54 protein-coding genes and 1 riboswitch (1 of these 55 only partly in view) are annotated in these 53,631 nt (G+C 59.8%); of the genes, 39 read left to right on the top strand and 15 right to left on the bottom strand.

The features are described 5' to 3' along the window. Nucleotides 1-98: 98 nt before the first annotated feature. Genes C8N31_RS05285 through C8N31_RS05250 form a run of 9 tightly spaced genes read left to right on the top strand, consistent with a single transcriptional unit; the run spans nucleotide 99 to nucleotide 7,620 of the window. Nucleotides 99-1,154: an ester cyclase gene (locus tag C8N31_RS05285; protein WP_025048765.1), complete on the top strand. Its 1,056-nt coding sequence runs from the start codon at nucleotides 99-101 to the stop codon at nucleotides 1,152-1,154. Next, nucleotides 1,154-1,918 (top strand): SDR family NAD(P)-dependent oxidoreductase, encoded by a 765-nt coding sequence (locus C8N31_RS05280; RefSeq protein ID WP_025048766.1) that lies wholly within the window; start codon nucleotides 1,154-1,156, stop codon nucleotides 1,916-1,918. Before C8N31_RS05285 ends, C8N31_RS05280 begins: the two co-directional genes overlap by 1 nt. Next, on the top strand, nucleotides 1,918-2,937 hold the full coding sequence (locus C8N31_RS05275; protein WP_025048767.1) for a LacI family DNA-binding transcriptional regulator: 1,020 nt from the start codon (nucleotides 1,918-1,920) through the stop codon (nucleotides 2,935-2,937). The genes C8N31_RS05280 and C8N31_RS05275 overlap by 1 nt, the downstream gene beginning before the upstream one ends. Beyond that, nucleotides 2,934-3,923 carry a nuclear transport factor 2 family protein gene (locus C8N31_RS05270; protein WP_025048768.1) on the top strand — a complete coding sequence of 330 codons (990 nt, stop codon included), beginning with the start codon at nucleotides 2,934-2,936 and terminating at the stop codon, nucleotides 3,921-3,923. The genes C8N31_RS05275 and C8N31_RS05270 overlap by 4 nt, the downstream gene beginning before the upstream one ends. Before the next feature lies 1 nt (nucleotide 3,924). Continuing rightward, nucleotides 3,925-4,062, top strand: a complete 138-nt coding sequence (locus C8N31_RS20290; RefSeq protein WP_156026904.1) for a hypothetical protein — start codon at nucleotides 3,925-3,927, stop codon at nucleotides 4,060-4,062. A gap of 55 nt (nucleotides 4,063-4,117) precedes the next feature. After that, complete coding sequence (locus C8N31_RS05265; protein ID WP_025048769.1) at nucleotides 4,118-5,086, top strand: cupin domain-containing protein; 969 nt, start codon at nucleotides 4,118-4,120, stop codon at nucleotides 5,084-5,086. 17 nt (nucleotides 5,087-5,103) lie between these two features. Next, complete coding sequence (locus tag C8N31_RS05260; protein WP_025048770.1) at nucleotides 5,104-6,228, top strand: cobalamin-independent methionine synthase II family protein; 1,125 nt, start codon at nucleotides 5,104-5,106, stop codon at nucleotides 6,226-6,228. Nucleotides 6,229-6,257: 29 nt separating this feature from the next. Beyond that, nucleotides 6,258-6,932: an alpha/beta fold hydrolase gene (locus C8N31_RS05255; protein ID WP_037918747.1), complete on the top strand. Its 675-nt coding sequence runs from the start codon at nucleotides 6,258-6,260 to the stop codon at nucleotides 6,930-6,932. Next, nucleotides 6,925-7,620, top strand: coding sequence for an RraA family protein (locus C8N31_RS05250; protein WP_025048772.1), 696 nt, complete (start codon nucleotides 6,925-6,927; stop codon nucleotides 7,618-7,620). The genes C8N31_RS05255 and C8N31_RS05250 overlap by 8 nt, the downstream gene beginning before the upstream one ends. Before the next feature lie 79 nt (nucleotides 7,621-7,699). Here C8N31_RS05250 and C8N31_RS05245 read toward each other — a convergent pair whose 3' ends face one another. Together C8N31_RS05245 and C8N31_RS05240 are read right to left on the bottom strand one after the other, a co-directional pair. Next, a complete protein-coding gene (locus C8N31_RS05245) occupies nucleotides 7,700-8,986 on the bottom strand; it encodes a homoserine dehydrogenase (protein WP_025048773.1) in 1,287 nt (428 codons plus the stop codon). A 106-nt stretch (nucleotides 8,987-9,092) separates the two neighbouring features. Next, nucleotides 9,093-9,389, bottom strand: coding sequence for a hypothetical protein (locus C8N31_RS05240; RefSeq protein WP_025048774.1), 297 nt, complete (start codon nucleotides 9,387-9,389; stop codon nucleotides 9,093-9,095). Nucleotides 9,390-9,466: 77 nt separating this feature from the next. On the opposite strand from C8N31_RS05240, the gene C8N31_RS05235 reads away from it, so the two are divergent. After that, nucleotides 9,467-10,054 carry a TetR/AcrR family transcriptional regulator gene (locus C8N31_RS05235; protein WP_025048775.1) on the top strand — a complete coding sequence of 196 codons (588 nt, stop codon included), beginning with the start codon at nucleotides 9,467-9,469 and terminating at the stop codon, nucleotides 10,052-10,054. A 136-nt stretch (nucleotides 10,055-10,190) separates the two neighbouring features. Here C8N31_RS05235 and C8N31_RS05230 read toward each other — a convergent pair whose 3' ends face one another. From C8N31_RS05230 to C8N31_RS05215, 4 genes are all read right to left on the bottom strand, one after another. After that, complete coding sequence (locus C8N31_RS05230) at nucleotides 10,191-11,102, bottom strand: pirin family protein (protein ID WP_025048776.1); 912 nt, start codon at nucleotides 11,100-11,102, stop codon at nucleotides 10,191-10,193. Nucleotides 11,103-11,200: 98 nt separating this feature from the next. After that, nucleotides 11,201-11,611 carry a FosX/FosE/FosI family fosfomycin resistance hydrolase gene (gene fosX, locus C8N31_RS05225; protein WP_025048777.1) on the bottom strand — a complete coding sequence of 137 codons (411 nt, stop codon included), beginning with the start codon at nucleotides 11,609-11,611 and terminating at the stop codon, nucleotides 11,201-11,203. After that, the gene (locus C8N31_RS05220) at nucleotides 11,608-12,783 is read right to left on the bottom strand and encodes a reductive dehalogenase (protein ID WP_025048778.1); all 1,176 of its coding nucleotides are present in this window, start codon (nucleotides 12,781-12,783) and stop codon (nucleotides 11,608-11,610) included. Before C8N31_RS05220 ends, fosX begins: the two co-directional genes overlap by 4 nt. 31 nt (nucleotides 12,784-12,814) lie before the next feature. Beyond that, nucleotides 12,815-13,924, bottom strand: coding sequence for an alpha/beta hydrolase (locus C8N31_RS05215; RefSeq protein ID WP_025048779.1), 1,110 nt, complete (start codon nucleotides 13,922-13,924; stop codon nucleotides 12,815-12,817). Nucleotides 13,925-13,986: 62 nt separating this feature from the next. Between C8N31_RS05215 and C8N31_RS05210 the strand changes: the two genes are divergently transcribed. Both C8N31_RS05210 and C8N31_RS05205 read left to right on the top strand, forming a co-directional pair. Next, nucleotides 13,987-14,844: a helix-turn-helix domain-containing protein gene (locus tag C8N31_RS05210; RefSeq protein WP_025048780.1), complete on the top strand. Its 858-nt coding sequence runs from the start codon at nucleotides 13,987-13,989 to the stop codon at nucleotides 14,842-14,844. A 104-nt stretch (nucleotides 14,845-14,948) separates the two neighbouring features. Then, nucleotides 14,949-15,899 (top strand): NAD(P)-dependent oxidoreductase, encoded by a 951-nt coding sequence (locus C8N31_RS05205; protein ID WP_025048781.1) that lies wholly within the window; start codon nucleotides 14,949-14,951, stop codon nucleotides 15,897-15,899. Between the two features lie 244 nt (nucleotides 15,900-16,143). On the opposite strand, the gene C8N31_RS05200 is transcribed toward C8N31_RS05205, so the two are convergent. Both C8N31_RS05200 and C8N31_RS05195 read right to left on the bottom strand, forming a co-directional pair. Beyond that, the gene (locus C8N31_RS05200; RefSeq protein WP_025048782.1) at nucleotides 16,144-17,517 is read right to left on the bottom strand and encodes an L-serine ammonia-lyase; all 1,374 of its coding nucleotides are present in this window, start codon (nucleotides 17,515-17,517) and stop codon (nucleotides 16,144-16,146) included. Next, the gene (locus C8N31_RS05195; RefSeq protein WP_025048783.1) at nucleotides 17,517-18,212 is read right to left on the bottom strand and encodes a glutathione S-transferase family protein; all 696 of its coding nucleotides are present in this window, start codon (nucleotides 18,210-18,212) and stop codon (nucleotides 17,517-17,519) included. Before C8N31_RS05195 ends, C8N31_RS05200 begins: the two co-directional genes overlap by 1 nt. 177 nt (nucleotides 18,213-18,389) lie before the next feature. Here C8N31_RS05195 and rpiA point away from each other — a divergent pair, with 177 nt between their 5' ends. From rpiA to C8N31_RS05165, 6 genes are all read left to right on the top strand, one after another. Continuing rightward, nucleotides 18,390-19,178: a ribose-5-phosphate isomerase RpiA gene (gene rpiA / locus C8N31_RS05190; RefSeq protein WP_025048784.1), complete on the top strand. Its 789-nt coding sequence runs from the start codon at nucleotides 18,390-18,392 to the stop codon at nucleotides 19,176-19,178. Between the two features lie 12 nt (nucleotides 19,179-19,190). Further along, a complete protein-coding gene (locus C8N31_RS05185) occupies nucleotides 19,191-20,669 on the top strand; it encodes an FAD-dependent oxidoreductase (protein WP_025048785.1) in 1,479 nt (492 codons plus the stop codon). A gap of 69 nt (nucleotides 20,670-20,738) precedes the next feature. Further along, nucleotides 20,739-21,962 (top strand): FtsH protease activity modulator HflK, encoded by a 1,224-nt coding sequence (gene hflK / locus C8N31_RS05180; protein ID WP_025048786.1) that lies wholly within the window; start codon nucleotides 20,739-20,741, stop codon nucleotides 21,960-21,962. Further along, nucleotides 21,962-22,861 carry a protease modulator HflC gene (gene hflC, locus C8N31_RS05175; protein WP_025048787.1) on the top strand — a complete coding sequence of 300 codons (900 nt, stop codon included), beginning with the start codon at nucleotides 21,962-21,964 and terminating at the stop codon, nucleotides 22,859-22,861. The genes hflK and hflC overlap by 1 nt, the downstream gene beginning before the upstream one ends. A 474-nt stretch (nucleotides 22,862-23,335) precedes the next feature. Beyond that, on the top strand, nucleotides 23,336-23,773 hold the full coding sequence (locus tag C8N31_RS05170; RefSeq protein WP_025048788.1) for a hypothetical protein: 438 nt from the start codon (nucleotides 23,336-23,338) through the stop codon (nucleotides 23,771-23,773). A 500-nt stretch (nucleotides 23,774-24,273) separates the two neighbouring features. Then, nucleotides 24,274-25,641, top strand: a complete 1,368-nt coding sequence (locus tag C8N31_RS05165) for a DegQ family serine endoprotease (protein ID WP_231476864.1) — start codon at nucleotides 24,274-24,276, stop codon at nucleotides 25,639-25,641. Between the two features lie 67 nt (nucleotides 25,642-25,708). Here the strand turns inward: C8N31_RS05165 and C8N31_RS05160 are convergent, their stop codons facing one another. Next, the gene (locus C8N31_RS05160; RefSeq protein WP_025048790.1) at nucleotides 25,709-26,272 is read right to left on the bottom strand and encodes a peptidoglycan-binding domain-containing protein; all 564 of its coding nucleotides are present in this window, start codon (nucleotides 26,270-26,272) and stop codon (nucleotides 25,709-25,711) included. A 221-nt stretch (nucleotides 26,273-26,493) separates the two neighbouring features. Here C8N31_RS05160 and C8N31_RS05155 point away from each other — a divergent pair, with 221 nt between their 5' ends. Then, on the top strand, nucleotides 26,494-26,817 hold the full coding sequence (locus C8N31_RS05155) for a 2Fe-2S iron-sulfur cluster-binding protein (RefSeq protein WP_025048791.1): 324 nt from the start codon (nucleotides 26,494-26,496) through the stop codon (nucleotides 26,815-26,817). Continuing rightward, nucleotides 26,817-27,542 (top strand): hypothetical protein, encoded by a 726-nt coding sequence (locus tag C8N31_RS05150; protein WP_025048792.1) that lies wholly within the window; start codon nucleotides 26,817-26,819, stop codon nucleotides 27,540-27,542. The genes C8N31_RS05155 and C8N31_RS05150 overlap by 1 nt, the downstream gene beginning before the upstream one ends. Nucleotides 27,543-27,625: 83 nt before the next feature. Here C8N31_RS05150 and purD read toward each other — a convergent pair whose 3' ends face one another. Continuing rightward, nucleotides 27,626-28,891: a phosphoribosylamine--glycine ligase gene (gene purD / locus C8N31_RS05145; RefSeq protein ID WP_025048793.1), complete on the bottom strand. Its 1,266-nt coding sequence runs from the start codon at nucleotides 28,889-28,891 to the stop codon at nucleotides 27,626-27,628. A 96-nt stretch (nucleotides 28,892-28,987) separates the two neighbouring features. Between purD and xseA the strand changes: the two genes are divergently transcribed. Next, nucleotides 28,988-30,535, top strand: a complete 1,548-nt coding sequence (gene xseA / locus C8N31_RS05140; protein ID WP_025048794.1) for an exodeoxyribonuclease VII large subunit — start codon at nucleotides 28,988-28,990, stop codon at nucleotides 30,533-30,535. A gap of 15 nt (nucleotides 30,536-30,550) precedes the next feature. On the opposite strand, the gene C8N31_RS05135 is transcribed toward xseA, so the two are convergent. Both C8N31_RS05135 and C8N31_RS05130 read right to left on the bottom strand, forming a co-directional pair. Beyond that, nucleotides 30,551-30,946, bottom strand: a complete 396-nt coding sequence (locus tag C8N31_RS05135; RefSeq protein WP_025048795.1) for a hypothetical protein — start codon at nucleotides 30,944-30,946, stop codon at nucleotides 30,551-30,553. Between the two features lie 26 nt (nucleotides 30,947-30,972). Further along, on the bottom strand, nucleotides 30,973-31,995 hold the full coding sequence (locus tag C8N31_RS05130; protein WP_025048796.1) for an alkane 1-monooxygenase: 1,023 nt from the start codon (nucleotides 31,993-31,995) through the stop codon (nucleotides 30,973-30,975). Nucleotides 31,996-32,164: 169 nt separating this feature from the next. Here C8N31_RS05130 and C8N31_RS05125 point away from each other — a divergent pair, with 169 nt between their 5' ends. The 5 genes from C8N31_RS05125 (at nucleotide 32,165) to C8N31_RS05105 (ending at nucleotide 37,484) form a co-directional block, all read left to right on the top strand. Beyond that, nucleotides 32,165-33,877: an NAD(P)H-dependent oxidoreductase subunit E gene (locus C8N31_RS05125; protein ID WP_025048797.1), complete on the top strand. Its 1,713-nt coding sequence runs from the start codon at nucleotides 32,165-32,167 to the stop codon at nucleotides 33,875-33,877. A gap of 3 nt (nucleotides 33,878-33,880) precedes the next feature. Continuing rightward, nucleotides 33,881-34,519 carry a lysoplasmalogenase family protein gene (locus C8N31_RS05120; protein ID WP_025048798.1) on the top strand — a complete coding sequence of 213 codons (639 nt, stop codon included), beginning with the start codon at nucleotides 33,881-33,883 and terminating at the stop codon, nucleotides 34,517-34,519. A 65-nt stretch (nucleotides 34,520-34,584) separates the two neighbouring features. Next, nucleotides 34,585-35,931 carry a signal recognition particle-docking protein FtsY gene (ftsY, locus tag C8N31_RS05115; protein WP_025048799.1) on the top strand — a complete coding sequence of 449 codons (1,347 nt, stop codon included), beginning with the start codon at nucleotides 34,585-34,587 and terminating at the stop codon, nucleotides 35,929-35,931. A gap of 25 nt (nucleotides 35,932-35,956) precedes the next feature. Further along, nucleotides 35,957-36,859, top strand: coding sequence for a DMT family transporter (locus C8N31_RS05110; RefSeq protein ID WP_025048800.1), 903 nt, complete (start codon nucleotides 35,957-35,959; stop codon nucleotides 36,857-36,859). 13 nt (nucleotides 36,860-36,872) lie between these two features. Then, a complete protein-coding gene (locus C8N31_RS05105; protein ID WP_025048801.1) occupies nucleotides 36,873-37,484 on the top strand; it encodes an inner membrane-spanning protein YciB in 612 nt (203 codons plus the stop codon). A 59-nt stretch (nucleotides 37,485-37,543) separates the two neighbouring features. Here C8N31_RS05105 and C8N31_RS05100 read toward each other — a convergent pair whose 3' ends face one another. Further along, nucleotides 37,544-38,245 (bottom strand): glutathione S-transferase N-terminal domain-containing protein, encoded by a 702-nt coding sequence (locus C8N31_RS05100; RefSeq protein WP_025048802.1) that lies wholly within the window; start codon nucleotides 38,243-38,245, stop codon nucleotides 37,544-37,546. A gap of 106 nt (nucleotides 38,246-38,351) precedes the next feature. Further along, nucleotides 38,352-38,428: riboswitch (SAM riboswitch) on the top strand. 88 nt (nucleotides 38,429-38,516) lie between these two features. Between C8N31_RS05100 and metZ the strand changes: the two genes are divergently transcribed. From metZ to C8N31_RS05070, 6 genes are all read left to right on the top strand, one after another. Further along, nucleotides 38,517-39,698, top strand: coding sequence for an O-succinylhomoserine sulfhydrylase (gene metZ / locus C8N31_RS05095; protein ID WP_025048803.1), 1,182 nt, complete (start codon nucleotides 38,517-38,519; stop codon nucleotides 39,696-39,698). A gap of 192 nt (nucleotides 39,699-39,890) precedes the next feature. Further along, on the top strand, nucleotides 39,891-40,985 hold the full coding sequence (gene folE2, locus C8N31_RS05090) for a GTP cyclohydrolase FolE2 (RefSeq protein ID WP_025048804.1): 1,095 nt from the start codon (nucleotides 39,891-39,893) through the stop codon (nucleotides 40,983-40,985). 93 nt (nucleotides 40,986-41,078) lie between these two features. Further along, nucleotides 41,079-41,534: a DUF2867 domain-containing protein gene (locus tag C8N31_RS05085; RefSeq protein WP_025048805.1), complete on the top strand. Its 456-nt coding sequence runs from the start codon at nucleotides 41,079-41,081 to the stop codon at nucleotides 41,532-41,534. Nucleotides 41,535-41,659: 125 nt separating this feature from the next. Further along, a complete protein-coding gene (locus C8N31_RS05080; protein WP_025048806.1) occupies nucleotides 41,660-41,911 on the top strand; it encodes a hypothetical protein in 252 nt (83 codons plus the stop codon). Nucleotides 41,912-42,033: 122 nt separating this feature from the next. Next, on the top strand, nucleotides 42,034-43,482 hold the full coding sequence (locus C8N31_RS05075; protein WP_025048807.1) for a TrkH family potassium uptake protein: 1,449 nt from the start codon (nucleotides 42,034-42,036) through the stop codon (nucleotides 43,480-43,482). A gap of 56 nt (nucleotides 43,483-43,538) precedes the next feature. Further along, entirely contained in the window at nucleotides 43,539-45,092 is a 1,554-nt protein-coding gene (locus tag C8N31_RS05070) for a 5-guanidino-2-oxopentanoate decarboxylase (RefSeq protein ID WP_025048808.1), read from the top strand. A 120-nt stretch (nucleotides 45,093-45,212) separates the two neighbouring features. Here C8N31_RS05070 and C8N31_RS05065 read toward each other — a convergent pair whose 3' ends face one another. Both C8N31_RS05065 and C8N31_RS20465 read right to left on the bottom strand, forming a co-directional pair. Then, on the bottom strand, nucleotides 45,213-46,985 hold the full coding sequence (locus C8N31_RS05065; protein WP_025048809.1) for a serine protease: 1,773 nt from the start codon (nucleotides 46,983-46,985) through the stop codon (nucleotides 45,213-45,215). Nucleotides 46,986-47,016: 31 nt separating this feature from the next. Further along, on the bottom strand, nucleotides 47,017-47,166 hold the full coding sequence (locus C8N31_RS20465; protein WP_211313760.1) for a hypothetical protein: 150 nt from the start codon (nucleotides 47,164-47,166) through the stop codon (nucleotides 47,017-47,019). On the opposite strand from C8N31_RS20465, the gene C8N31_RS05060 reads away from it, so the two are divergent. The 7 genes from C8N31_RS05060 to C8N31_RS05030 form a co-directional block, all read left to right on the top strand. After that, nucleotides 47,165-48,103 (top strand): glycine--tRNA ligase subunit alpha, encoded by a 939-nt coding sequence (locus tag C8N31_RS05060; RefSeq protein WP_025048810.1) that lies wholly within the window; start codon nucleotides 47,165-47,167, stop codon nucleotides 48,101-48,103. The genes C8N31_RS20465 and C8N31_RS05060 overlap by 2 nt on opposite strands. A 27-nt stretch (nucleotides 48,104-48,130) precedes the next feature. Then, nucleotides 48,131-48,655, top strand: coding sequence for a DUF6446 family protein (locus C8N31_RS05055; protein WP_025048811.1), 525 nt, complete (start codon nucleotides 48,131-48,133; stop codon nucleotides 48,653-48,655). A 67-nt stretch (nucleotides 48,656-48,722) separates the two neighbouring features. Continuing rightward, on the top strand, nucleotides 48,723-49,538 hold the full coding sequence (locus C8N31_RS05050) for a DUF1206 domain-containing protein (protein WP_231476847.1): 816 nt from the start codon (nucleotides 48,723-48,725) through the stop codon (nucleotides 49,536-49,538). Nucleotides 49,539-49,652: 114 nt separating this feature from the next. Further along, nucleotides 49,653-51,881, top strand: coding sequence for a glycine--tRNA ligase subunit beta (gene glyS / locus C8N31_RS05045; RefSeq protein ID WP_025048813.1), 2,229 nt, complete (start codon nucleotides 49,653-49,655; stop codon nucleotides 51,879-51,881). A 37-nt stretch (nucleotides 51,882-51,918) separates the two neighbouring features. Then, on the top strand, nucleotides 51,919-52,188 hold the full coding sequence (locus C8N31_RS05040) for a BrnT family toxin (RefSeq protein WP_025048814.1): 270 nt from the start codon (nucleotides 51,919-51,921) through the stop codon (nucleotides 52,186-52,188). Then, a complete protein-coding gene (locus tag C8N31_RS05035; RefSeq protein WP_025048815.1) occupies nucleotides 52,172-52,396 on the top strand; it encodes a BrnA antitoxin family protein in 225 nt (74 codons plus the stop codon). Before C8N31_RS05040 ends, C8N31_RS05035 begins: the two co-directional genes overlap by 17 nt. 39 nt (nucleotides 52,397-52,435) lie before the next feature. After that, a protein-coding gene (locus tag C8N31_RS05030; protein ID WP_051544628.1) for a putative PEP-binding protein crosses the window boundary here: on the top strand, nucleotides 52,436-53,631 show its beginning. Its footprint extends 1,372 nt past the window's final position; the window shows 1,196 of its 2,568 coding nt (coding positions 1-1,196); the start codon lies at nucleotides 52,436-52,438; its stop codon lies beyond the right edge, outside the window.

Genomic DNA, 53,631 nt, shown 5'->3' with positions numbered 1-53,631 from the left:
CTGTGCCTGCTCGAAGGCTTTGTCGGCCACGCCGAACAATGCAACCTGCGCGTCCGCCGCTATGGCGGCCAGAACGTGCCATATGGCGAGGCGGCTGAATGACGCAAGACTGCCATGATGCAAATAAAGCGGCCCTCGCGGCCCTGCGGGCGGCCCAGTACAACTGGGACGCGGCGGGCCTGCGCAAGGCGCTGGATGACGTCACTGCGCCGGACTCAGTGTTTCACCACTGCCACCCTTTCGGGGACCTGATCGGGGCAGAGGCGTTTTATGACGGGGCTTTGGCCCCGCTTCGGGCCGCTTGGCCCGACGTAGAGCGGCGTGACTGGATCGTGATGGCGGGACAGGATGGCGACGGGGCAGATTGGGTCGGCTGCGGGGGGCATTTCTACGGCACCTTTGCCGCGCCGTTTCTGGACATCCCGCCAACGGGCCATTTGTGCCATATGCGGTTCCACGAGTTTTACCGGTTCGAGAACGGCAAAGTGGTGGAGTTTCAGGCGATCTGGGACATCCCCGAAGTGATGATGCAGGCCAATGCCTGGCCTATGTCGCCCTCTCTGGGACGCGAGTTTTGCGTGCCGGGGCCATCCACTTGTGACGGGCTAAATCGCCCCACACGTGATCCGGCGCAAAGCCAGCAAAGCTGTGATTTGATCGTCGAAATGCTCGACCATCTCAAGCTGCACCCGTCAAAAGGTGGACCCGAAGTGATGCAGATGCCCAAATTCTGGGACGCGCGTATGAACTGGTACGGGCCTGCGGGCATCGGCACCGGGCGCGGCTATGCGGGTTTCCGCAATTGGCACCAGATCCCGTTTCTGGGCGGCATGCCGGACCGGGGCCAATATGTGGATGACATCACCTATCACTTCTTTGGCGACAACAATTATGCTGCCGTCACGGGCTGGCCCAATATGATCCAGACCGTGACCCATGATGGCTGGATGGGCATTGCGCCTTCGGGCAAGAAAATCACCATGCGGTCGCTGGATTTCTGGCGTATTGAAGATGGCAAGATCCGCGAGAACTGGGTGACGGTCGATATCCTTGATGCCTACCGGCAATTGGGCGTCGATGTCTTTGCCCGTCTGCGGGAATTTAACAAAGCCCGCGTGCCCGGCGCGGTGCCTTTCCCAGTAGGAGACCCCTGATGGAATTGCCTTCAACACCGTCCTTTCGTTTGGATGGAAAACGCGCCCTTGTTGCGGGCGCGTCTTCCGGTATTGGTCTGGCCTGCGCCGCCGCACTTGCAGAGGCAGGCGCCTCTGTCACGCTAGCGGCGCGGCGGCGCGGCGCTTTGGAAGACTGCGCAGCGGCCTTTGCACAAAAGGGCTGGAGCGCGGAGATCATGCCGCTGGATATTGGCGATCTGGAGGGCACCCGCGCAGCGGTGGCCGCTGCCGATCCGTTTGATATCTTGCTCAATGCTGCTGGCACGGCGCGGCATGCGCCGGCGCTGAACACAACGTCAGAGGATTTTGACGCGGTGATGGGGGTGAACGTGCGCGGCACCTATTTCCTGACCCAAGCCGTGGCGCAGGGGTTGATGGATGCGGGCAAGCCCGGCTCATTGATCACGATCTCCAGCCAGATGGGCCATGTCGGCGGGCAGGAACGGGCGCTTTATTGTGCGTCCAAACATGCCGTTGAAGGCATGACCAAAGCGATGGCGATTGAATGGGGTCCGTCGAAGATCCGCATCAACACCATTTGCCCGACCTTCATCCTGACCGACCTCACGCGCCCGACTTTTGACGATCCAGCCAAACGCGCCTGGATCGAGGAAAAGATCAAACTGGGCCGCGCTGGCGAGGTTGAGGATATCATGGGCGCTGCGGTCTATCTGGCCTCTGATGCCTCTGCACTTGTCACTGGCACAGCGATGTTGATCGACGGAGGGTGGACAGCAGACTGATGGCGCAGAACAAGGTCACCTCAGCAGAAGTTGCCGCACGTGCGGGCGTGAGCCAATCGGCGGTCAGCCGGGTGTTTACACCCGGCGCGTCGGCCTCGGCCAAGACTGTGGAAAAGGTGCGCACTGCGGCGGCGGAGCTGGGTTATCGGCCAAATGTTCTGGCCCGCGCGATGGTGTCGGGGCGCAGCCGCATTATCGGTCTGGTGGTGGCCTATCTGGAAAACCAATTCTATCCCGTCGCACTTGAACTGCTCTCGAATGCATTGCAGGCCAAGGGCTATCATATCCTGATCTTTACCGCGCCAAACTCTACCGATGGCATTGACAGCGTTTTGCAGGATCTGATGGATTATCAGGTGGATGGCATTGTCGCGGCGTCGGTTTCGATGAGTTCGGATTTGGCCGCGCGGGCGCGGTCGGCGGGCATTCCTGTGGTGCTGTTCAACCGCGGTCAGATTGGCGAGGGGTTCTCTAACGTCACCTCAAACAACGTGTTGGGCGGCGCCAAGGTGGCCGAATTCCTGATGGCTGGCGGGCATGAAAGGATCGCTCATATTGCCGGTTGGCAGGGCAGTTCGACGGGCCGAGACCGCCAAGAAGGTTTTGTTAGTGCGCTTGAAGCGGCAGGGCACGAACCGTTTGACGTGCTGGAAGGCATGTACAAACGCGATATCGCAATGGCGGCGGCGCGGTCTTTGGTGGACCGGCCCGATCCGGCAGATGCGATTTTTGTGGGCAACGATCACATGGCCTTTGCCGTGATGGACGCGGTCCGCGATGCCGGGATGACCCCCGGCAGAGATATTTCGATCGTGGGATATGACGATGTGCCGATGGCCAGCTGGGGGGCATATGACCTCACCACGCTGCGGCAACCGGTCAATCGCATGGTCGATGCAACGGTCGAGACACTGATCGACCAGATCGAAACCACGGCCGGATCCCCCGGTCTGTTTGAAATAGAAGGCGAGCTGATTGTACGCAGCTCGGCACGCATTCCTGAAGGATGGACACAATGAAAGGGTTTGACCCTAAATTCACCGATTTTCCCGACTATATCATTGGTATCACCAAAGAGATCTGGGAAGATCGCGGCATTTCCACGCTGCACCAATATTATGCGCCCGATATCGTTGTCCGCTCACCTGCCTCGGTTGTGGTTGGCAATGAAGGGGTGATTGCGGCCACCATGGCCACGCTGGCGGAATTCCCTGACCGGACCCTTTTTGGCGAAGACGTCATCTGGTCCGGCACGCCCGAGGAGGGCATGCTCAGCTCGCACCGGCTCTATTCAACGGCGACGCACAGCAATCCGGGCGTTTATGGCGCGGCAACGGGCAAGAAACTGGGGTACCGGATTCTTGCCGATTGTCATGCCATCGACAACCAGATCAACGATGAATGGCTGATCCGCGATCAGGGTGCGATTGTGCGCCAGATGGGTGTGGACCCCAAGGATTTTGCCCGCGATTTGATTGCCCGTGAGGGCGGCGCAGAAAACTGCGTGCGTCCCTATACACCTGCAAATGACGTTGAAGGCCCCTACAAGGGCACCGGCAATGACAATGAGTGGGGCCAACGTTACGCCGATATCCTGACCCGTATCATGAACGCGGATTTCACCGTGATCCCGCAGGAATATGACCGCGCGGCGAACCTGTGTTATCCGGGCGGTGTTGAAACGCTATCCTTTGAAGGGGCTGACCAGTTCTGGATGGGTCTGCGGGCATCGTTCCCTGATGCAGAATTCAAGATCCATCACACGATTGGCCGCGATGATCCGATGATGCCGCCCCGCGCCGCATTGCGTTGGACTTTGCACGGCAAGCACAGCGGTTGGGGCAGCTTTGGCGTGCCGACAGGCACAGACGTGTTCATCCTTGGTGCCAGCCACGCGGAATTCGGGGCGCTTGTCGGCGGTCAGCCCAAGCTCCGCCGCGAATGGTCTTTGTTCGACGAAACCGCAGTTTGGAAGCAGATCCTGCTTCAGACCGGAGACCTTTGATATGAGTGCAGGGCCTCAGCCCTTCTGCCAGACATCGGGCCTGTGCGAGACCGCGCAGACCCGGCGTTTGCATGCGTTTTTCCAAAGTCGTCGTGCGCGGCGGCTGAACCTGCGCCCACCCGGAGTTTCGGTGATCTGACCGGGCCATTGGCCCAAACCCAAAACCAGACAACTGAACAAACGGAAATTTACATATGACACGCGCAGACATCGAAAAACGCATCGTTCGCTATGGTGAGTTGAAGCCTTGCAAAACCGCCTTTATCGACGCCCATACACCGGGCAGCGATCAAAAGGAAAATTTCACCATTATCGGCGGCGGAGTTTCCGAAAGCCCGGACCAACATGTCCATATCCGCGACACGCCCGGCTTCAACATCGGCGCGGCGGGTCAACCGCCCAAATGCCGCAATTCCCTGCATAGCCACACCACGGCAGAGGTGTTCTTTGTCCTTAAAGGGCGCTGGCGCTTTTTCTGGGGCCTGCACGGCACAGCGGGCGAATTTATCGCTGAAGAAGGGGACATCTTTAACATTCCCACCGGCATTTTCCGCGGCTTTGAAAACGTCGGCACCGATTACGGGATGATCATGGCGATCCTCGGGGGCGACGATGCAGGCGGCGGCGTGACCTGGGCCCCGCATGTGATCGAAGAGGCCAGCGCGCATGGTCTGGTCCTGGGCGAGAACGGTGTGCTCTATGACAGCAAAAAAGGGCAAGAACTGCCGCACAACGTGTCGCCCATGCCATTGCTGAGCGCCGAACAACTCAAGGAATTCCCCGAAGTGCCGGTGGAAAATGTCGTGCCGCGTTATGTGGCGCGGTATTGGGATCTGATGGCACTGGCGGGCAAGAAACCGGCCAAAGTAATCGGCACCGATGCATTGCTCAAAGACAAGCCGGGGTTCGAGGTCGATTTCCTGACCCGTGGATCTATCGCGGATGAAATGCACAGCCACGACAATCACGTGGTGCTGATGCCGATGCGCGGTCATTGGACATTGCGTTTTGACGGTTTTGAAACTGTGCTAAACCCCGGTGATACCGCGTTGATCAATCCGCAGGAGGCGCATGCGCTTGCGCCCTCCATGACCGGCGAGGCCAGCCTTTACCGTGTGACCGCGACCGATGATCCGGCCGGCGCAACCTGGACTGCAAACTAAACAAGGGAAGAGCCCACATGACAACGATCAAAACCACCCATGTGGGCTCTTTGCCCCGGACCCAAGAGGTCGTGGATTTCATTTTCGCCCGCGAAAACAAGGAAGACTACGATCTGGCGGCCTTTGATGCCGCGATGACGGCGGCGGTGTCAGACACCGTGCGCAAACAGCTCGAGGCAGGCGTCAGCATTGTCTCGGACGGGGAAACCTCCAAGATCAGCTATGCCACCTATGTCAAAGACCGCTATACCGGATTTGACGGCGACAGCCCGCGCCACGCCCCTGCGGATCTCAAGAAATTCCCCGGCTTTCTCAAACGCTTGGCCGATGATGGCGGCACGCCGCAATATGCCCGCCCGATGTGTGTGGGGCCGGTCAAATCCAAAGGGCAGGGCGAGCTTGAGAAAGACATCGCCAATCTTAAGGCGGCGATGGCCAGCCATGGCGCAGAACGCGGCTTTATGAATGCGGCATCGCCCGGTGTGATCTCGCTGTTCTTGCAGAACGACCATTATGCCACCCGCGAGGCCTATCTGGCGGCGCTTGCCGATGCGATGAAGGATGAATACGAGGCGATTGTGGCCTCGGGTCTGGACCTGCAACTCGATTGCCCTGATCTGGCCCTGTCGCGGCACATGCTGTTCAATGACCTGAGCGATGCAGAGTTTGTGAAGATTGCCAATTCCCACGTTGAGGCGTTGAACCACGCGCTGCAAAACGTGCCAGAAGACAAGGTGCGCATTCACATCTGTTGGGGCAATTATGAGGGTCCGCATGTTTGCGACGTGCCAATGGCCACGATGTTTGACACGCTGATGTCTGCCAAGGCGCAGTATGTGTTGTTTGAAACGTCGAACCCGCGTCACGGTCACGAGTGGACCACCTTCCGCGACCGCAAGGCGGATATTCCGGATCACAAGGTGCTGGTGCCTGGCGTTGTCGACACCACCACCAACTTTGTCGAGCATCCCGAACTGGTCGCGCAGCGGACCCAGCGGTTTGTTGATATTGTGGGCAAGGACAGGGTCATCGCGGGCAGCGATTGCGGCTTTGGCACCTTTGCCGGATTTGGCACTGTGGACCCCGATATCGCCTATGCCAAACTGTCGGCATTGGCCGAAGGGGTGGCACTGGTCAAGTGACAACCCCGCTGGTTCTGTTGCCGGGCATGATGTGTGATGCCCGGCTGTTTTCCCCCCAGATCGACGTTTTCGGCGCGGGCCGTGCGGTAGAGGTCTATGACCTTGCCAGCGCGGACAGTGTCGAGGCCTTGGCCGATGAGATCCTTGCCGCCGCGCCGCCGCGCTTTGCCCTTGGCGGTCTTTCGATGGGCGGGATCGTTGCGATGGAGGTCTTGCGCCAAGCGCCGGAACGTGTGGCAGGGCTGGCGCTGATGGATACCAATCCGCTGGCGGAAAAAGACGACGTTAAGACGCGCCGCGCGCCGCAGATGGACAAGGCTCGCAATGGTCAGCTTGACAGCGTGATGCGCGACGAGATGAAGCCAAACTACCTCAGCGATGGGCCGCGCCGGGGCGAGATCCTAGATCTGTGTATGGATATGGCATTGGCGCTGGGGCCAGAGGTGTTTTGCCGCCAATCTGTTGCCCTGATGAACCGGCCTGACCAGACCGAAACCTTGCACCGCTATTCTGGTCCGGCGCTGGTGCTGTGCGGGAAGCAGGATCTGCTTTGCCCGGTGGAACGGCACGAATTGATGGCCGGGCTGATGCCGCAGTCACAGCTTTGCATCATCGAAGGCGCGGGGCATTTGCCGGTGCTGGAACAACCTGATGAAACAACCGCCGCGCTGCGCCGCTGGCTTGAGGAGATAGACAATGGATGAAGAACTGCTGGCGCTGCTGCGCTCTGTCGATACGCCAACCGTGTGCAACGCCATCGAGGTGGTAGAGGGCAAGCGCGGGTTTGACCGGTTCACGCGCGGCACGGTTTTGTGCAGTGATCCCGGCGCAGGGTCCATCGTGGGCCGCGCCCGTACCGCCAAAATCTCGGCGATTGCACCGCCGACCGAAGCGGCGGATGTGATCCGTGCCCGCCGCATGGATTATTACCGCCACATGGCCAGCGGCCCGCGCCCTGCAATGGCGGTTGTGGAAGACGTGGATGGCGATGCGGCCATCGGTGCCTATTGGGGCGAGATCAACACCAGCGTTCACAAGGGGTTCGGCCTTGCCGGGGCGCTGACCAACGGGGTGATGCGCGATTTGGGGGATTTGCCGGACAACTTTCCGGTGATTGCCGGATCGGTTGGGCCAAGCCACGGCTTTGTGCATGTGCTGGAAATCGCAACACCAGTCACCGTGTTTGGTATGAAAGTTGCAGACAACGAGATGGTGCATGCGGACCGCCACGGCGCATTGGTGATCCCGGACGATTATCTGGGCGCTGTTGGCGGGGCGATTGCCAAGCTGCTTGAAACAGAGAAAATCGTGCTGAATGCCGCCCGCGCACCGGGCTTTGACTTTGCCAGCTTTGAGGCGGCTTGGGCTGAATTTGAACGCCAACGCACGTAAGCCAGTTATCAGATGCAAAAAAGGCGCGGGATCAAATGATCTCGCGCCTTTTTGCTATCAGATTGGGATCTGCCCGCGATCAGACCTCTTCGATGCGCAGGGCGACCGGTTCACCGGCCAGAACGCCTGTGCCGTGCATATTTTCAAGGGCTGCCTCAAGCGCGGCATGGGTGGTTTTGTGTGTGACAATCAACACCGGCGCGGATGGCGCGTCATGCTCATACTGGCGCATCCGGTAAATGCTCACGCCCGCTTCGCCCAAGACGGTGGCAATCTTGGCCAAGGCGCCCGGTTTGTCGACCAAAGCCATGCGTAGGTAATAGGGGGCTGCGGCCTGTGATTGTGCCGATTGCGCGGTTTCCAGCGATGCGGCAGGTTGGCCAAAGACCGACCCTGTCCAGCCGCGTGCAATGTCGCAGACATCGGCCATCACCGCGCTTGCGGTTGGACCTTCGCCCGCACCTGCGCCGCGCAGAACGATCTGGCCAACGGCATCGCCTTCGATGACCACCATATTGGTGCCGCCATCCAGTTGCCCCAGCGGTGATGTTTCGGGGACAAGGCAAGGCTGCATACGCTGCTCCAGCCCGCGGCCGGTCTTTTGCGCCACGCCCAAGAGCTTGATTTTATAGCCCATATCGGCGGCGGCGGTGATATCTTCGATGCTGACCCGCTCAATCCCTTCCAGCTGGATGCCGTCAAAATCGACCTTGGTGCCAAAGGCGATGGAGCTGAGGATGGCCAGCTTATGCGCGGCGTCAATGCCGCCCACATCAAGCTGCGGGTCTGCCTCCAGATAGCCAAGGCCATCCGCCTCGGCAAAGATTTCCTGATAGGTTTTGCCGGAATTTTCCATGCGCGTCAGGATGTAGTTGCACGAGCCGTTCATGACCCCCATCACGCGCTTGATCTCGTTGCCAGCCAGCCCTTCGAACAGGGTCTTGATCACCGGAATGCCACCTGCGACAGCGGCCTCATAGCGCAGGGTCAAACCCTTGCTTTCGGCCAGTTCCGCCAACGCCTGACCGTGAATGGCCAGCATCGCCTTGTTGGCGGTGACCACATGTTTGCCCGCTTTCAAGGCGGCCTCGGTGGCGTCTTTTGCGGGGCCGTCTTCGCCGCCCATCAGTTCGACAAAAACATCAACATCGTCGCGGGTGGCGAGGGCCACGGGATCATCTTCCCATGCGTAGCCAGACAGCGAAATACCGCGATCCCGGCCTTTGCTGCGGGCGGAAACCGCGGAAATGGTGATCTCTCGTCCAGTGCGGGCGGACAGCAGTGCCGCTTGCTGGCGAATGATGCGCACAACACCAACACCCACCGTGCCCAAACCGGCGATACCAAGGCGAAGCGGGTCAGACATGAGAGGTTCCTTTGCAGCAATTCTAAATAAATCAGGCGCTGCCCAATGCGGCAGACGTTAAAGGCGATGTAGCGGGTTCAGGCGGCGCTTGCAACGCGCCAGATGCCTATTGCAGGCCTTCTTGCAGGCGTTGTTTTTCCCTGCCCGTGAGCACAGTGCCGCGCAGGCGGTCCGCACGGGCGCGCAGCCCGGCCAGGCGGCTGTTCAGTTGGGCCTGCGTCTCGGCTGGATCAACGCGGATCGGGTCCGTGCTGGTCTGCAGGGTGGAGAGCGGCACAAGCGTTGCGTAATCGGCGTTGCGCACTTCGGGGCGAATGCTGTCATCAAGCTGCGGAAACGGTGTGCAGCCCGCCGCTAAAAGCAGCGCAAGGGCACAGATGTATGAAGAACGCGGATGCATCATGGCCCCGTTTTTGCATCAGTGGGGCAGGGCGTGCAAGCGGGCTTTGCTTTTGAACGATTGTTCATTAAATTGACCCCATGGCAAGAACCACCGGATCCCACTCAGATATCACCGGCCCCCGTGTGCGGGCTGCAGCGTTGCGATTGTTTGCCCAGGGCGGCTATGCGGCGGTGTCGATGCGGGCGATTGCGGCAGAGGTCGGCGTGCAGGCTGGGGCGCTGTATAACTACACGCCGGACAAACAATCGCTGCTGTTTGATCTGATGCAGGGACATATGACCGACCTGCTGGCTGAAGTGCCTGAAACCGCAGGCAAGCCCGCGTTGGATGCGCTTCAGTATTTTGTGGAGTTCCACATTCGGTTCCACGCCGATCGCCCGGACGAAGTGTTCATCGCCTATATGGAATTGCGCAACCTGACGCCCGAGAATTTCAGTCAGATTGAAGCCCTGCGACGGCGCTATGAGGATCACCTTGAGGCGATCTTGCAAGTGGGGGCGGCGGAAGGTGTCTTTGCCGTCAGTGACACCAAGATCGTCACACTGGCGATCATCGCGATGCTGACCGGAGTGAACACCTGGTTCCGGTCCGGCGGGCGCCTGTCGCTGAACGAAGTTGTGGCGCAATATTGGGATATGGTGCGCAAGGCGGTTGGCGCAGGGTGACGCGCATAACTGCTGTTGGTGATGGGCGCTTGTGGTGCTCTTGAGTTTTTCTGGCCAAATGAAGAGAGGGGCGTTTGCCACATTGGCGTGGGATGCCTTGCGGGATGGGCGGCGGGGGTGCGCCGCCCATCCAAGGTCAGTGTACCGGCTTGATGAAGGTGCCGTTTTTGAGGTCCTGAAAGGCTTGCATCAGTTCCGCGCGGGTGTTCATCACGATGGGGCCATGCCATGCGACGGGTTCTTCGATCGGGGCGCCTGAGATCAGCAGGAACCGAATGCCGTCGGGGCCGGCCTGCACCGTGACCTCATCACCGGTGCCAAAGCGGATCAGGGTGCGGTCGCCCGACAGATCGCGGATGTTCAGCTCTTGCCCTGCGACTTCTTTCTCCAGCAGCACGCCCGACGGGGCGGAGGCATCGGCAAAGGCCCCGGCGCCGTCAAAGACATAGGCAAAGGCGCGGCGGTAGGTGTCGATCCTGAATGTTTTTTTCACGCCTGCGGGCACAAAGACATCAAGATATTGCGGATCAGCGGCGATGCCATCAACCGGGCCGCGTTTGCCCCAGAACTCTCCGGTAATGACTTTGACACGGGTGCCGTCGTCATCGGTGATCACCGGAATATCGGCAGCGGTCACATCCTGATAGCGCGGGGCGCACATTTTCTGCGCGGCAGGCAGGTTGCCCCACAATTGAAAGCCGTGCATTTGCCCGCCAGTGTTTCCGGTCGGCATTTCCTGATGCATGATGCCTGATCCGGCGGTCATCCATTGCACGTCGCCGGCGCCCAGCGTGCCGGTATTGCCCAGCGAATCTCCATGCTCCACCGCGCCTTCCAGCACATAGGTGATGGTTTCGATACCCCGGTGCGGGTGCCATGGAAAACCTTTGACAAAATCGTCCGGGTGATCATTGCGAAAGTCGTCAAACAGCAAAAACGGGTCCAGTTCGGAGGGATCCTGAAAGCCGAATGCGCGGTGCAATTTGACGCCAGCACCCTCAAGCGTTGGGGTGGCGCGGCGGGTTTCCAATGTGGGTCTGAGCGACATAGCGTTCTCCATTCTCAGCGTTGAGGTGGATATAGGGCCGGGCTGGCCATGGGCCAATAGGACCAAAACTCAGGGTGGCTGTGCAGGATTGCACAGAACTAGGCGCGGCCCTTGTGGTATCGGGTCAGCCGCGTGTTCAAGGTGCCACTGTGCAGTTCGAACATGTGGTTGTCGTCGTCGTAGAAATAGATCGAATGGCCTTCGCCCTCTATACGCGCACGGCCTTCGCGCAGGGTCAGGCCCAAGTGTTTGATCCGCGCGAGGCGGTCGTCATAGTCATCCGGGCCCATTTTGAAGGCCACGTGGTTGTAGGTCTGATCGGCCAGCGGATCACCCTCCATCGTGGCCACCCACACCCCGCCAATGTCAAAGAACCGTTCGCGCGAGAGTGAGAAGGTCTCATCACCGCTGTCATAGACCTTCCGCGCATCAAAGACGGTTGTCAGGATTTCCTCCATCCGGTCGAGATCGCGGGTTACAAAGGTGATATGGCTGAGCCCTTCGATCATTCTGCCGCCGCCCACCAATCGGAGGGTTTGCGCCGTTTGCCGCGATTTCGGTCCAGCCAAAGCGCGACTTTGCGCAGGGGTGACAGGGCCAGTTTGAGCCACAGACGGTGGCTGGACTTGCTAAAATCGCGGTTGAACGGGCAGACCCGCATGCAGATCGCACAATCGGATGACATCTTGGCCCAGAAACCAAAGCATTTCTCGGCATCGGAGGTCCATTTGCGCACGCCCTTGATCGCGGAGGGATTGCTGCCGCCAACCTCGGGCGGGCCAAAGGGCAGGGCTTTGACCGGGCAGGCATCGGCGCATTTGGTGCAAATATCGCAAAAGGCCCGTACACCTTTGGGTTCGGGGCGGTCATGGGTCAGGGGCAGATTGGTAAAGATCTTGGAGAACCGCAGGCGCGGGCCAAATTCAGGCGTGATCACCATCTGGTTGCGGGCGTATTCGCCAAGCCCCGCCTTGATCGCATAGGGGATCACCAATCCGGTGTCATTCATGCTGGCCGTGGCCTCATAGCCCAGATTGCGGATATAGGCGGCTAGTTGCATGACCACGGCGGCCTCATGGCTGTATTCGCGGCCCGTGGCGGCACCGGCGAGGGCGGAGGGGTAGGTGGCAACCAGTTCTTCTTCCATCTGGTGGCCCATGACGATGACCGATGTCATGCCCTCGGGCAGATCATTCGGGGCTTCCGTCATATCGCGGGTGTCAACGCGGCTGGCGTAAAGCCAACGGTCGTCCATATCGGTGATCCCGCAAAGGTCCGCACCGAAGAAACGCGCGATGCGTTTGATCTCATGGGACATTTTGGCCGGATCGTCGATCTCTTGCTGCATCGGGGCGACGGGGGGGTCGTTGGCAATCGAGGATTGAAATCCTTCGCGGCGACCGGTGTCACCGCCGCGATCCGAGATCAGATCACTGATCAGCCACGAGGCATTGCGCAGGGCAAAATCGCGCTGGGTAAAGCCGTCGCCACGCCGCGGGGTGGCCTCCATCCGGTAGGAGGCAAAGAACGCGTCGGACTTTTTGTTGCGGACTTTATCGTCCCAAAAGGCGCGGGTAAAAATATCGTTGCGCTGGCTAAAGCGTTCGAAGTCGTCGGTGATGTCGATGCCTGCAGCGGCATCGTCCTGGCGGGTCTCGGGGCGGTTGGAGGGATAGCTCATGGGCGGAGTTGAGCCTGCGCCGCCGGATTTGTCAAAGGCTGGATTGCGCGGCGGGGGCGGCGGTGTTGTTTGGAACCTCCGGGCAGGAAAAGGCGGCACCATGGCAAACCTCCGTCACGGGGCCGGCTGTGATGAGCGGACCTGTGCCTGCGAAGGCCTCAATGGCGGCGCAGATACGGCGCAGCGCATCTGAGGAGGACGCTCTGGTGCTGTCATAGGCCTGAAAGTTATGCGCCATGTCTGGCCACAGATCGAGCAAGACATCAGCGCCTTTACTGGCCTGTTCTCGGGCAAAGTCGCGGATCATGTCGCGCAGGATCTCGCGGCCGCCTGCCTGCAGGTAAATCGGTGCCAAGCCTTTGTAATCATATGCAATCGGGGACAGGCAAAGCCGCCCAAAGGTTTCTTTCGGGTCAAGCCATTCGCCAAACTTCAGCGCCATCCAGCCTTGCACAAGATCATAGTGGTCATTGCTGCGCAGGCTTGCCCCGCGATCGCCGATGTCTGTCCAGGGGCACAGACCGATACAAAGGGCGGGCTGCGGCTCCCCCGCATCCTTGAGACGTTGCAGCAAGCTCAGCGCCATGTGGCCGCCTGCGCTGTCGCCGATCACCACGATCTGTTGTGCGGGGGTGGTGTCTCGCAGGTATTGCCAGGCGGCAAAAGCATCATCCGATTGTGCAGGGTGCGGATGTTCCGGCGTGAGGCGGTAATCGGGTGCATACAGCCGTGCGCCGCTGTGATGGGCCAACATATCGGCATAGCGGTGACTGACCGCGCCATGAAAGGTATAGCCGCCGCCATGCAGATAGAGCAGGGTCGCCGCGCTTTTGCTGGCCTTTGGGAGATGCCACATGCCGCTCTGTCCCTTGCTTGGGGTGCGGGTGATCTCATAAATGTCGTCGGTTTCGGTTTGCAGGCTGTCAAACAGCGCACGGCCTTTGTCCATATCATCCATGGCCATTGCCTTGGTAAACTGGTGACGCCAGAACCGGATGCCGATCTCAAAATGGGCGTCCCATGTCGGCTCCAACCTGCGGCCAAGGGCGTGGCGGGCGTAAGTGGCGAGGGCGATCTTGTTGATTGTGAGAAAGCTGGACAGGCGCATTGAAAAGGGGCCGCTGAATTTGATCTTGGACATGGGATGCTCCGGCTTGGGTCGTGTGGGTTTGGATTTGCCAGAGCCTGCCCGCGCGCAATAGAATGATCCCGACAGTTGCGGAGAAAAGTGTGATCCCGATCTCAAAATTGTTCTTGCCACCTGCAGGTTTGGCCGATGCGGTGTTTGCGGGCATCCTGCGCGACACACGCGGCTGCACCTTGAACGATGCGGACCGGTTGAACCATTTCCCAGCATCGCCATTGGTATCGGTGTCCTTTGTGATCGAGGGGGGGCTATGCATTTTGCCCGAAGGGTGTGATGTGGCAGCGGCCCGGCATTTGCCCCAGATGGACAGGCTGTCCCTGACGCCGCCCCAAGACGGCCCGACCACCAGTTGGAGCATCGGGCCGGTTTATGCGATTTCGGTCGGACTGTTTCCCGACGCTTGGGACGGGCTGGCGGAGGCGGGGCAGGGCGGGCCGATGCCAAGGTTTCTTGAGGCGGCATTTGCGGGCTACGCGCAGGGCTTTCCTGCGGATGCTGCTTGGGCACAGTTTTGCGCTGCATTGATGGCGGAGCGGGCGCAGTCGCGCCCTGCGGCGGGCGGCTGGTCGGGCGGCCCTTGGTTGTCGGGCTGGTCGCGTGCCTTGATGCACCGCGCAGCGCTGGCCGGGCCGGGGCGCAGTTTGCGGGCGATGGAGCGGCGGATCAAACGCTGGAGCGGGCAATCGCGCCAAACGCTGGCGTTTCACGCGGCGATTGACCGGCTGCATCAGATCTCTCTGGCAGAGAAAGACGCGCCGCTGGCGGCGATTGCCGTGGATGCAGGTTTTGCCGATCAGTCCCACATGGGACGGGCGGTGCGCCGCGCCACAGGTTTTTCCCCGGCCAAATTGAACCGCATGATTGAGACGCAAGAGGCGTTCTGGTGTTATCGCCTGCTGGGCGAGCGGTTTTAGCGGCAAACCCGCACAATGTCGCCCAATGGCCAAAACGTCGCTATCAGGCGCGACAGGTCGCGGGCGGGTCTCGCTGATGGGGCCATGATATCAGGGAGATGCAGATGAAAGTTGGGTTTATTGGACTGGGGAACGTCGGCGGCAAACTGGCCGGGTCGCTGTTGCGCAACGGGGTGGATCTTATGGTTTTTGATCTCAATCCCGAGTTGGTGGTGGATTTCGCTGAACGCGGCGCGGCGACGGGGGGATCTGCGGCGCAACTGATGCAGGATTGTGACGCGGTTATCACCTGCCTGCCCAGCCCGGCGGCCTGTGCGGCGGTGGTGGCGGATATGCTGCCGCATGTGGGGGCGGGCAAGATCTGGATGGAGATGTCGACCACGGATGCCGATCAGATCAAGGCCCATGCCGAAGCGGTGATTGCTGCCGGTGGCGAGGCGGTGGATTGCCCTGTGTCCGGGGGCTGTCATCGGGCCGGGACCGGCAACATTTCGATCTATGCCGGATGCACGCGGCAGACCTTTGACAAGGTTTTGCCGGTCCTGACCCACATGGGGCGGCGGATCTTGCATGTCGGCGATGTGGGCACCTCCAGCACCTTAAAGGTGATGACCAACTATCTGGCAACGATGAATCTTTTGTCCGTGTGTGAGGCGCTGACGGTGATGAAGGCCGCTGGAATGGACCTTGCCATGACCTATGAGGCAATTGCGATGTCGTCCGGCACAAGCTTTGTGCATGAAACGGAAAGCCAGCTGATCCTGTCGGGATCGCGGGATGTGAATTTCACCATGGATCTGGTGCAAAAGGATATCGGCTTGTTTCAGAAACTGGCCGATGATCATGGGGTGCCGCTGGAGCTGTCGCCCCTGATGATAGAGATGATGACAGATGGGCAGAAACGCTATGGCGAACGGGCGCAGTCGGACCGGATGATCGAACGTCTGGAAGAGGCGACGGGTCTGAGTGTGACCGCCCCGGGTTTCCCGCAGGAACTGGTGGATGATGAACCCGAGGAACGCGGTTATGAGGTGAAAGCCCGGCGCGGAGCATAATCTGGCGGACGCGGCCATAAGGGGCCGCGACGTGATATTTGGTTCGCGGGGCGGAGTGAGCCCATGTCTTGATAGGATTGCGGAGGTAAGGACAGTGGCCCGTTTTGCGCAGAAGTGCTTGAGCCGCAGGTCTGCGCTCAAGTCACCTGTGCAAGGGTGTGGACGATTCCGTTCGGCCTCAAGGACAAGCCGGGCAGGCCCGGTGCTGCGCATCCTTGACCCCGAACAGAATCGCCGCGTTTGATCAGCAGTTGGGGACGTTGACGGCCAGACCGCCCAGCGAGGTTTCTTTGTATTTCTCGGACATGTCCGCACCGGTTTGGCGCATGGTTTCGATGCAGGCGTCCAGTGGCACAAGGTGGGTGCCATCGCCGCGCAGGGCCAGCGAGGCGGCGGAAACCGCCTTGATCGCGCCCAAACCATTGCGTTCGATGCAAGGCACCTGCACCAACCCTTTGACTGGATCGCAGGTCATGCCGAGGTGGTGTTCCAGCGCGATTTCCGCTGCGTTTTCAATTTGTTCGGGCGTGCCGCCCATCACGGCGCAGAGACCGGCGGCGGACATGGCCGCGGCGGAGCCCACTTCGGCCTGGCAGCCCGCTTCGGCGCCGGAGATCGAGGCGTTGAACTTGACCAGCCCGCCAATGGCGGCGGCAGTCAGCAAGAAGTCTTCGACGTGGCTTTCGGCGGCGCCCGGTACGTGGTCAAGGTAATAGCGCAGGGTGGCGGGCATCACGCCTGCCGCGCCATTGGTGGGGGCGGTCACGACCTGTCCGCCAGCGGCGTTTTCCTCGTTCACGGCCATGGCATAGACGCTCATCCAGTCGTTGATGGTATGCGGCGCAGATTGGTTGAGGCCCCGCTCGGCCATCAGGGCGTCATGGATGCCCTTGGCGCGGCGTTTGACCGACAGACCGCCGGGCAGGATGCCTTCGGAGGAAAGGCCACGGTTGATGCAATCGTTCATCACCTGCCAAAGCCGTTTGGTGCCGGAGCGCAGATGCACTTCGCCGTTGCGGGACACTTCGTTGTCGCGCTTCATCTGGGCGATGGACTTGCCGGAGGATTTGGCCATGTCCAGCATTTCGGCAGCGGATTTGAACGGGAAAGGCACGGGCGCACCTTCGTCGGTGTCTTTGCCTGCGGCCAATTCGGCCTCGGTCATCACAAAGCCGCCGCCGATGGAATAGAAGGTCTCGCTCAGGTTAACATCGCCTTGGCCATCGGTCGCCATCAGCATCATGCCGTTGGCGTGGCCTTCGAGTTTGTGATCGTAGTCAAAGATCATGTCGGACTTTGGGTCAAACCGCAGCGGGGGCAACCCGTCCACCGTGATCTTGTGGGTTTCGTTGATCTGCGCCAGCACCGCCTCGGCGCGGTCTGCGTCATAATCGCCGGGGGTGAATCCAGCGAGGCCGAGGATTGTGGCGCGGTCGGTGGCGTGGCCAACGCCCGTAAAGGCCAGCGATCCATGCAGCGAGGCCCGGAGCCCCGCAAAGTGAAACGGAGAGGCGCGCATTTGGTCGAGGAACCGTGCGGCGGCCACCATCGGCCCCATTGTATGCGAGGATGACGGGCCGATGCCCACTTTGAACATGTCAAAAACCGAAAGAAACATCAGGTTGCGGAGCCTTCTGGTGGTGTTGGGCGCCGGGGCGCTGTGAAGGGTGTATCACCCAGACCTTCGGCCTTTTGCAAGGCGGCGGTGCAGGGCAGGGTTTCGATGCGGGCGCAGAGGTCTTGCAGGGCCGGTAAATTGGCCAGTGCGAACCAGCTGCGATCAGCGTCATTCGGATATAATGCGGGCCAGCGCAACAGGGCGGCAGCATAGAAATCAAGCACGCCGGGTTGCGATCCACTGAGCCAGTCGCCGTATTGGGCGGCAAAGCTATCGAGCGTGGCAAAGCCTTGTTGCAATTGGGTCTGTAACCCTTTGCGCAAGGCCGCTTGATGCGGCGCATCGATGTATTTTTCGGGATAGAACAGCATCCGCAGGCAGGGATGCAGGGTGTTGGCCGTAAAGAACAGCCATTTGAGGAACACGCCCCGTGCCGGATCCGTTGGTGCGGGGCCAAGTCCGCCATGGGTGTCGGCCAGCCACAGCAGGATTGCGCCGGTTTCAAACAGCGGCCCTTGCGGGGTTTCCAAGGTCGGGATCAGGCCGTTGGGATTGAGCGCACGGTAAGCCGCCGAGCTTTGCTCTTGGCTGGCGCGGTCCACCAGTTGGGTCCGGTACGGCAGCCCGCGATGATCCAGCGCCATGCGAATGATCAGGGAGGCATTGTCAGGGGCATAGTGAAGCACATAGGTCATGGGCCCGTGTAACGCTGCTGCGTTCTGGCGTCAGGTTTGAAAACGACCACTTGCCTCTTGAATGGGTCTTGCATGGCGGCAGGAGGATCGGGGGCGCAAAAAAGACCCCGCTGCCTCTCGCCCCCGCGCTGCAATGTGCCTATAACCGCGCCAGACGTCATTTATCGGAGCTGCCCCATGTCCGGAGAACTCTCGCCCATCGACAAGGCCAAATTTGTCTCGGCAAAACGCGCCGCGCAATATGTCGAAGACGGGATGCGTGTCGGGCTCGGGACCGGATCAACCGCCGCATGGCTGGTGCGCTGCTTGGGGGAGCTGGTGCGCGATGACGGGCTCAAGATCAAGGGCGTGCCGACCTCCAGCCGCACCGCGCAGCTGGCGCGGGATGTGGGCATTGAGGTGATCACGCTGGATGAGGCCAAATGGCTGGATCTGACCATCGACGGGGCGGACGAATTTGACGGTGATCTGAACCTGATCAAAGGCGGCGGGGGTGCGTTGCTTTTGGAAAAGATCATCGCGACGGCCAGTGATCAGATGGTAGTCATCGCAGATGTTGGCAAAGAGGTTGAGACGCTGGGCGCCTTTCCTTTGCCAGTGGAGGTGATCCCATTTGGCTGGCAAACCACGCAGGCTTTAATTGAAGAGACCCTGATCAGCATGGATGTTCTGGGCCGGACCTCAACCTTGCGGATGAACGGTCAGACGCCCTTTGTCACCGATGAGGGCAACCATATCCTCGATCTGCATCTCAACCGGATCGGCAATGCCCGGCAATTGGCGCTGGTGTTGAACCAGATGCCGGGTGTTGTGGAAAATGGCCTGTTTATCGACATTTGTGACACAGTTGTGATCGGCTATGGGGATGGCAAGGTCGAGGTGCGCGACATAAATGAAGGCACGGTTGCAACAGAACGGCTTGATTTTGTTGAATCTGACAATTTGTTTTCGGACCTTACGGAATAGGAAGTGCGCCCCATGGCCAACACGAACTTTGACTATGATCTTTTTGTAATCGGCGGCGGCTCTGGCGGGGTGCGTGCAGCCCGTGTGGCGGCTGGCGAATATGGGGCAAAGGTGGCGCTGGCCGAGGATGACCGCTATGGCGGCACCTGCGTGATCCGGGGCTGTGTGCCGAAAAAGCTGATGGTCTTTGCCTCGGGCTATGCCAACGTGGTGGATGAGGCCAAATGTTACGGCTGGGATCTGACCGAGGGGCCGTTTGACTGGCATGGTTTCAAGACCCGCCTGAACACAGAGCTGGACCGCCTTGAGGGCGTGTATCGCAACCTGCTGGCCGGGTCCGGCGTGGACACCTATGACCAGCGGGCCAAGCTCAAGGATGCGCATACGGTTGAGCTGGCGGATGGCACAACCAAGACGGCCAAACATATCCTTGTGGCGACGGGCGGGCGGCCTATCCGGCCGGACATTCCCAATGCCGAATTGGGGATCGTGTCGGATGATATCTTTCATCTAGAGAAATTGCCAAAATCCATCCTGATTATTGGCGGCGGATACATTGCAAGCGAATTTGCCTGCATCCTCAATGGCTTGGGTGTGGAAGTGACGCAGTATTACCGCGGTGCGCAAATCCTGCGCGGCTTTGACGAAGAGGCACGCGGGCTGGTTGCGGAATCCATGCGCGAGAACGGCGTTGATCTGCATGTCGGCACCAACATTCTGGAAATGTCCCTGTTGGCCGATCACAAGGATGGCGCGATGCCGACCCAATCGGATGCGGCGATGGGTGCCTCTGTGCAGCAGGCCCAAGATATACATACCCAAAGCAGCGGCGCAAACGCCGGGCAGAAGGGGCCGATCTGGGTCAAATCGACCACGGGCGGCGAGAAGGTCTTTGACATGGTGCTGTTTGCCACGGGCCGTGATCCGGCCAGCACCGACATGGGACTTGAAGAACTGGGCGTAAAGCTGGGCCGCAAGGGCCAGATCGAAGTGGATGAGTACAGCCAAACGGCGGTGCCTTCGGTCTTTGCCATTGGTGATGTCACCGACCGCGTAAACCTGACGCCGGTTGCGATCCGCGAGGGGATGGCCTTTGTCCAGACCGTGTTTGGCGCCAATCCGACACCGGTGGATCATGACCTGATCGCCAGCGCCATCTTTACCCAGCCTGAAATGGGCACCGTCGGCCTCAGCGAAGAAGACGCTCGCGACCAAGAAGAGATCGAGGTTTACAGCACGTCCTTCCGGCCCATGCAGTCTGCCTTTGCCGAGAAATCTGATAGGGTGTTGATGAAACTGGTCGTGTCCAAGAAAAACCGCACGGTTCTTGGCTGCCATATCGTTGCGCCCAACGCGGGCGAGATGATCCAATTGGCGGGCATTGCTGTGAAGGCGCGGTTGACCAAAGAACAATTCGATGCAACCTGCGCGGTGCACCCAACCATGTCCGAAGAGTTGGTCACCATGCGCAATCCGACGCGGACGGCTTGATTTTCGGCCATCTGCACACAAATTTGAGACAACGGCCGCATAAGGCGGCACATAAGGGGAAAAGAATACATGGCTGGCAATTCAGGCGGTCCCTGGGGCGGGGGCGGAAACAGCGGCGGAGGCAACAACGGCGGCGGTGATCGCGGCACGCCTCCGGACCGTGGCAACCAGGGGGGCGGACGCCGCCCCGAAGGTGAAAAACCGCAGATCCCAGAGATCGACGATCTGGTGAAAAAGGGCCAGGAACAGCTGCGCGTTCTGATGGGCGGCGGCGGTGGCCGTGAACGTGGCGGCAATGGTGGCGGCGGCGGAGGCGGCACAGGTCCGGCCCTGACACGCGGCACCGTGGGTATCGGCATTCTGGCCGCTGTGGCGCTTTGGGGGTTCGCAAGTTTCTACACTGTGCGTCCTGAACAGCAGTCGATTGAATTGTTTCTGGGTGAGTTTTCCCAGATCGGTACCGAGGGTCTGAACTTTGCCCCATGGCCGGTGGTCACGGCAGAGGTTTTTGACGTCACCACCAACCGCACCGAAGAGATCGGTGTGGGCCGCGGTGCGAGCGACAATGACGGCTTGATGCTGACCACGGATGAAAACATCGTGGACATTGATTTCCAGGTTGTTTGGAACATCAAGAACGCCAAAGATTTCAAATTCTCGCTGCGCGATCCGGATGCCTCTGTGCGGGCGATCTCTGAATCTGCGATGCGCGAAGTGATTGCGCAATCGGAACTGGCGCCGATCCTGAACAGGGATCGTGGTGCAGTGGCTGACCGCGTTAAAGAGCTGATCCAGTTTACGCTGGATAACCGTCAGACCGGTATCAACGTGCTGCGTGTGAACGTGAACAAGGTCGATCCGCCAAGCCAGACAGTCCGGGTGACCAATCCCGATGGCACAATCAGCGCCGAATCTGTTGTGGATGCCTTCCGCGACGTTCAGGCCGCTGAGCAGGAACGCGACCGGGTTGAGCGTCAGGCGGATGCCTATGCCAACCGCCGCACCGCTGAGGCGCGTGGTGAAAGCGCCCAACTGCTCGAAGCGGCAGAAGGGTACCGCGCCCGCGTGGTCAACGATGCTGTGGGTGAGGCGAGCCGCTTTGAGGCGGTTCTGACCGAATATCAGGCCGCACCGGAAGTAACTCGCAAACGTCTTTATATTGAAACCATGCAAAAGGTACTGGGCGACGTGGACAAGATCATTCTTGAAAACAACACCGGCGGTGCTGGCGGGCAGGGCGTTGTGCCTTATCTGCCGCTGAATGAATTGCGTCGCAACGGGGGATCAAACTGATGCGGAAAACAGGTTTTCTGATCCCGATTGTGGTGATTGCCGCCGTGGCGGTGTTGTCGTCTATCTTTGTTGTGGACGAACGTGAAAAGGTACTGGTGCTGCGTTTTGGCCAGATCAAACAGGTTCGGGTTGAGCCGGGCATCGGCTTCAAAGTGCCAATGCTGGACGAGATCGTGCGGTTCGAGGATCGTATCTTGTCGCTTGAGACCGAAGTGATCGAAGTTACGCCAGCCGATGATCGCCGGCTTGAGATTGACGCCTTCGTTCTCTACCGGATTGATGACATCGTGCAGTACCGTCAAGCGATTGGTGCGGGCGGTGAACGTCAGGCCAGCAGCGATTTGAGCGGTATTTTGGAATCGCAGATCCGTGCGGTTCTGGGTTCGCAAGGTGTGACCTCCAACACCATCCTTTCGCCGGAACGTGCAGCCTTGATGGACCAGATTCGTGACCGCGCCGATACGCGGGCAGAGGCGCTGGGCCTGAAAGTTGTTGATGTGCGCCTGCGCCAGACCAACCTGCCAGAGCAAAACTTTGACGCGACCTTGCAACGGATGATCGCCGAGCGGGACCGCGAAGCAACCGACGAACGCGCCCGCGGCCGAGAGGCGGCGCAGCGTGTGATTGCCCTTGCTGACCGTACCTACGAAGAGATCCTGTCAGAGGCCCGCCGTGATGCGCGGATCATCGAAGGTGAAGCGGACGCCGAACGGAACCGGATCTTTGCCGAGGCCTATGGCAAGGATCAGGAGTTCTTTGAATTTTATCGGTCGTTGACGGCTTACGAAGAGGCGCTGAAAGGTGAGAATTCGACCATGGTGATGTCACCGGACAGCGAATTCTTTAACTACCTGCGCTCTGATCAGGGCAGCCGCTCCGCAGAAGGCGAACGCAACTAAGTTTGCAGTTGCGGACCTTCGGGTTGGCAAGAAATTTGGAAGGGGCCGGTGCATGCACTGGCCCTTTTTTGGTTTGGGGGGTGGGGTCGCTGAACTTGTGCTAAACCGATTGCTGGTTCCGCTTGGCACTTAGGGGGTATTAGCTGCCAAATGTCGGCTGTGCGGACCTCGCTGCCCCTAAAGTGCCACCGCGCCCGCCCCGTCAAACCGTAGGTTTGCCTTCGGCAAAACGGGGCGGTTCGGGCGCTGCAAAATCGCAGATTTGGCAAGTTGCACTCCATTGGGAAGGGTATAAAAGGACTCATAGCCGACATCTGACAGTTTCGGTCGGCATTGCCAACTGGTAGGTTGGGACGCCACAAAAAGGTGGGTTGTTGGTTGGTTGCGATAGCCACCACGCTTTCAAGTCGGATGCACGGTTTACGGTAACCAGACTTATGGCAACAGCACACAAACTGTAGTAAATAGTTCGCTATGCGTGCATTGGTTTTTTTCACAGTACTTATAGGTGCGATTCTCCTTCTAAAACATCTGACTGCGCCAGACCAAGAAGCGGCTTCAATAGCTTCGCAATTCAAAGAAGGGGATAGTGCAACTAACATTCTCTACATGACGGCGACTCAGGGTTTTGAAATTATTAGGTTTTTTGACGGAAAAGCAGAATACGTGCGCGGCGACAGGCGTGGTCAGCAGGCAAATATCTCTAGCTCGTATTACTATCCTTATGGCGATCAAATTGAAGATGTGTGTCAGGGCAGGAATTGTGTGTTCTTTACGGCTAAACGGATCGATTGGCCTCTAGGGTCTGATTTCAAACTTAAGCATGTTTATGAAATCGGCTGGGTTGAACGAGATGGCATCCTGCAAGCCGTTGGACAAAAAAACATCATGTATTTCTATCCGATATTGTAAGGCATGCTCTTTATGAAGTATCGGCAATTTTGGTCTAAAGTATCGCAATCACCCGACGGTTTCAGTTGGCTTTTGTGCGCTGTTTGGGTGGGGCACGAAAAAAGGGCTCAAAAAAGACATCCCAAACAGGCGGAACGGCCCGCACCTAACAACGGCGGCTCAACCAATCTTCTGCCCACCATTGATGCACCTGTCCGCCTTTCACCCCGCCCAACCGCCCAAATCGGCAAAATTTTGCGCAAATCTCACCTCACGACTGCCCTTGCGGCAGTTGAAAAGCACGTGATCAGCCACATCTTTCATATTGCGGAGCGGCCTTGCAGGATGCAGTCTGCTCTTCACGGAATGACCGGGGCGTGCCCGCGCCCAGCAGGACACAGCAGGAGAATACCATGCAGTCACAGGCAAAAGTGCAAGCCAGCCCGATACAGGAAACGCTGGCGTTCAAGGCCTTTTTCCTCAGCTTTTTGACGTTGATCTTTCTCACGGTGCAGGCGGCGATGGCGCTGGCCAAACCCGAAAGCCTCGCACCGCTGGCCGAAAAGATCAGCCCATCGGTGGTCAACATCACCACCTCTACCGTGATTGAGGGCCGCACGGGGCCGCAAGGCATCGTGCCCGAAGGATCACCGTTTGAAGATTTTTTCCGCGACTTTCAAGACCGCAACAATGGCGGCGAAGGCAACCGCCCGCGCCGGTCCTCGGCGCTTGGGTCGGGTTTTGTGATTTCCGAGGACGGCTATGTCGTCACCAACAACCACGTCATCGACGGCGCGGATGAGATCACCATCGAATTCTTCTCTGGAGAAGAGCTTCAGGCCAAAGTGATCGGCACCGATCCGAACACCGACATTGCCTTGCTCAAGGTCGAGGCCGAAACGCCGCTGCCTTTCGTGTCTTTTGGCGACAGTGACGCCGCCCGCGTGGGCGATTGGGTGATCGCCATGGGCAACCCGCTGGGGCAGGGGTTCTCTGTCTCTGCCGGGATCGTGTCGGCCCGTAACCGGGCTCTGTCCGGCACCTACGACGATTACATCCAGACCGACGCTGCGATCAACCGGGGCAACTCGGGCGGTCCGCTGTTCAATATGGACGGTGATGTGATTGGTGTGAACACCGCGATCCTCTCGCCCAATGGCGGTTCTATCGGGATCGGCTTTTCCATGGCCTCCAACGTGGTGACCCGTGTGGTTGATCAGCTTAAAGAGTTCGGCGAAACCCGTCGTGGCTGGCTGGGCGTGCGCATTCAGGATGTGACCGAAGATGTGGCAGATGCCATGGGGCTTGAGAACGCCTCGGGTGCGTTGATCACCGATGTGCCGGATGGCCCCGCCAAAGAGGCAGGCTTGGCAACAGGTGATGTGATCTTGTCTTTCGACGGCGTTGATGTCGCCGATACCCGCGGCCTTGTCCGTCAGGTGGGCAACAGCCCGGTGGGCGCCACTGTGCGCGTGACCGTGCTGCGCGAAGGCAAGAGCCAGACGATCAAGGTTGTTCTGGGCCGCCGCGAAGATGCGGATGGGGCGTCCTCCGTCCCCGCGCAGGAACAGGACGCGCCAACCCCGCAAAGCAAAACGGTGCTGGGCCTGACCCTTGCGCCACTCACCGACGATCTGCGCTCCGAACTGGGCGTTGAGGCAAATATGGCCGGTCTGGCCGTGACCGAAGTGGATGAAACCTCCGAAGCCTTCGAAAAAGGCCTGCGTGCCGGCGACATTATCACCGAAGCGGGCCAGCAGAAGGTCACCAACATCGCCGAACTGGAGGCGCGGGTGGACGCGGCCAAAGAGGCCGGCCGCAAGTCGCTGTTGATGTTGGTGCGCCGGGCGGGTGATCCACGGTTTGTGGCGCTGACCCTGTCTGACTGATCGGCCCCGAACCGATTGAATTATGAAAAGTGCGTCCTGCGGGGCGCCCTTTTTTCGGTCTGCCCGGCTATTCGAGTGTGGTCCTGTCCACCGCTATCAGCCCCAACTGCCGCGCCGAGGCCAGAGACAGCACGCCACTGTCTGGCCCGGTGGTGCGCTGAAACGCGCGAATGGCGGCTTGGGTGTCTGTGTCCAGGGTTCCCGTGATCGGCCCCTCATAGTATCGCCGCACCGCCAACGCCCGTTGCAAGGAGGCGATAAAATCAGGTGTCAGAGCTTCGGCGCAAGGGGTCTCGAACCAACTGTCAACGCGTGGGGTGACGATCATCTGCCGGGCCTCGCTGCGGTAGGCCGGCGGTCGTAGCAAGGTGCCATCGGGATTGAACTGCGCGGGCGACACCTGCACCTGCTCTGTAACTGTTTCAATCACCGCCGGGCTGACGGTGCGGCCCCAACAGCTGCCTTGCGGTGCGCCATCCGGCCCATTGCGGGTCGCCTGATAAACACCGGGCTCGGCCCGCTGGGCATGACCCTTGTCGGCATATTGCGTCTGGCATCCCGATAAACCAACAGCGCCGCCCAGCCCAAAGGCCGCCAGCCGAAGCCATCGGAGCGGTGTTGCCTGTATCATAGCCCAATGCCTCTTGGGTCTGCGGTTCGGCCCAGATTAACGGTTTTCGCAGCGCCTGCCTAGGGCCACCGGCACCTGCCAGGCAAACCAAAACCAGACCAAAAATCCGGCTCGAACCCCGCGCCCAACCGGCAAGGAAAATTGCCGGTCAAAAAGGGGGTGGCAGTGCCGCGCTTGCCCCGCTAAACAGAAAAAATCGAAATTTCATTGAGGGCGCTCGAATGGCGAAAATCACCTATGTGGAGCACGGCGGGACCGAACATGTGGTCGAGGTCGCAAATGGCATGACCGTCATGGAAGGCGCACGCGACAACAACATTCCGGGTATCGAGGCCGATTGCGGTGGTGCCTGTGCTTGCTCCACCTGTCACGTCTATGTGGATCCGGCCTGGGTTGAGAAACTGCCGGCCAAAGACGACATGGAAGAAGACATGCTGGATTTCGCCTATGAGCCGAACCCAGAACGCTCGCGGCTGACCTGCCAGCTCAAGGTGACGGATGCCCTGGACGGCCTGCGCGTGCAGATGCCCGAAAAGCAAATCTGATGCGCCTGTGGCAGCGGGCCATCGCCGCGCTGCTGCTTGTTGCGGGGCAGGGCGCCAGTGCGGACCCCGCCCCGGCGATCCTTGCGGCAGATTATGCCGAACCCACCACGCGCTACACCCATGGCATCCTTGGTGACGCGGTCGAATGGGGCGCTTTGCGGCTCAGGGTAAAAGACTGCGCCGATTGCGCCCCACGGCAGATCCTGCTGCGCCTCCCCCAGCATCGCGTTTTTGAGGATGTCGCGCCCAGAGTGGTGGAACTGGGCACCGGCACACCACTGGTCATGGTGGTGGAAAGCGATCAGTCACAAGGTGCGCGGCTCGCCATCTATGATGCGGCGGGTCTCGTCACCGCCACCCCCTTCATCGGGACGCGCAACCGCTGGCTGGCCCCGATTGGTGCGGCGGATCTGGACGGCGACGGCGCGGTGGAACTGGCCTATATCGACCGGCCCCATCTGGCCAAGACACTGCGCCTCTGGCGGTTTGAGGGCGGTGCACTTACAGAAGTGGCAAAACTGCCGGGCCTGACCAATCACCGCATTGGCGAGACAGATATCGCAGGCGGCATACGCACCTGCACGGGGACGCCTGAAATGATTGTTGCCACCGCCAATTGGTCTCGGCTGATCGCGGTCACCTTTGACGGAACCCAACTGCAAAGCCGCGACATCGGCCCGCACAAAGGACGCAAAAGCTTTCGCGCCGCGCTTGCCTGTAACTGACCCTTTTTGGCCCTAAATATTCCGGGGGGTGCGGGGGGCTGGCCCCCCGTCCGGTCGGATCGGCCAGCCCGATCCGAAGATGTCTACCCTAAGGCCCGCCAGCCGATATCTCGGCGGCAAAAGCCCTCGGGCCAGTCAATGCCATCCACCATCTTATACGCCCGCGCCTGCGCCTCGGCCAAAGAGGCTCCGCGCGCCGTGACGTTCAGAACCCGCCCGCCTGTGGCGGTGACAGCCCCGTCTTTCAGGGCTGTGCCCGCGTGAAACACCATGTTTGCGCTGTCTTCCGGCATGTTGTCCAACCCGTTGATCACCGATCCCTTGTCATAGGTACCGGGATAGCCATTCGCCGCCATCACAACCGTGATCGCGTGATCCTCGGCCCAGTTGACACGCATCTCTCCCAGCCGCCCCTCAGCGGCGGCCTGGATCAGGTCAAAGGCCTGCGGCCCCAGCCGCATCATCAACACCTGACATTCCGGATCGCCAAAGCGCACGTTGTATTCCACCAGCCGCGGCTGGCCGTCCTTGATCATCAAACCGGCGTATAGCACCCCCTGATAGGGCGTTCCGCGTTTGGCCATTTCCGCCATGGTCGGGCGAATAATCTCATCCAGCGCCTTTTGCGCAATCGCGTCGGTCAGCACCGGCGCGGGGGAATAGGCGCCCATGCCGCCGGTGTTAGGGCCCGTGTCACCCTCGCCAACGCGCTTGTGGTCCTGCGCGGTGCCGATGGGCAGCACCTCTTCGCCGTCACACAGGATAAAGAACGATGCCTCTTCGCCCTCCATAAATTCTTCGATCACCACTTCCGCGCCCGCCGCACCAAAGGAGCCGTCAAACATCTCGTCCACCGCCGCCAGCGCCTCCGCCTCGGTCATGGCGATGATCACGCCTTTGCCTGCGGCCAGCCCGTCGGCTTTGATCACAATCGGTGCGCCTTGCGCCGCCACATAGGCCCGCGCCGCAGCGGCATCTGTGAAATGGCCATACGCCGCCGTGGGCGCGTTGCAGGCGTCACAAATCTCTTTGGTAAAGGCTTTGGATGCTTCCAGCTCTGCCGCGGCTGCCGAGGGGCCAAAAACCTTGAAACCGGCGCTGCGCAGATCGTCGGCCACGCCTGCGGCCAATGGCGCTTCGGGGCCGATGATCACAAAATCAATGCTGTTTTCCTCACAAAACCCGACCACCACGGCACCGTCCATGATGTCAAAACTGGCGCAATCGGCAATCGCTTCGATGCCCGCGTTGCCGGGTGCCACAATAAGTTTGTCACATTTGGGGTTCTGCATCACCGCCCAGGCCAATGCATGTTCGCGTCCACCGCTGCCCAGAATTAGGATGTTCATCGCGCTCTTGCTCCCTTGGCCTCTGCGTGCTGGCGTTCTAAGCTGGGCAAAGCCCCGAGACAAGGCGGCGCAGGCGGACATAAGGACACAATCTGCATGGACCTGATCGACGATCCCCAAGACGGGCTGAACAGCCCCGAATTTTCGGTCACCGAACTGTCAGGCGCGATCAAGCGTGTGATCGAGGGCGAATTTGGCCATGTGCGCATTCGCGGCGAGGTGGGCCGCGTCAGCCGCCCCCGGTCGGGGCATATCTATCTGGACCTTAAAGACGACAAATCCGTCATATCCGGCGTGATCTGGAAAGGGGTCAGTGCCAAGCTGGACACCCAGCCCGAAGAGGGCATGGAGGTCGTTGCCACCGGGCGCGTCACCACCTTTGGCGGGCAATCCAAATATCAGATCGTCATTGAAGACATCAAACCGGCCGGCATGGGCGCGTTGATGGCGCTTTTGGAGAAACGCAAAAAAATGCTGGCCGCGGAGGGGCTTTTTGAACCCTCACGCAAACGGCCCTTGCCCTACTTGCCAGAGGTCATTGGCGTTGTGACCTCGCCCTCCGGCGCAGTGATCCGCGACATCCTGCATCGGTTGCGCGATAGGTTTCCGCGCAAGGTGTTGATCTGGCCGGTGGCGGTGCAAGGGGCCAAATGTGCGCCCGAGGTGGTTCGCGCCATAGAAGGGTTCAACGCGCTGACCCCTGGCGGGGCTTTGCCAAGGCCCGATCTGCTGATCGTGGCGCGGGGCGGCGGATCGGTCGAGGATCTATGGGGCTTTAACGAAGAAAGCGTGGCGCGGGCTGCGGCCGCCTCGCAGATCCCGCTGATCTCGGCGGTGGGGCATGAGACCGACACCACCTTGATCGACTTTGTGTCGGACAAACGCGCCCCAACGCCGACAGCAGCGGCAGAGCTGGCAGTGCCGGTCCGGCACGAATTGGCTGCATGGCTTGAGACCCAAGAGGCCCGCATGGGCCAGATGCTGAGCCAGGGATTGACCCGGCGCAGTCAACGCTTGCGCGACATGGCCCGCGCCTTGCCGCGCCCCGAGACCTTGCTGGACGGCCCGCGACAGAGGCTGGACCGCGCGGCAGAGAAACTGGAACCGGCGCTGATCGCCGGGGTGCAGCGGCGGCGGGTGCGGCTCGCGGATGTGTCAGGATCGTTGCGGCCAGCGACGTTGAAACGGCTGTTGGACAATGACCGGCGCAGGCTGTCCGGCTTGGCGGCGCGCCTTGATCCGGCGTTGATGCGCACCATTTCGGCCAAGCGGGACCGGTTTGAGACCCGCGCACGGACGTTCCGCCCTGAAGCCTTGGCACAGGATCAGCAGCGCAAGTCGGACGCTTTGGCAAAGATCGCATCGCGCCTGTCCGAAGCAGGGCAGCGCCAGACCCGCAATTGGCGCCAAAAGATCGACGCATTGGACCGGCTGCGCGAAACGCTGAGCTACAAATCCACCTTGGCGCGCGGCTATGCTGTTGTGCGCGGCGATGGGGCGGTGGTCACGGGCACTGCAGCTGCGAAAAAGGCTGCAATGCTAGAAATCGAATTTGCCGACGGGCGCATTGAGGTTGGCGGCAAAGCCCCGGCCAAAAAGAAAACCCCGCCGCCCCCCGCACCGGAGCAGGGGACGTTGCTGTAAACGATCGTCTAACCCCTAGACGCCGACCTTGGGACCGAGGCAAACCATCTCTTCACCGACGTCTTGTGCCTCGTAAAGCTCTGTTGTCAGGGGGTTATTTTCAAATCGCGCGATCAATCCGCCGCTGCCCTCGGTAAAGGACCAGCACTGCGGATCTGGGTTGTCCTCATAGACAAAGCAGATCAGCCCGGCCTCCTCGTACCATTGGCCATCCTTGCATTGCCCATCCAGAAAGGACCACCGGACCCGGCGGTTTTCGAGATAGATCTCGGCCCCATAGGCCGCGCCATCACGGCCATAAAACAGTGTTTTGCCTCGGGTGTAGCGGTCAAATTCTGCGGCTGTCATCAAGTCCTGTGCAGCGGCAGGTAGGGCGGCAATCATGGCGAGGATCAGTGCGATGTATTTCATGGGCTAATGATTGTCAGAAATGGACCTCATCGGCCAGACCCCAGATCGCCAGAGGCCGCATTTTGCCAACGGGCGGCGCGGTGATCCATCATCCGGTGCCACAGCGGCGGGATCAGCGCGATGCTTGCCATAACCGGCAGGGATCGGGGCAGCACTGGCATCGTGCCTGGTGTGACTTCCAGAGCGGGAAACGGACGGGCAGGGCGCAGGTGGTGGTCGGAATGGCGCGGCGCGTTCAGCATCATCGCAGAAGAATACCACTGCGGGGCGTTCCAACTGTGTTGCGGGCCCATGGGTTCAGCTTTGCCATCTGGCTCGGCGGTACGGCGCAGCCCGTAGTGTTGGACATAATCGGACAGCAGCAATTGCCATTGCGCATAGGCGGCCAACGCAGCATGGATCAACACCCCGCCCATGCCCGCAAGCGCATAGGACAACAGCAGGCTGATTGCGGCACCGCCAATCCAAATCACGTAAGGGTGCCGCAGCGGTTTGCCCCGATGTCTACGGGTCTCAGCCCTCAGGCCGGCCATAAACTCTGCCGGGGCGGCCCGCAGCCAGAACTGCCAGAAGCCTTCGCCCAATCTGGCCGAGTTCGGATCGTTGTCTGTGGCCGCGTGAACATGGTGAACATGCAAATGGGCCGATACATGATGCCCGTGGCCAAGCGTGCAGAATATCAACGCGCCCAACCGCCGGGGCCAACGTGCCTTGGCATGTATCAGCTCATGCGCGTTGGAATTTGACACCTGCCCCAAGAACAACCCCAAGGCGGCAAAGGTCATGACTTTACCGGTCAGATCCAGCGTGCCATCCGCAGACAGGGCGATAACCCCCAGCCATAGAACCAGAACATGCGCGGCGGCCAGAATATAACAGAGCCAAAGTCCGGAACTTTGCGTGATTGCCGGCAACCGGTTCAGCCGGTCCATAAGATACACGGCGCCCGTGACCGACAGCAAAGCCAGCAGGGGCCAAATCCCGCCCCACAGGCTGGCGGCCCCGAGAAACGCCGTAGGGGTCAAGCTGGCGATGGCATACCACAACACGAAACGGCTCTCCTCAACTGGGCGCATTCTGGCGCGGCGGCACGGGCGGCACAATCACACTTATCACCCGCCGCCCGCGCAAACTGCGATGGAATTGTCGCTTTTTTATCGTGCCCGCCCCTAAGGATTTGTTAGAGATGCGCCAACCAATGCACAAAAAGGGTAGATCATGGCGCTGGATGAGAACACCAAGACCGCAGGCGACGGGCCGAAAAAAGGCGTCTGGAAGTCCGGCAAAGGCAAGGGCCGCCGCCACACCAAGGGTCGCCAGCTTGAGGATCAGGCTTGGGACGAGGTGCGCGCGCTGCTTGATGGTAAAAGCCGCGATCGTGATCTGCTGATTGAGCATATGCACCTGATTCAGGATGAATATGGCCATCTGTCCGCCGCGCATATCCGCGCCTTGGCCGAAGAGATGCGCCTGTCGATGGCCGAGATTTACGAGGTCGCGACCTTTTATGCGCATTTTGATGTGGTCAAAGAAGGCGAAACACCGCCCCCCGCACTGACCATTCGGGTATGCGATTCGTTGTCTTGCGAGCTGGCTGGTGCACAGCAGTTGAAAGCGGCGCTCGAAGACGGGCTTGATCCGGCTGAGGTCCGGGTTTTGCGCGCACCTTGTATGGGCCGCTGCGACACCGCGCCGGTGCTGGAACTGGGCCACAACCATATCGACAATGCGACCCCTGAAAAGGTGCAGGCCGCCATTGCCGCGCAGGACACCCACGCCCATCTGCCCGATTATGAAACCTATGAGGCCTATGCCGCCACCGGGGGCTATGAGACCTTCAAAGACCTGCGCGACAATGGCAATTGGGAAGAGGTGCAGGAAAAGGTTCTGGCTTCCGGCCTGCGCGGTCTGGGCGGTGCGGGTTTCCCGTCGGGCAAGAAATGGGGCTTTGTCCGCGCCAATGCTGGCACCCGTTATCTGGCCGTGAATGGCGACGAAGGTGAGCCGGGCACGTTCAAGGATCGCTGGTATCTCGAACGCACACCGCATCTGTTCCTTGAGGGCATGTTGATCGCCGCATGGGCCGTCGAGGCGGAAAAAGCGTTTGTCTACATGCGCGACGAATACCCTGCGGTTCTGGAGATCCTGCGCCGGGAGATTGCAGCACTCGAAAGCGCGGGCATCGTTAAGCCGGGCTATATTGATCTGCGCCGCGGCGCAGGTGCCTATATCTGCGGCGAAGAAAGCGCGATGATTGAAAGCATCGAAGGCAAACGCGGCATGCCGCGCCACCGCCCGCCGTTTGTGGCGCAGGTCGGGATCTTTAACAAACCGACATTGGTGCACAATGTCGAAACCCTGCACTGGGTCGCGCGGATCTGCCGCGAAGGGCCTGAGGTTCTGTCGTCCACCGAAAAGAACGGCCGCAAAGGATTGCGCAGCTATTCCGTGTCGGGCCGCGTGGCCAATCCGGGCATGTATCTGCTGCCAGCAGGATCTACGATCACCGACATCATCGAGGCCTGCGGCGGCATGGCAAGCGGCCATAGCTTTAAGGCCTATCAGCCGGGCGGGCCGTCTTCGGGATTGCTGCCTGCGTCGATGAATGACATCCCCTTGGATTTCGACACGTTGCAACCACATGGATCGTTTATCGGCTCGGCTGCTGTGGTGGTTCTGTCGGATCAGGATTCGGCCAAAGCGGCGGCGCTGAACATGCTGCGGTTCTTTGAGGACGAAAGCTGCGGTCAATGTACGCCGTGCCGGGTTGGCTGCGAAAAAGCGGTGAAACTGATGCAGAAAGACAGCTGGGATCAGGGCTTGCTCGATGAGTTGAGCACAGCGATGGTTGATGCCTCCATCTGCGGATTGGGGCAGGCGGCGCCAAACCCGATCCGGTTGGTGATGAAGCATTTCCCGGACGAGATCTAAGGTTTGATCTGGGCACTGACAGGGGCGGCGGCCGCGATCTATTGGGCGCTGACGCTGTCCGAAGGCCACAGTATTTTTCGGAGCGCTGTCAAAGGCTTGTCAGTGTTTCCTCTTGCGATTGCAGCGCTCGTGGCAGGGATGCCCGCGTTGGCGATGGCGCTGGCGCTTTGCAGCCTTGGTGATGTGGTTTTATCCCGTCCGGGGGACAAGGCGTTTCTGGGTGGGTTGATCGCCTTTGCTTTGGGACATCTGGCCTGGATCGCGGTGTTTTTCATTAGGCTGAGCCCTGATCCGGCTCATCTGGCTGCGCCGCTGGCATTTGCACTGCTTCTTGGCTTGGCGGTTCTGGCGGGCGTCATGGTGCGGGTGCTGTTGCCCAACGCGGGCGATCTGCGCCTTCCGGTGGCTGTTTATATTGGCATTATCATCGCCATGGGGATCTGTGGTTTGATGACGGCAGTGCCACTCGTTGTCTCGGGCGCATTGGCTTTTGCGGCGTCCGATACCTTGCTGGGATTGCAAACCTTTGTTTTGGCGCGGGGGGACCGGGTTGAACGTTGGGCCAACGTTCTGATCTGGCCGCTATATTGGGGGGCGATCGTGCTTTTGACCCTCGGGTCGGCTGGGCAAGGGGTGTTTTAACCGGTCACCCTTCCATCCGGCGGAACTAGACTATAGATCAGGGAAAACCTGCGCGGAGATTTCCCTTGGCATTTTTCAAAAAGCTCAAAGACAAGCTCTTTAAATCCTCGTCCAAGATTGATGAAGGGCTGGAGGCGATTGTCAGTGATGGCGGCGCGGAAGAGGTGGCTGTTGACGAGGTGATGCAAGAGGCCCCAGCGGCAGCGGCAGAGATTCTGCCTGAGGCCCTCGACCCGGAGCCTGCACCAGCGGAGCCGGTTGCAGAGGTGGCAGAGCCAATGCCGGAACCCGCGCCTGCACCGGTTACACCCGATCCAGAACCAATAGAAGCGCTGGCCATAGAGGAAGAGATCGCCGAGACCCTTCCAGAGCCAGAGCCAGAGCCAGAGCCAGAGCCAGAGCCAGAGCCAGAGCCAGAGCCAGAAGTTGCGCCGGTACCAGAGCGGATCAAAGCCGAACCGCTGCGCACCACCATGACCTCCGTCGCGCCCGATCTGGAAGAGGCAATGCCGACAGAGGCCGCCAAGCCGGGTCTCTTGGGCCGCCTCATGGGCCGCGCCGCGCCCAAAACCGTGGTGCGCCGGACATTGGACGACGACATGCTGGAGCAGCTTGAGGAGCTGCTGATCACCGCCGATATGGGCGTGGAAACCGCGATGCGGGTGACCGCAAATATGGCCGAGGGGCGGTTTGGCAAAAAGCTGTCGGTTGGCGAGATCAAGCAATTGATGGCCGATGAAATCGCCCGGATCATGGACCCTGTCGCGCGGCCCTTGCCGCTTTATGCCAAGACCCCGCAGGTGGTGCTTGTTGTTGGTGTGAACGGATCGGGCAAGACCACGACTATCGGTAAATTGGCTAGCCAGTTCAAAGCGGCGGGCAAGAAGGTGGTGATCGCGGCGGGTGATACATTCCGCGCCGCTGCGGTGGAACAATTGCAGGTCTGGGGCGACCGTGCGGGCGTGCCTGTTCTGACGGCGGCGCAGGGCACCGACCCGGCCAGTCTGGCCTTTGACGCAATGAGCAAAGCGCAGGAAGACGGCGCTGATTTGCTGATGATCGACACCGCGGGACGATTGCAAAACCGCGGTGATCTGATGGAAGAGCTGGCCAAGATCGTGCGCGTGATCCGCAAGAAAGATGAAACCGCGCCGCACAACACCCTGTTGGTTCTGGATGCGACCACCGGGCAAAATGCGGTCAATCAGGTGAAGGTTTTTCAGGACATTTCCGATGTGTCCGGTCTGGTCATGACCAAGCTGGACGGCACGGCAAAGGGTGGCGTTCTCGTGGCGCTGGCCGATCAGTTTGGTCTGCCGATCCACGCGATTGGTGTGGGCGAACAGATTGATGATCTGTCACCCTTTGACCCGCAGGAATTTGCAGATGCCCTTGTCGGTTATGAACGGTGAAGTGTAGACCCGGCCTTGCCCGTCCATGACCGAGTGGTTGATCTCTATCGAAGGGACGGCAACGGGCCATACTGTGGCCCTGTGGCTGGCGATCATGGCGGCGTTTTTGCATGCGGTTTTCGGGGCGCTGCAAAAGGGGCGGCATGATCCCTGGCTGACACGCGGGGCGATTGACTTTGCCTATTGTGTGATGGCCGCGCCATTTGCGCTTTTTGTGGTGCCTTGGCCAGAGCCGCATATGTGGATCATCTTCCTTGGCGCGTTCCTTATTCACATCGTTTACAAGATGTTGCAGGCTTGGGCCTATACCAAGGGCGCCTATACCGTGGTCTATCCGGTGGTGCGCGGGACGGGGCCGCTTTTTGCGGTGATCGGGGCTTACTTGATCTTCGAGGAAAGCTTTACCCTGCTGCAATGGATGGGCGTTGCGGTTTTGCTTGCGGGGATCTTTGGGTTGGCGATCTACAACATGATCTTTCTCACGGCAGAGCGGGACACGCTGAATGCCGCGCTTGCGATTGCGGTGCTGACCGGGCTTTTTGTGGCGCTTTACACCACTTATGACGCTTACGGCATTCGCGCGACGGCGGATCCTTTCACCTTTCTGGCGTGGTTTTTCATGATTGACGGGCTGGTGATGCCCTTCATCGCTGCGCGGCGCTGGTGGACCATGGAAGATGCACCGGCGCTTGGCCCCTTGATGGGGCGCGGCGTGATTGGCGGGTTGGTCGCTTTCATGAGCTTTGGCGCAATCATGATGGCCACCCGACTGGATAAAGTGGGCGAGGCCGCGGTGCTGCGCGAAACCTCGACGGTGTTTGCCGCGATCATCGGCTGGGTGTTCTTGAAAGAGACCGTTGGCCCGCGCCGCGTGGCGCTGATGGCCTTGATTGCGGCGGGGGCCGTGATAGTTGAGATGGGCGGATAAGCAGGAGCAGACGATGGCGCAGGAACGGCAGATCAACCCTATGGTCAAGATGGCGCTCGAATACGGGCCGATCATCCTGTTTTTTGTCGCCTATCTGCGGCTAAAGGACCGTGTGTTCACCATCGGCGGCACCGAATATGACGGATTTATTGTTGTGACAGCGGCGTTTATCCCGATCCTTGTGGCGGCGACCGGAGCAATCTGGGCGCTGACGGGTAAAATCAACCGGATGCAGATTGCCACGGTTGTTTTGGTTGTGGTGTTTGGCGGGCTGTCGGTCTGGCTGAATGACGACCGGTTCTTCAAGATGAAGCCAACGATGATTTACGCCTTGTTTGGCGGTTTGTTGGCCTTTGGATTGCTGCGCGGGCGGTCTTATCTCAAATATGTGATGGAAGAGATGATGCCGTTGGAGGATGCGGGCTGGATGCTGCTGACCAAACGGTTGATGCTGTTCTTCTTCGGCATGGCCATCGCCAATGAACTGATCTGGCGGATGTTCAGCACGGAGATCTGGGTCTATTTCAAAACCTTCGGGCTGACGGCGGCGATCTTTGCATTTTTCATGACGCAAGGCTCCTTGTTCCAAACCTATGGGATCGAAAAGGACGACAGCGGGGCGTAGCGGACTTTTTGAAAAAGTCCGTTCGGAAATTTTGAAAATTTCCGCGCCCGCCGCAAGTTTCAGCGCTTAAACAATTGATCCTGTGCGCCTTTGTCCTTGGCGATGTCGCCCCGTTTCTCTGCAAATAATGCGCGGCCAGCCTGCACTCCCGGTCGCGCTGCCATCTGGTCCAGCCAACGGGCCATATGCGGTTTGTCGTCCAGCGTCTGTTGCTGACCCTCCCAAAGTGAGGCCCATCCCCAGATGGAAAAATCCGCAATCGAGACAAAATCACCCGCGACAAACTCATGCTGCGCCAACTGCCGGTCCAGCACACCGTAAAGCCGCGCCACCTCGTTGCGGTATCTGTCCTTAGCATAGGGCAGGTCGTTGGGCGGCTCCATATTGGGGGCGTATTTCAGGAAATGATGCGCTTGTCCGGCCATCGGGCCCAGCCCGCCCATTTGCCACATTAGCCATTGATCCACCGCAATGCGTTCGCGTTCGGTGGTGCCGCAGAACTGGCCGGTCTTGCGGGCGAGGTATTGCAGGATTGCGCCGCTTTCAAAGATCGAAATGGGCGCGCCTTCCGGGCCATCAGAGTCCACAATCGCTGGCATGCGGTTGTTGGGGGAGATCTGCAAAAACTCTGGCGCAAACTGATCGCCTGCGCCGATGTTGATCAGGTGGGTGTCATAGGGCAGGCCCATCTCTTCGAGGGCGATGGAGACTTTCCAACCGTTGGGCGTGGGCCAGAAATAGAGGTCGATGGGGGCTGTCATGGGGCGCTCCTGCTAAATTTGGGGCAAACTTGGCGTGTTGACCGCGAAATGCAAGGGGAAGGCGGCGCAGATCACGCACCATTGACGCATGCCGCCATCAGGCGTAAAGCGATCCCGTGGTGATTTGTAACCGGATTGCGGGCCACGTTAAACAATCTGCTAAAAGGTCAGGATGAAAGCCCTCTTTCGCTTGACCGCGTTGGGGGCATTTTTGTCTCTTTCGCCGCCGGGTCAATTTATGCCTGCAGCGCAGGCGCGAAAGGAAAAGACGATGAGCAACGATTGGCATCCGCGCACCAAAGCCATTCACGCCGGCACCCGCCGTAGCCAATATGGCGAGGTCAGCGAAGCGATATTCCTCACCCAAGGGTTTGTCTACGAGACCGCCGAACACGCCGAAGCACGTTTCTTGGAAAGCGGCCCGGACGAATTTATCTATGCCCGTTATGGCAACCCAACCGTGGCCATGTTCGAAGACCGCATTGCAGCGCTCGAAGGGGCGGAGGATGCTTTTGCCACCGCATCCGGTATGGCGGCGGTCAGTGGCGCGTTGACTGCGATGCTCAAGGCCGGGGATCACGTTGTCTCGGCGCGGGCGCTGTTTGGTTCGTGCCTCTATGTTCTCGAAGACGTGCTGGCGCGGTTCGGGGTTGAGGTCACCTTGGTGGACGGCACCGATCTGGCGGCATGGGAGGCGGCGATCCGCCCGGATACCAAAGCGGTGTTTTTTGAATCGGTGTCCAATCCGACGCTGCAACTGGTGGATATCAAATCGGTGTCCGAACTGGCCCATGCGCAGGGGGCGCTGGTGGTGGTCGATAATGTTTTTGCCACACCGGAGTTTTCCAAGGCCATCGCGCAGGGCGCGGATGTGGTGATCTATTCGGCGACCAAGCACATTGACGGGCAGGGCCGCGCCTTGGGCGGCGTGATCCTTGGCACCCGCGAATTTATCCGCGGCACGGTTGAGCCTTACATGAAACACACCGGCGGCTCCATGAGCCCGTTTACCGCCTGGGTGATGCTCAAGGGTTTGGAAACCATGAGCCTGCGTGTGCGGGCGCAAGCTGCCTCCGCTCAGACCATTGCGGAGGCATTGCAGGGCCATGAGGCGTTGGAGACTGTGATCTATCCCGGCTTGGCGGATCATCCGCAGAATGCACTCGCGTTGTCGCAAATGGGGGCAGGCGGCACAGTGCTGACGCTGGTCCTCGAGGGCGGCAAGGACGCGGCGTTCAAGTTTCTCAATGCAATTCAGGTCGGGGTGATCTCCAACAATCTGGGCGATGCCAAAACCATTCTGACCCATCCGGCCACCACCACCCATCAGCGGTTGCCGCAGGATCAGAAAGAGCTGTTGGGAATCGCACCGGGGCTGGTGCGGATGTCCATCGGGCTGGAAGATCCGCAGGATCTGATCGCCGATATCCGTCAGGCGCTCACTGATTTGTGATGCACGCGGCACGGTTTGACCTGCAAACCGTGCCATTCCTTGCCTTTTTTGGCGCTGGATGTTGGTTTTGGCCTCTCAAAGGACGCAAATAGTGTGATCCAAGCCCCGACTTGCACCGTATGTGTTATGATAATTGGTAATTGGCGCCGCGCAGCATAAGTATGAGGCAGGCACCAAAAGGGGGAGACCGCCATGAATGCCATCACATCCGTCGAAAAAGGGCCAGATCGGTCCGATGCTGAACAGGCACTTGCCACGCTCAAGGCCTGGGCCGCAGGGGCCAGCGCGACCGAGATTGATGCGCTTGATCCGCAAGTGGTGCGGCTGTTGCAAGGCAAAGGTGACTATCCCAAGTTCAACCGCGACTACCCGCAGGATTTTAAGGTGGATGCCGCTTACAAGGCCGGATTGCCGGACTTGCAAAACGGCCCGTCCAGCCTGATCCGTGGGGCCAAGCAACAGATCCAACATGTCGGCATTTCCAACTTTCGCCTGCCGATCCGGTTTCATACCCGCAACAATGGCGATCTGACGCTTGAAACCTCGATCACAGGATCTGTCAGCCTTGAGGCCGACAAAAAGGGCATCAACATGTCCCGGATCATGCGCAGCTTTTACAAGCATGCCGAACGCACGTTCAGCTTTCATGTGATTGAAGCGGCGCTGGATGATTACAAATCCGATCTGGAAAGCTTTGATGCGCGGATCCAGATGCGGTTTTCCTTCCCGATGAAAATCGAAAGCCTGCGCTCTGGCCTCTCGGGTTATCAGTATTACGACATCGCGCTGGAGCTGGTGGAGAAAGACGGCGTGCGTCAAAAGATCATCCATCTGGACTACGTTTATTCCAGCACATGCCCCTGTTCACTGGAGCTGAGCGAACATGCACGTGCGACGCGCAATCAATTGGCCACTCCGCACTCGCAGCGATCCGTGGCGCGCATTTCAGCCGTGCTTGAGGGCGACAACAGCTGTTTGTGGTTCGAAGACCTGATCGAGGCGTGCCGCCGCGCGGTGCCGACCGAGACACAAGTGATGGTCAAGCGTGAGGATGAACAGGCCTTTGCTGAGTTGAACGCGGCCAATCCGATCTTTGTTGAAGATGCAGCGCGGCTGTTTTGCCAGCAATTGCAGGAAGACCCGCGCGTCGGAGATTTCCGTGTGATTGCCAGCCATCAAGAAAGCCTGCACAGCCATGATGCGATCAGCGTTCTGACCGAGGGGCCGACCTTTGAGATGCAAAGCATCGACCCCAAGCTGTTCAACACGCTGTTTCACGTCGGTTAACGGGCAGGGCGGGGGCGTACTGCGCCTCTATGCCGCACTGCAGCGCAGGCCGGGCGCGGCTAGGCTGACCTTAATCAGCCAAGGAGCGCCGACATGACACGGGTCCGCAAGATTGATCTTCCCATTCACAGCCAGCTTTGGTCGCGGGTCGGGCCGCGTGATTTTGTTGATTGTTATACAGTTGCGGCGGATATGCCGCCGCGCCGCGCCGCCGAGATCATCACCAGCTTTCCCGGTTGGGCGCAATTTCTGTTGATGATCCGTCGCTGGGTGACCACCCCCTTTGGTTTGTCCAACGATGGGCCGGAAGGCAAAGATAAGGTTGGCATTTTCCCGGTTGAGATCGATACCGAAGGCGAGCTGATTGCAGGGTTCAACGACCGCCACCTTGATTTTCGAGTGTCGGTTTTGCGGCAGGGCGGGCAGGTGTCATTGGCCACCTGGGTGCATCCCCACAACATCGGCGGTCAGCTTTATCTGCGGATGATCCTGCCGTTTCACATCATGATCGCCCGTGACGCCTTGGCCCGCGTTAACGCTGCGGATTGATCTTTCTGGCGCGCCGCTGCCCTGTGCGGGGCGGGCGGCGGCTATGCAGTATTGTCGGTACTGCCCGGTGATGTCGGCCCCTATGTAGTGGTCAAGACAACCCAATCATTTGCTGAGATAAAACAATGGCATATAACGACATCGCATCCCCCGCCGAAGTACTGGGCCGGGAAATCACCATGACCCGCAATCTGCTGGACGCAATTGCCAATAGCTTTTTCAAGTTTGGCCGCGCGATCATGACCAATTCCGCCGGCCAACGGCGGATCGACCGTGTGGAACGGCTGCGGGCAAAATCGGACGCCGAACTGGCGGAATTGAACATCAAACGCGACGACATCGTGCATTACGTGTTCAAAGACATCTACTACGTCTGAGCGGCACCACCGCCCAACACTCATTTGGCCCTGCCTGACGTCGCGTTTTCGCGGCTGGGCGGGGCCTTTTTGTTTGGCCCGGGCGGCTTGACACTGGCCCGCCCCCGCGCCAACGCTGCGGCATGATGGATCTGCGCCCTGTTGGATATGTTGTTGGACTGCTGGTGGCGGTGCTGGGGCTTTTCATGCTCTTGCCGATGCTGGTCGATCTGGCCGAAGGGCGCGGCCATGCCATCGTTTTTGTCGAGACCTTTTTGATCACCACGCTGGGCGGCGGCATGATTGCGCTGGCCTGTTCCAATGGCGTGCGCGAAGGGCTGACAATCCAGCAGACGTTTTTGCTGACCACGGGTGTCTGGCTGATGCTGCCGCTGTTTGGTGCATTGCCGTTTATTCTGGGCGAGACGAACTCAAGCGTCACGGACGCGGTGTTTGAGGCAATGTCTGGGCTGACCACGACAGGGTCCACGGTTTTGTCGGGGTTGGATACATTGCCCAAGGGGCTGCTGCTCTGGCGCGGTATTCTGCAATGGCTGGGCGGCATCGGTATCATCGTTGTGGCGATGGTGTTCCTGCCAGAGCTGAAGGTCGGCGGCATGCAGATCTTCCGCTCCGAAGGGTTTGATACCTTTGGTAAAATTCTGCCCCGTGCCGGTGAAATCGCCACCCAGATCGCGGTGATCTATCTGTGGCTGACCATGGGCTGTATCCTGAGCTATCTGGCGCTGGGGATGAATGCCTTTGACGCGACTGTACATGCGCTGACCACGATCTCGACGGGCGGATTTTCCAACTATGACGCTTCGTTCGGCGCTTTTTCGGGGCCGATGGAATATGTCGCCACGGTGTTTATGATCCTCGCGGCACTGCCCTTTGTGCGCTATGTCCAATTGATCAACGGCAACCCATTGGCGCTGCACCGTGACCCGCAGGTGCGCGGATTTCTGGTCACGATCCTGATCCTTGTCGCGGTGATCGTGATCTCGTTGCAGCAGACCTTTTCTTTTGGCTGGGAGCGCAGTTTTCGCGAGGCGCTGTTCAATATCACCTCGATCATCTCTGGCACCGGCTATGCCTCTGTCGATTACATGCAGTGGGGTCCGTTTGCGGTGGCGCTGTTCTTTTTCATCGGGCTGATCGGCGGCTGTGCGGGGTCAACCGCCTGTTCGATCAAGATTTTCCGCTATCAGCTGCTGTTTGCCTCGATCCGCGCCCAATTGCGACGCATTCGGTCGCCGCATGGCATTTTCACCCCCCGCTATGACGGCAGACCTGTGGGGCAGGACGTTCTGAGCTCGGTGATGTCGTTCTTTATGTTCTTCGTGGTGACGATGGGATTGGTGGCTGTGGCGCTGAGCATGACGGGACTGGATTTTGTGACCTCGGTCTCCGGTGCGGCCGCGGCGCTGGCCAATATTGGTCCGGGGCTGGGCGATATCATTGGCCCGTCGGGCAATTTCGGCAGCCTCAATGACACTGCAAAATGGATCCTGACAGCCGCGATGCTGATCGGGCGTCTCGAACTGATGGCGGTCTACGTCATTCTTACCGTTAAATTCTGGAGGGCCTGATGGCTGATCAAACCGGCGCGATGCGCACCCGTCCTTTGGGTGCGCAAATCTCTCACATGCTCAAGGATCGCGGGGTCGATGTGATCTTTGGCATTCCGGGGGTGCACAATCAGGAAATGTACCGCGGCATTGAGGAAGCAGGCATCACCCATGTGCTGGCCCGTCACGAACAGGGTGCAGGGTTCATGGCGGATGGCTATGCCCGCGCGACCGGTCGGCCGGGGGTGGCCTATGTGATCACTGGGCCGGGGGTGTGCAACATCATGACGCCGATGGGACAGGCCTATTCGGACAGTGTTTCGGTGTTGGTGTTGTCATCTTGCTTGGACGAAACAGCGGCGCGGCGCGGGCAATTGCACCAGATGAAGGATCAAGAGATCGCCGCTGGCACAGTGTGCGATTGGTCCGAAACGGCCCTGTCGGCGAACGCGGCCTATGCGCTGATTGATCGTGCCTTGGTCGAGTTTGAAACCAAACGCCCACGCTCCAAGCATATTCAGGTGCCGATTGCCCAGCTGGAGGCGCAGGCGCCCGCAGCGGATTTGGTGCAGACATCAAAGCGGCAAAGACCCGCGCCCCACGCCGATGACGTGGCCGAGGTGGCGGCGATGCTGGCGGCGGCCAAAAAGCCGATGATCGTGTTTGGCGGCGGGGCGGCGCAGGCCTCCGAAGCCGCGCGAGAGGTCTTGCGCAAAAGCGGTGCGGCCTCCGCAACCAGCTATGCCGGGCGCGGGATCGTCGGGCCTGATGCGCCTTTGCATTTCGGGGCCTGTCTGGCACGGGCTGACAGCGCTGCGGTGATGGCCGAGGCTGATCTGGTGCTGGCTGTCGGCACCGAACTGGTGGAGGTCGATCTGTGGCGCGCTCATTTGGGCCATTCCGCACCAATGATCCGCGTTGATCTGGACCCTGAAGTGCTGTGCGATCCGCAAGGCGCCAGCTTTGCCATTCATGCAGATGCGAACGCGTTTTTGTCTGCCTTGTCCGCCGCGTTGCCAGCAGACGCCGAGAGCAGCGACTGGACGGCCGAACAGGTCGCCGCAGCCCGCGCCCGGTGGCGGGCCGAAACCGATGCGGAGCGTCCGGGCATTGTACCGATTTGTGATGCGCTACGGGCGGCGGTGCCAGACGATACGATGATCTATTCGGACATGACCCAGTTTGCCTATGTCGCCAAAGAGGTCTGGGATATGGACCGCCCCGGCCATTGGCACCATCCCTATGGCTTTGGCACCTTGGGCTATGCCACGCCAGCTGCGATTGGCGGCGCGGTGGCGCGGCGCGGGCAACCGACGATGGCGATCATTGGCGATTATGGGTTTCATTACACGATGCAGGAACTGGGCGTCGCTGTAGAGCTGGGCCTCAGCCTGCCGATCATCCTGTGGGACAATGGCAAGCTGAAAGAGATCGAAGACAGCATGGTCGGCGCACAGATCGCGCCCAATGCGGTGATTGCCCAGAATCCCGATTTTGTGAAACTGGCCGAAGCCTTTGGGGCGCGGGCCGTTGCGCCGGGGTCACTGGACGAGATGCAAAGCGCGGTGTCGGCGGCTTTTGATGCCAATGGGCCGACGTTGATCTATCTCACACCGGCACTGACCGCTTAACCGGATCTTATTGTAAAAAGAACGCCCCGGAGTTTTTGGAAACTCCGGGGCGTTGCGTTGTTCTTTTGCAGTGTCAGCCGTTCTTTCCGGAGCCTTCAAAGCTCCGCAGGGTACCAGACCTTATTCCCAGCAGCTGACCAAAACTGTCATGCCCTGCGCCGCGATCCGCAGATCGCGCGGTGCAACGGACCCGGTGTCGTCCGCTTGTGTCAGGCTCAAACCGGACTGCTGTACCAGTTCGGCAATCGTGGCCCCCTCAATGGCAAAGCTGACGTTTTCCGGCAATTGCTGACCGTCCTGCGCGTTGGGCAAGAGCATGCCCAGAACGTTGCCGCTGACGTCAAAGACCGGTCCGCCAGCATCTCCGGGCTGCGCGGCCAGCGCCAGTCGGTTCAGGTTTTCCTCACCGCGCAGGCCTTTGAGATCAGCCAAGGTGCCAAAGGTCAATGTGGCCGCGCTGAGCACGCCTTCGTAGGAGTATCCCGCGACAGAGATCTCCGATTGCAAGCGGGGCGGGGTGTTGCCAAACCGTGCCACGGCCATCGGCGACAGGCGGTCGCGCGGTTTCAAAAGCGCCACGCCGCTGACGCTGTCGTCGGCCAACACGTCCACCTCGGTGTCGCCATCAAGCGTTACGCGTGTGCAGGCCTGAACCGCCTCGGATGTGGTTGCTACGGTGCCTTGCCCGTCAATAAAGAACCCCGAGCGCGAGATTTTTGGCTGGCGGATCTTCAGCCCGGCAACCAGATCAATCGCCTGCGTGTCGCTGCCGCCCGCTGCGGGATCAAGAGTGCCGTCCAGCCGTGTCAGGCTTTTCGACATCTCTGCCACAACACGGCGGCGGCGGTCCTCATCCCCGGCGGGCCAGATCAGGGTGAAGCCTTTGATCTGGCCGTTTTGCAAAGACACCTGCGTCTGGCTGATGATGCTGCCGTTTTCGCCGATCAGTTCAAACGAATTGTTCTTGCGGGCGCGCGGGCCATCCAGCGGCACAATCTCAAGGGTTTGCATAATGTCGTAAAGCCCAAAGAGCGTGTTTTGATCGCCGGCCTGCGAGATCAGCAAGACACTGGCACCGATGTTGCCCGTGCTGTCGTAATGGGCAAACGGCGGCTCATAGCGTGCAAAGGTAACCTCGGCAGTGGGCATCATGATCTCGATGCCTGCTGTTTCGTCACGGACCATTTGCAGGCCCAGACCGTCCAGAACCGCGTTGTATTGCCCGATCAGCGCCGCCCGCTGGCGGGAGGTCAGAACGCCGGTGACGTCATAGCCGTTTGCCTCTTGCCACGCGGCCATCGAATTGCGTGTGCCGCGCCCGAAGGCGCCATCAATCGCGGCGTTGTAATAGCCTGCCCATTGCAAGGCGATCTGCAAATCCTTGCGTTCATCGCGGTTCAAAAGCTGTTCACTCCGGCGCGCCTCGCGCGGGGTCTCATCAGGCTCTTCTGCAATAACCACGGGCGCTTCTTCCTGTACCGCCGTTTCCTCGGTTGGTGTTTCGGTCGGGGTCTGCGGGGCAGGGGCGCCAACACTGGCGGGGGCCTCAACAACACCGCGGTTCAGCACATTTGCGCCAATCGGCCAAAACTGTTGGCGGAACCGGCTGGAGAGCTGGATGAAGCTGTCACGCGCCACCAACCCTTGCCGCACATAGGTCCGCCGGACCAGTTCTGCATCGGCGCGGCGATAGGGACCAACGGCAATGCCGTACCAGCCACCGCCAAGGGCAAAGCCGTTTACATCCTCAAACTGTGCGCTGAAATCGCGGGCACGTTCGGTTGCGGCCGCCAAGCTTGGATGCGCCTCGATTTGCACCCAGACGACATCGTCATCAGACTGTGATTGTGCCATGGCAGGCACGGCCAGAAATACGGCCAGAAGGGTTGTCATAAGGACGTTCAAAATGCGCAACATCGTCAACTCAGCTCTCGTTCACCAAAATTCGCCGCAGATAAGCAGGAAATCCGCCAAAATGCCATGGGAAAGCACGTTGAAAATGTGTCATTGCTGCAATTGACCCTGCGCGGCTGCGCTCGTAGGTAAGTCGCGCAAGTTCAAAGGGGATCTCCATGTCCGAAAAGCCGCAAACACCCCGGTCGTTTCAAGCGATCATTCTGGCGCTCCAAAACTATTGGGCGCAGCACGGATGCGCGATTCTGCAACCCTATGACATGGAAGTTGGCGCCGGTACGTTCCATCCGGCCACCACATTGCGCAGCCTCGGCAGCCAGCCATGGGCCGCCGCCTATGTGCAGCCCTCGCGCCGCCCGACCGATGGCCGCTACGGGGAAAACCCGAACCGCTTGCAGCATTACTACCAGTATCAGGTGCTGATCAAACCCAGCCCGCCGAACCTGCAAGAGCTCTATCTTGGCTCGCTAGAGGCGATTGGTATCAACATGGACCTGCACGACATCCGCTTTGTTGAGGATGACTGGGAAAGCCCGACCTTGGGCGCCTGGGGTCTGGGTTGGGAGGTCTGGTGTGACGGCATGGAAGTCAGCCAGTTCACCTATTTCCAGCAGGTCGGCGGCCATGATTGCGCGCCGGTCTCGGGTGAGTTGACCTACGGGTTGGAACGTCTGGCGATGTATGTGCTGGGCGTGGATCATGTGATGGACATGCCCTTCAACGATCCAGATGCGCTAATCCCGCTGACCTACCGGGATGTGTTCAAACAGACCGAAGAAGAATACGCCCGCTGGAACTTTGACACCGCCAACACCGAAGTGTTGCTGCGCCAGTTCGAAGAGGCCGAGGCCCATTGCAAGGTGATCCTTGAGCAACCCGCGACCGATCCAAAGACCGGCAAGCGCATCATCATGGCGCATCCGGCCTATGACCAATGCATCAAGGCCAGCCATATGTTCAACCTGCTGGATGCACGCGGCGTTATTTCTGTCACCGAACGGCAGGCCTATATCGGACGAGTGCGGGCATTGTCCAAGATGTGTGCGGATGCCTTTGTGCAGACCCGCGCCGGTGGCTGGTCCGAGGATGCCGCGTAATCGCGTGGCCAGATTGAGGGCAGGGATATGAACGGCAAGATCGTGGGAATCGTCATTATGGTGTCGGCGCTGATTGCGGGCCTTGGCCTTTATTACCTGCAAATCTACGGGTTTTACCGCGAGGTGCCTGCGGCGGATGTCACCTTGGTCTCGCTGGGCACGCAAGAGCCGGAGACCATTGCAGCAGACGGGATGCAGGCCATTGATGCAGATAGCTCTCCCATTCGGTTCCGCGCCTGTTTTACCACCGATCTCAGCCTGCCATTGCTGACCGAGACCTATGTGCTGGTCGACAGTGCCACACCGCGCAATGCGCCGGGATGGTTTGATTGTTTTGACGCCGAAGCCTTGGGCATTGAAATCGAGACCGGCACCGCGCTGACCTTTCTGGGGCAAAAGAACATCGCTTACGGCGTCGACCGGATTGTCGCGATCACGGATGACGGGCGCGGCTATGTCTGGCATGAGCTGAACGATTGCGGCGAAAAGGCATATGACGGCACGGTTGTCGGCGAAGAATGCCCGCCGCTTCCGTCAAGCCTCTCGGACTAATCCTAGCTCAAAGCGGAACCAAACCGCCCCTCACAGGCGTTTTCTTTTTAGCGAAAGGAAATTGCCTGTGTCTGACACCCCTCATTCTGCCCTCAAATGGGTCATGCGCTGCGGCTATGCCGCGCGCGGGATCATCTATTTCCTGATCGGAGGGCTGGCGTTCTGGGCGTCGTTCTCCTCAATGTCCAGCTCCGGAACCGAAGATACGCTCTCGGCGCTGCGGGCACAGCCCATGGGGGTTCCGGCGCTTTGGGCTATCGGGCTTGGCCTGATGGCCTATCTGGTTTGGCGTGTCACGGCGGGGATTGCGGACGTTGAGGATCATGGCACCGGGCCAAAGGGCCTGATCGCGCGAGGCGGCCAGATCGTGACCGGGTTGATCCACGGCGGGATCGGGTTGTCGGTGATTGGTCTGGCCTATGCCGGATCGGATCAAGGCGGCAGCGCAGCGCAGGATTGGACCGCGCGGTTGATGGCAATGCCGGCTGGCCGGTATCTGGTGGCGCTGGCGGCGGTGATCCTTGTCGGGGCAGGGATCTACTACATGCAGAAGGGCTGGCGCGGCAGTTACAAGTCGCATCTTGCCCGTTCACAGTTCACACAGAAGGTCGATCCTGTGCTGACCGCAGGTCTGATCATCTATGGTCTGATGCTGGCGCTGGTGGCCCTGTCGCTTGGCTTTGCCGCGCTGAATGCCGATCCCTCGCAGGCGGGCGGGTTGGGGCAGGCGCTGGACCAGTTGCGCAGTGCCTATCTGGGGCGGTTCTTGCTGGCCGGTGCCGGGCTGGGGCTGGTCGCCTTTGCCCTTTACAACATGGTCGAGGCCTGCTGGCGGGTCGTACCCAAGCTGTCAGCGCCGGATATCCGGACATTGGCCAGCTAAAGACCGGACTCTATAGCCACGGCAGAGGCGCTTCGGGGCTGGACCCAAGCGGCCCCTGCGGGTATCCAAGCGCAAAAGACGCGCCGCATCGCGGCAAGACGAAGGACACCGCCCGTGCCAGACCTGCTGATTGAACTGTTTTCCGAAGAAATCCCCGCGCGGATGCAAACCCGCGCCGCTGAGGATCTGAAAAAGCTGGTGACCAATGGGCTGGTCGAGGCGGGTTTGACCTATGGCTCTGCCGCTGCCTTTTCCACGCCGCGCCGGTTGACGCTGGCCGTGGGTGATATGTTGGCCGCCAGCCCGCGCACCGTCGAAGAACGCAAAGGCCCCAAGGCAGACGCGCCCGAAAAAGCCATCGAAGGGTTCCTGCGCGGTGCGGGCCTGACCCGCGACCAGCTTGAGGAACGCGATACCCCCAAGGGCAAGATCCTCTTTGCCAAGATCGAAAAGCCGGGCCGCGCGGCATCCGAGATCGTGGCCGAAGTCCTTGAACAGAGCATTCGCAATTTCCCATGGCCCAAATCCATGCGCTGGGGCAGTGGCAGCCTGAGATGGGTGCGCCCGCTGCATTCCATTCTGTGCATCATGTCCGCCGAAGACGGCGCCGAGGTTGTGGCGCTGGACGTGGACGGGATCACCTCTGGCGATGAGACCCGCGGTCACCGTTTCCTCGCGCCCGAGGCGATCAAAGTCACCAGCTTTGAGGACTACGCCGCCAAGCTGAAGCGGGCCTTTGTGGTTTTGTCGGCGGAAGAACGGGCCGAAACCATTTGGAACGATGCCATCAACATCGCCTTTGCCAATGGTCTCGAAGTGGTTGAAGACACAGGTCTGTTGGCCGAGGTTGCAGGGCTGGTCGAATATCCGGTGGTTCTGATGGGCCAGATTGCCGATGATTTTCTGGGCCTGCCGCCAGAGGTGCTTCAAACCTCGATGAAAGAACACCAAAAGTTCTTTTCCGTGCGCAATCCCAAAACGGGGCAGATCGAACGTTTTATCACCGTGGCCAACCGCACAACGGCGGACAATGGCGCGACCATTCTGGCGGGCAATGAAAAGGTACTGTCGGCGCGGCTGGCGGATGCGAAGTTCTTTTGGGAGAACGACCTGCGCACCGCGACCTCGAATGAGGGCATGAGCGCTTGGGTCAAATCGCTTGAGAATGTGACCTTCCACAACAAGCTGGGCACGCAGGCCGAATTGATTGAACGCATGGCGCTGTTGTCGGCTGATCTGGCACCGATGGTCGGGGCAGATGCAGATGAAGCGGCACGCGCGGCCCGTCTGGCCAAGGCGGATCTGAGTTCCGAAATGGTCTATGAATTCCCCGAACTTCAAGGGCTTATGGGCAGCTATTACGCCAAAGCGGCGGGTGAAAGCGATGCGGTTGCAGCAGCGGCCAAGGAACACTACGCGCCGCTTGGGCCATCCGATGATGTGCCAACAGCAGCGGTTTCCGTGGCCGTGGCGCTGGCGGAAAAAATCGACAAGCTGACCGGGTTCTGGGCGATTGATGAAAAGCCGACAGGATCTAAGGATCCCTTTGCCCTGCGCCGTGCGGCGCTGGGCGTGATCCGGATCTTGGTTGAGAATGACATTTCCCTGCGCATGGACCGCTTCATCGATGCACAACTTGTGCGCAACAAAGGGCAGTCCAACGGGGATCTCAAGACAGATCTGATCCGCGATTTGGTTGAAGAGATCGCCGAACACGGGGTGTTTGGCGCGGCGTTCAAGACTGTCAAAGAACGGCTTGCAGAGGGCGAATATAACGACGCCTTCAAAGAGTTGGGTGAACAGGTGCCGGACAAATCGGTGGACCTGCTTGGCTTCCTCCATGACCGCCTCAAAGTCTATCTGCGCGATCAAGGCGTGCGCCATGATATAATCGACGCCTGTATCGCAATGGAGGGCAACGACGATCTGACCTTGCTGGTCAAACGTGCCCGCGCCTTGTCCGAGACCCTGTCCACGGATGACGGTGAAAACCTGATCCAGGGCTTCAAACGCGCCAACAACATTCTGACACAGGCCGAAGCGGCGGATGGGGTGGAATACTCCTACGGCGCAGATATCAAATTTGCCGAAGTGGATGAGGAAAAGGCGCTTTTTGCCGCGCTGGACAAGGCCGAAGCCGCGATTGCCCCGGCAATGGCCGCGCAGGATTTCATCACAGCGATGTCCGCCATGGCCGCGCTGCGCGGGCCAATTGATGCGTTCTTTGATGCGGTGCAGGTCAACAGTGACAATGGCACCGTGCGCCGCAACCGTCTGAACCTGCTCAGCCGCATTCGCACCACATGTTCCTCGGTCGCGGATCTGACGCGGATTGATGGGTAGGCCTTGAAAATAGATTAAACGTGTGTATGTTTAATCTGTGGACATCGAATGGGATGAGCAAAAGCGCGAACGCACCCTTGCAGAGCGCGGGGTGGATTTTGCAGATGTGGAACATCTGGAATGGCCGCTGGCACTGACCCGCGAAGACAGCCGCAATAATTATGGCGAACGGAGATTTGTGACACTTGGGCCAATCCACGGCCGGTTGTGTGTGCTGGTCTGGTGCGAACGAAATGGTGCGATGCGGATCATCAGCCTGAGAAAGGCCAATCAAAGAGAAAGGCGTGCATATGACAGAGGGGTCTAAAAGTTACATTGATCGCGACGGTGACGCGCTTGAGCTGGATGACGCTTGGGTTTCATCGGCCAAACGCGGCCGGCCAACCATGCCAGCATCGGTCCGGAAAAAGCGGGTCAATCTGATGCTGGATCCGGATGTGGTTGATGGTTTGAAGGCACATGGAAACATGAGCGCGGAGGTAAATAGCATTCTGCGCAGGGCGCTTGGTCTCTGAGCCAGACGCCTTTCTCTTGCCAGTTGGCGTCAACTGCCTATGCTGCACCTGAACACGAAAGGTGCTGCGGTGCAGAATAATCCACATACAACGCTTGTGACGGCCGACGGTCCGATTGCGAATGACACCCACGGCGGGCGGGCGAAATGTCTGCAACGGCTGGTGCGGCTGGATCTGCCGGTGCCGCGCACGGTGGCGCTGTCTTTTGATGCGGTGCAAAAGATCGCCGAAGGGCATTTGCCCGATGTGGACGCCGTGGTGGCGCAGTTTCCCAAAGAGGCGTTGCTTTGTGTGCGCCCCTCCAGTCAGGATCCGGATTGGGGCGGGCCGGGGGCGGTGTTGAACATTGGCATCAATGGCGCACGGTTTGATGAGTTTTGCCAGACCATGGGCGAAGAGCCGGCAGCGGCGCTTTATACCCGTTTTGTCCAGACCTATGCGATCAACGTGGCCCGGCTTGATCCGGATATGTTTGACGATGTGACCGGCGATGGCCGCGCCGCGTTGGAACAATCGCTCTGGGCCTATGAACAAGAGACCGAGGAAAGCTTTCCTCAAGATCCGGCCAAACAGCTGGCGGGCGTATTGCGCTCAATGGCGCGGGCCTGGGGCGGCACCTCGGCGCGGCTTTTGCGGCAGGCCAAAGGGGCGCCTGCGGATGCGGGGCTTGGCCTTGTGGTGCAGGAGATGGCCTTTGGCGTTGGCACCGGTCAATGCGGTTCGGGGGTTTTGCAACTGGTGGACAGCGATACCGGGCTGCCGCAGATCAAGGGTCGCTATCTGAGCCAATCGCAGGGGCGCGACGCGTTGCAAGGCGATTCAGAGGCGCTGTACCTGACCAAAGATCCGCGCGGCATGTCGCTTGAGGAGTTGGTGCCTGACGCCTTTGCCGAGCTGACCCAGCATGCGGCCTTGATGCGGGCCAAGCTGCGCGAGGAAATGCAGGTCGAATTTGTGGTGCAGGATGGTGCCTTGCACATTCTGGACGGTGTGCGCGTGGTGCGTTCATCGCGAGCGGCGGTGCGTATTGCCGTGCGGTTGGCAGATGACAAGATCATCCCCCGAGAAGAGGCATTGATGCGGGTGGAACCGCGCACATTGACCGAGCTGTTGCACCGGCAGGTTGACCCCAAGACCAAGCGTGACGTGATCGGGCGCGGCATTGCTGCCAGCCCCGGCGCGGCCACGGGCCGGATCGTGTTTTCCGCAACCGAGGCGCAGGCCAGCGCGTCACG

The organism is Sulfitobacter mediterraneus, assembly GCF_003054325.1.
Lineage (GTDB): Bacteria > Pseudomonadota > Alphaproteobacteria > Rhodobacterales > Rhodobacteraceae > Sulfitobacter > Sulfitobacter mediterraneus.
This window is presented reverse-complemented; position numbering and strand designations above follow the sequence as displayed.

Coding starts and splice junctions, on each gene's coding strand:
- C8N31_RS05155 (WP_025048791.1), top strand. CDS start 26,494: ATGGCGAAAATCACCTATGTGGAGCACGGCGGGACCGAACATGTGGTC.
- C8N31_RS05170 (WP_025048788.1), top strand. CDS start 23,336: ATGCGTGCATTGGTTTTTTTCACAGTACTTATAGGTGCGATTCTCCTT.
- C8N31_RS20465 (WP_211313760.1), bottom strand. CDS start 47,166: ATGGAGATCCCCTTTGAACTTGCGCGACTTACCTACGAGCGCAGCCGC.
- C8N31_RS05220 (WP_025048778.1), bottom strand. CDS start 12,783: ATGAGCTATCCCTCCAACCGCCCCGAGACCCGCCAGGACGATGCCGCT.
- C8N31_RS05060 (WP_025048810.1), top strand. CDS start 47,165: ATGTCCGAAAAGCCGCAAACACCCCGGTCGTTTCAAGCGATCATTCTG.
- C8N31_RS05230 (WP_025048776.1), bottom strand. CDS start 11,102: ATGTCGCTCAGACCCACATTGGAAACCCGCCGCGCCACCCCAACGCTT.
- C8N31_RS05280 (WP_025048766.1), top strand. CDS start 1,154: ATGGAATTGCCTTCAACACCGTCCTTTCGTTTGGATGGAAAACGCGCC.
- purD (WP_025048793.1), bottom strand. CDS start 28,891: ATGAACATCCTAATTCTGGGCAGCGGTGGACGCGAACATGCATTGGCC.
- hflC (WP_025048787.1), top strand. CDS start 21,962: ATGCGGAAAACAGGTTTTCTGATCCCGATTGTGGTGATTGCCGCCGTG.
- C8N31_RS20290 (WP_156026904.1), top strand. CDS start 3,925: ATGAGTGCAGGGCCTCAGCCCTTCTGCCAGACATCGGGCCTGTGCGAG.
- C8N31_RS05260 (WP_025048770.1), top strand. CDS start 5,104: ATGACAACGATCAAAACCACCCATGTGGGCTCTTTGCCCCGGACCCAA.
- C8N31_RS05255 (WP_037918747.1), top strand. CDS start 6,258: ATGTGTGATGCCCGGCTGTTTTCCCCCCAGATCGACGTTTTCGGCGCG.
- C8N31_RS05240 (WP_025048774.1), bottom strand. CDS start 9,389: ATGATGCATCCGCGTTCTTCATACATCTGTGCCCTTGCGCTGCTTTTA.
- C8N31_RS05110 (WP_025048800.1), top strand. CDS start 35,957: ATGACCGAGTGGTTGATCTCTATCGAAGGGACGGCAACGGGCCATACT.
- fosX (WP_025048777.1), bottom strand. CDS start 11,611: ATGATCGAAGGGCTCAGCCATATCACCTTTGTAACCCGCGATCTCGAC.
- C8N31_RS05215 (WP_025048779.1), bottom strand. CDS start 13,924: ATGTCCAAGATCAAATTCAGCGGCCCCTTTTCAATGCGCCTGTCCAGC.
- C8N31_RS05250 (WP_025048772.1), top strand. CDS start 6,925: ATGGATGAAGAACTGCTGGCGCTGCTGCGCTCTGTCGATACGCCAACC.
- C8N31_RS05135 (WP_025048795.1), bottom strand. CDS start 30,946: ATGAAATACATCGCACTGATCCTCGCCATGATTGCCGCCCTACCTGCC.
- metZ (WP_025048803.1), top strand. CDS start 38,517: ATGAGCAACGATTGGCATCCGCGCACCAAAGCCATTCACGCCGGCACC.
- xseA (WP_025048794.1), top strand. CDS start 28,988: ATGGACCTGATCGACGATCCCCAAGACGGGCTGAACAGCCCCGAATTT.
- C8N31_RS05055 (WP_025048811.1), top strand. CDS start 48,131: ATGAACGGCAAGATCGTGGGAATCGTCATTATGGTGTCGGCGCTGATT.
- C8N31_RS05165 (WP_231476864.1), top strand. CDS start 24,274: ATGGCGCTGGCCAAACCCGAAAGCCTCGCACCGCTGGCCGAAAAGATC.
- C8N31_RS05070 (WP_025048808.1), top strand. CDS start 43,539: ATGCTCAAGGATCGCGGGGTCGATGTGATCTTTGGCATTCCGGGGGTG.
- C8N31_RS05100 (WP_025048802.1), bottom strand. CDS start 38,245: ATGACAGCCCCCATCGACCTCTATTTCTGGCCCACGCCCAACGGTTGG.
- C8N31_RS05205 (WP_025048781.1), top strand. CDS start 14,949: ATGAAAGTTGGGTTTATTGGACTGGGGAACGTCGGCGGCAAACTGGCC.
- C8N31_RS05035 (WP_025048815.1), top strand. CDS start 52,172: ATGACAGAGGGGTCTAAAAGTTACATTGATCGCGACGGTGACGCGCTT.
- C8N31_RS05235 (WP_025048775.1), top strand. CDS start 9,467: ATGGCAAGAACCACCGGATCCCACTCAGATATCACCGGCCCCCGTGTG.
- C8N31_RS05160 (WP_025048790.1), bottom strand. CDS start 26,272: ATGATACAGGCAACACCGCTCCGATGGCTTCGGCTGGCGGCCTTTGGG.
- C8N31_RS05065 (WP_025048809.1), bottom strand. CDS start 46,985: ATGACAACCCTTCTGGCCGTATTTCTGGCCGTGCCTGCCATGGCACAA.
- hflK (WP_025048786.1), top strand. CDS start 20,739: ATGGCTGGCAATTCAGGCGGTCCCTGGGGCGGGGGCGGAAACAGCGGC.
- C8N31_RS05105 (WP_025048801.1), top strand. CDS start 36,873: ATGGCGCAGGAACGGCAGATCAACCCTATGGTCAAGATGGCGCTCGAA.
- C8N31_RS05185 (WP_025048785.1), top strand. CDS start 19,191: ATGGCCAACACGAACTTTGACTATGATCTTTTTGTAATCGGCGGCGGC.
- C8N31_RS05125 (WP_025048797.1), top strand. CDS start 32,165: ATGGCGCTGGATGAGAACACCAAGACCGCAGGCGACGGGCCGAAAAAA.
- C8N31_RS05285 (WP_025048765.1), top strand. CDS start 99: ATGACGCAAGACTGCCATGATGCAAATAAAGCGGCCCTCGCGGCCCTG.
- C8N31_RS05085 (WP_025048805.1), top strand. CDS start 41,079: ATGACACGGGTCCGCAAGATTGATCTTCCCATTCACAGCCAGCTTTGG.
- folE2 (WP_025048804.1), top strand. CDS start 39,891: ATGAATGCCATCACATCCGTCGAAAAAGGGCCAGATCGGTCCGATGCT.
- C8N31_RS05195 (WP_025048783.1), bottom strand. CDS start 18,212: ATGACCTATGTGCTTCACTATGCCCCTGACAATGCCTCCCTGATCATT.
- C8N31_RS05075 (WP_025048807.1), top strand. CDS start 42,034: ATGATGGATCTGCGCCCTGTTGGATATGTTGTTGGACTGCTGGTGGCG.
- C8N31_RS05150 (WP_025048792.1), top strand. CDS start 26,817: ATGCGCCTGTGGCAGCGGGCCATCGCCGCGCTGCTGCTTGTTGCGGGG.
- C8N31_RS05080 (WP_025048806.1), top strand. CDS start 41,660: ATGGCATATAACGACATCGCATCCCCCGCCGAAGTACTGGGCCGGGAA.
- rpiA (WP_025048784.1), top strand. CDS start 18,390: ATGTCCGGAGAACTCTCGCCCATCGACAAGGCCAAATTTGTCTCGGCA.
- C8N31_RS05210 (WP_025048780.1), top strand. CDS start 13,987: ATGATCCCGACAGTTGCGGAGAAAAGTGTGATCCCGATCTCAAAATTG.
- C8N31_RS05265 (WP_025048769.1), top strand. CDS start 4,118: ATGACACGCGCAGACATCGAAAAACGCATCGTTCGCTATGGTGAGTTG.
- C8N31_RS05270 (WP_025048768.1), top strand. CDS start 2,934: ATGAAAGGGTTTGACCCTAAATTCACCGATTTTCCCGACTATATCATT.
- C8N31_RS05200 (WP_025048782.1), bottom strand. CDS start 17,517: ATGTTTCTTTCGGTTTTTGACATGTTCAAAGTGGGCATCGGCCCGTCA.
- C8N31_RS05245 (WP_025048773.1), bottom strand. CDS start 8,986: ATGTCTGACCCGCTTCGCCTTGGTATCGCCGGTTTGGGCACGGTGGGT.
- C8N31_RS05275 (WP_025048767.1), top strand. CDS start 1,918: ATGGCGCAGAACAAGGTCACCTCAGCAGAAGTTGCCGCACGTGCGGGC.